48 protein-coding genes, 1 tRNA gene and 1 other annotated feature (2 of these 50 cut by a window edge) are annotated in these 57,671 nt (G+C 50.7%); of the genes, 39 read left to right on the forward strand and 10 right to left on the reverse strand.

Annotated features, from left to right (window positions below; genetic code table 11):
- From pgpB to htpX, 9 genes are all read left to right on the forward strand, one after another.
- A protein-coding gene (gene pgpB, locus DQM29_RS08115; protein ID WP_170126510.1) for a phosphatidylglycerophosphatase B crosses the window boundary here: on the forward strand, positions 1-59 show its final stretch. It extends 673 nt beyond the left edge of the window; only the last 59 of its 732 coding nucleotides appear in the window; its start codon lies beyond the left edge, outside the window; it ends in the stop codon at positions 57-59.
- 193 nt (positions 60-252) lie between these two features.
- Complete coding sequence (locus DQM29_RS08120; RefSeq protein ID WP_111740217.1) at positions 253-561, forward strand: LapA family protein; 309 nt, start codon at positions 253-255, stop codon at positions 559-561.
- Between the two features lie 6 nt (positions 562-567).
- Positions 568-1,737, forward strand: a complete 1,170-nt coding sequence (gene lapB, locus DQM29_RS08125; RefSeq protein ID WP_111740218.1) for a lipopolysaccharide assembly protein LapB — start codon at positions 568-570, stop codon at positions 1,735-1,737.
- Positions 1,738-1,811: 74 nt separating this feature from the next.
- Positions 1,812-2,519 (forward strand): orotidine-5'-phosphate decarboxylase, encoded by a 708-nt coding sequence (gene pyrF / locus DQM29_RS08130; protein ID WP_111740219.1) that lies wholly within the window; start codon positions 1,812-1,814, stop codon positions 2,517-2,519.
- Positions 2,516-2,836, forward strand: a complete 321-nt coding sequence (gene yciH, locus DQM29_RS08135) for a stress response translation initiation inhibitor YciH (protein ID WP_111740220.1) — start codon at positions 2,516-2,518, stop codon at positions 2,834-2,836. Before pyrF ends, yciH begins: the two co-directional genes overlap by 4 nt.
- Before the next feature lie 47 nt (positions 2,837-2,883).
- A complete protein-coding gene (locus DQM29_RS08140) occupies positions 2,884-3,354 on the forward strand; it encodes a GAF domain-containing protein (RefSeq protein WP_111740221.1) in 471 nt (156 codons plus the stop codon).
- Positions 3,355-3,475: 121 nt separating this feature from the next.
- Complete coding sequence (gene proQ / locus DQM29_RS08145) at positions 3,476-4,141, forward strand: RNA chaperone ProQ (protein ID WP_111740222.1); 666 nt, start codon at positions 3,476-3,478, stop codon at positions 4,139-4,141.
- Between the two features lie 19 nt (positions 4,142-4,160).
- Positions 4,161-6,200 carry a carboxy terminal-processing peptidase gene (gene prc, locus DQM29_RS08150; RefSeq protein ID WP_111740223.1) on the forward strand — a complete coding sequence of 680 codons (2,040 nt, stop codon included), beginning with the start codon at positions 4,161-4,163 and terminating at the stop codon, positions 6,198-6,200.
- Positions 6,201-6,404: 204 nt separating this feature from the next.
- A complete protein-coding gene (gene htpX / locus DQM29_RS08155) occupies positions 6,405-7,289 on the forward strand; it encodes a protease HtpX (RefSeq protein WP_111740224.1) in 885 nt (294 codons plus the stop codon).
- Positions 7,290-7,504: 215 nt separating this feature from the next.
- On the opposite strand, the gene DQM29_RS08160 is transcribed toward htpX, so the two are convergent.
- From DQM29_RS08160 to purR, 4 genes are all read right to left on the reverse strand, one after another.
- Positions 7,505-8,275: a transporter gene (locus DQM29_RS08160; protein ID WP_232054879.1), complete on the reverse strand. Its 771-nt coding sequence runs from the start codon at positions 8,273-8,275 to the stop codon at positions 7,505-7,507.
- A 71-nt stretch (positions 8,276-8,346) separates the two neighbouring features.
- Positions 8,347-10,170: an aryl-sulfate sulfotransferase gene (locus tag DQM29_RS08165; protein WP_111740225.1), complete on the reverse strand. Its 1,824-nt coding sequence runs from the start codon at positions 10,168-10,170 to the stop codon at positions 8,347-8,349.
- Positions 10,171-10,430: 260 nt separating this feature from the next.
- Positions 10,431-10,874: a hypothetical protein gene (locus tag DQM29_RS08170; protein WP_111740226.1), complete on the reverse strand. Its 444-nt coding sequence runs from the start codon at positions 10,872-10,874 to the stop codon at positions 10,431-10,433.
- Between the two features lie 166 nt (positions 10,875-11,040).
- Positions 11,041-12,057 carry an HTH-type transcriptional repressor PurR gene (purR, locus tag DQM29_RS08175; RefSeq protein WP_111740227.1) on the reverse strand — a complete coding sequence of 339 codons (1,017 nt, stop codon included), beginning with the start codon at positions 12,055-12,057 and terminating at the stop codon, positions 11,041-11,043.
- Positions 12,058-12,394: 337 nt separating this feature from the next.
- Between purR and cydH the strand changes: the two genes are divergently transcribed.
- The 21 genes from cydH to DQM29_RS08275 all read left to right on the forward strand — a co-directional run bounded on the left by cydH (position 12,395) and on the right by DQM29_RS08275 (position 44,419).
- On the forward strand, positions 12,395-12,484 hold the full coding sequence (gene cydH, locus DQM29_RS08180; protein ID WP_111740228.1) for a cytochrome bd-I oxidase subunit CydH: 90 nt from the start codon (positions 12,395-12,397) through the stop codon (positions 12,482-12,484).
- 179 nt (positions 12,485-12,663) lie between these two features.
- Positions 12,664-13,209: a YniB family protein gene (locus tag DQM29_RS08185; RefSeq protein ID WP_111740229.1), complete on the forward strand. Its 546-nt coding sequence runs from the start codon at positions 12,664-12,666 to the stop codon at positions 13,207-13,209.
- A 178-nt stretch (positions 13,210-13,387) separates the two neighbouring features.
- Positions 13,388-14,257: a fructosamine kinase family protein gene (locus DQM29_RS08190; RefSeq protein WP_111740230.1), complete on the forward strand. Its 870-nt coding sequence runs from the start codon at positions 13,388-13,390 to the stop codon at positions 14,255-14,257.
- Positions 14,258-14,536: 279 nt separating this feature from the next.
- Complete coding sequence (gene thrS, locus DQM29_RS08195) at positions 14,537-16,465, forward strand: threonine--tRNA ligase (RefSeq protein WP_111740231.1); 1,929 nt, start codon at positions 14,537-14,539, stop codon at positions 16,463-16,465.
- A 3-nt stretch (positions 16,466-16,468) separates the two neighbouring features.
- A complete protein-coding gene (gene infC, locus DQM29_RS08200) occupies positions 16,469-17,011 on the forward strand; it encodes a translation initiation factor IF-3 (RefSeq protein ID WP_071783235.1) in 543 nt (180 codons plus the stop codon).
- A gap of 94 nt (positions 17,012-17,105) precedes the next feature.
- Entirely contained in the window at positions 17,106-17,303 is a 198-nt protein-coding gene (gene rpmI / locus DQM29_RS08205) for a 50S ribosomal protein L35 (RefSeq protein WP_034861980.1), read from the forward strand.
- Between the two features lie 36 nt (positions 17,304-17,339).
- The gene (rplT, locus tag DQM29_RS08210; protein ID WP_027273088.1) at positions 17,340-17,696 is read left to right on the forward strand and encodes a 50S ribosomal protein L20; all 357 of its coding nucleotides are present in this window, start codon (positions 17,340-17,342) and stop codon (positions 17,694-17,696) included.
- A 129-nt stretch (positions 17,697-17,825) separates the two neighbouring features.
- Positions 17,826-17,948 (forward strand) — a sequence feature (Phe leader region).
- Positions 17,831-17,875 carry a pheST operon leader peptide PheM gene (pheM, locus tag DQM29_RS18195; RefSeq protein WP_134389264.1) on the forward strand — a complete coding sequence of 15 codons (45 nt, stop codon included), beginning with the start codon at positions 17,831-17,833 and terminating at the stop codon, positions 17,873-17,875. Its footprint overlaps the feature before it by 45 nt.
- Before the next feature lie 94 nt (positions 17,949-18,042).
- Entirely contained in the window at positions 18,043-19,026 is a 984-nt protein-coding gene (gene pheS / locus DQM29_RS08220; protein WP_111740233.1) for a phenylalanine--tRNA ligase subunit alpha, read from the forward strand.
- Positions 19,027-19,042: 16 nt separating this feature from the next.
- Positions 19,043-21,430: a phenylalanine--tRNA ligase subunit beta gene (gene pheT, locus DQM29_RS08225; RefSeq protein WP_111740234.1), complete on the forward strand. Its 2,388-nt coding sequence runs from the start codon at positions 19,043-19,045 to the stop codon at positions 21,428-21,430.
- A 4-nt stretch (positions 21,431-21,434) separates the two neighbouring features.
- Positions 21,435-21,731, forward strand: coding sequence for an integration host factor subunit alpha (ihfA, locus tag DQM29_RS08230; protein WP_071783237.1), 297 nt, complete (start codon positions 21,435-21,437; stop codon positions 21,729-21,731).
- A gap of 99 nt (positions 21,732-21,830) precedes the next feature.
- Positions 21,831-22,835: a vitamin B12 ABC transporter permease BtuC gene (gene btuC, locus DQM29_RS08235; RefSeq protein ID WP_111740235.1), complete on the forward strand. Its 1,005-nt coding sequence runs from the start codon at positions 21,831-21,833 to the stop codon at positions 22,833-22,835.
- Positions 22,819-23,577 (forward strand): vitamin B12 ABC transporter ATP-binding protein BtuD, encoded by a 759-nt coding sequence (gene btuD, locus DQM29_RS08240; RefSeq protein WP_111742039.1) that lies wholly within the window; start codon positions 22,819-22,821, stop codon positions 23,575-23,577. Before btuC ends, btuD begins: the two co-directional genes overlap by 17 nt.
- 703 nt (positions 23,578-24,280) lie before the next feature.
- Positions 24,281-33,730, forward strand: coding sequence for an Ig-like domain-containing protein (locus DQM29_RS08245; protein ID WP_111740236.1), 9,450 nt, complete (start codon positions 24,281-24,283; stop codon positions 33,728-33,730).
- A 178-nt stretch (positions 33,731-33,908) separates the two neighbouring features.
- Positions 33,909-35,294: a TolC family outer membrane protein gene (locus DQM29_RS08250; protein WP_232054880.1), complete on the forward strand. Its 1,386-nt coding sequence runs from the start codon at positions 33,909-33,911 to the stop codon at positions 35,292-35,294.
- A gap of 42 nt (positions 35,295-35,336) precedes the next feature.
- Positions 35,337-37,475, forward strand: coding sequence for a type I secretion system permease/ATPase (locus tag DQM29_RS08255; protein WP_111740237.1), 2,139 nt, complete (start codon positions 35,337-35,339; stop codon positions 37,473-37,475).
- 13 nt (positions 37,476-37,488) lie between these two features.
- Positions 37,489-38,658 carry a beta-barrel domain-containing protein gene (locus tag DQM29_RS08260; RefSeq protein WP_111740238.1) on the forward strand — a complete coding sequence of 390 codons (1,170 nt, stop codon included), beginning with the start codon at positions 37,489-37,491 and terminating at the stop codon, positions 38,656-38,658.
- A 113-nt stretch (positions 38,659-38,771) separates the two neighbouring features.
- Complete coding sequence (locus DQM29_RS08265; protein ID WP_111740239.1) at positions 38,772-39,590, forward strand: helix-turn-helix domain-containing protein; 819 nt, start codon at positions 38,772-38,774, stop codon at positions 39,588-39,590.
- A gap of 53 nt (positions 39,591-39,643) precedes the next feature.
- A complete protein-coding gene (locus tag DQM29_RS08270; RefSeq protein ID WP_111740240.1) occupies positions 39,644-39,949 on the forward strand; it encodes a DUF6506 family protein in 306 nt (101 codons plus the stop codon).
- A gap of 794 nt (positions 39,950-40,743) precedes the next feature.
- Complete coding sequence (locus DQM29_RS18810; RefSeq protein WP_462927031.1) at positions 40,744-40,983, forward strand: transposase; 240 nt, start codon at positions 40,744-40,746, stop codon at positions 40,981-40,983.
- 217 nt (positions 40,984-41,200) lie between these two features.
- Positions 41,201-44,419, forward strand: coding sequence for an autotransporter outer membrane beta-barrel domain-containing protein (locus DQM29_RS08275; protein ID WP_111740241.1), 3,219 nt, complete (start codon positions 41,201-41,203; stop codon positions 44,417-44,419).
- Positions 44,420-44,808: 389 nt separating this feature from the next.
- Here DQM29_RS08275 and DQM29_RS08280 read toward each other — a convergent pair.
- A tRNA-Thr gene (locus DQM29_RS08280) sits at positions 44,809-44,884 on the reverse strand.
- Between the two features lie 630 nt (positions 44,885-45,514).
- Between DQM29_RS08280 and alr the strand changes: the two genes are divergently transcribed.
- From alr to DQM29_RS08295, 3 genes are all read left to right on the forward strand, one after another.
- Positions 45,515-46,729, forward strand: coding sequence for an alanine racemase (gene alr, locus DQM29_RS08285; RefSeq protein WP_111740242.1), 1,215 nt, complete (start codon positions 45,515-45,517; stop codon positions 46,727-46,729).
- 87 nt (positions 46,730-46,816) lie between these two features.
- Positions 46,817-47,293 (forward strand): hypothetical protein, encoded by a 477-nt coding sequence (locus DQM29_RS08290; RefSeq protein WP_111740243.1) that lies wholly within the window; start codon positions 46,817-46,819, stop codon positions 47,291-47,293.
- Between the two features lie 117 nt (positions 47,294-47,410).
- On the forward strand, positions 47,411-47,800 hold the full coding sequence (locus tag DQM29_RS08295; RefSeq protein WP_111740244.1) for a DUF1090 domain-containing protein: 390 nt from the start codon (positions 47,411-47,413) through the stop codon (positions 47,798-47,800).
- Positions 47,801-47,845: 45 nt separating this feature from the next.
- Here the strand turns inward: DQM29_RS08295 and DQM29_RS08300 are convergent, their stop codons facing one another.
- Complete coding sequence (locus tag DQM29_RS08300; protein WP_111740245.1) at positions 47,846-48,310, reverse strand: hypothetical protein; 465 nt, start codon at positions 48,308-48,310, stop codon at positions 47,846-47,848.
- Between the two features lie 63 nt (positions 48,311-48,373).
- Positions 48,374-49,414 carry an AI-2E family transporter gene (locus DQM29_RS08305; protein WP_111740246.1) on the reverse strand — a complete coding sequence of 347 codons (1,041 nt, stop codon included), beginning with the start codon at positions 49,412-49,414 and terminating at the stop codon, positions 48,374-48,376.
- Between the two features lie 369 nt (positions 49,415-49,783).
- On the opposite strand from DQM29_RS08305, the gene DQM29_RS08310 reads away from it, so the two are divergent.
- Positions 49,784-50,938 carry an HD domain-containing protein gene (locus DQM29_RS08310; RefSeq protein WP_111740247.1) on the forward strand — a complete coding sequence of 385 codons (1,155 nt, stop codon included), beginning with the start codon at positions 49,784-49,786 and terminating at the stop codon, positions 50,936-50,938.
- 227 nt (positions 50,939-51,165) lie between these two features.
- On the forward strand, positions 51,166-51,564 hold the full coding sequence (locus DQM29_RS08315; protein ID WP_111740248.1) for a hypothetical protein: 399 nt from the start codon (positions 51,166-51,168) through the stop codon (positions 51,562-51,564).
- A 127-nt stretch (positions 51,565-51,691) separates the two neighbouring features.
- Here DQM29_RS08315 and ltaE read toward each other — a convergent pair whose 3' ends face one another.
- Positions 51,692-52,753 carry a low-specificity L-threonine aldolase gene (gene ltaE / locus DQM29_RS08320; RefSeq protein ID WP_111740249.1) on the reverse strand — a complete coding sequence of 354 codons (1,062 nt, stop codon included), beginning with the start codon at positions 52,751-52,753 and terminating at the stop codon, positions 51,692-51,694.
- Positions 52,754-53,163: 410 nt separating this feature from the next.
- Between ltaE and DQM29_RS08325 the strand changes: the two genes are divergently transcribed.
- From DQM29_RS08325 to lplA, 4 genes are all read left to right on the forward strand, one after another.
- Positions 53,164-53,634 carry a C40 family peptidase gene (locus DQM29_RS08325; RefSeq protein WP_111740250.1) on the forward strand — a complete coding sequence of 157 codons (471 nt, stop codon included), beginning with the start codon at positions 53,164-53,166 and terminating at the stop codon, positions 53,632-53,634.
- Positions 53,635-53,643: 9 nt separating this feature from the next.
- The gene (locus tag DQM29_RS08330) at positions 53,644-54,333 is read left to right on the forward strand and encodes a helix-turn-helix transcriptional regulator (protein WP_111740251.1); all 690 of its coding nucleotides are present in this window, start codon (positions 53,644-53,646) and stop codon (positions 54,331-54,333) included.
- A gap of 102 nt (positions 54,334-54,435) precedes the next feature.
- A complete protein-coding gene (locus DQM29_RS08335) occupies positions 54,436-54,801 on the forward strand; it encodes a VOC family protein (protein ID WP_111740252.1) in 366 nt (121 codons plus the stop codon).
- Between the two features lie 127 nt (positions 54,802-54,928).
- Positions 54,929-55,948 carry a lipoate--protein ligase gene (gene lplA / locus DQM29_RS08340; protein ID WP_111740253.1) on the forward strand — a complete coding sequence of 340 codons (1,020 nt, stop codon included), beginning with the start codon at positions 54,929-54,931 and terminating at the stop codon, positions 55,946-55,948.
- A gap of 87 nt (positions 55,949-56,035) precedes the next feature.
- Here lplA and DQM29_RS08345 read toward each other — a convergent pair whose 3' ends face one another.
- Together DQM29_RS08345 and ppsR are read right to left on the reverse strand one after the other, a co-directional pair.
- Complete coding sequence (locus DQM29_RS08345; RefSeq protein WP_111740254.1) at positions 56,036-57,082, reverse strand: 3-deoxy-7-phosphoheptulonate synthase; 1,047 nt, start codon at positions 57,080-57,082, stop codon at positions 56,036-56,038.
- Between the two features lie 227 nt (positions 57,083-57,309).
- Positions 57,310-57,671 carry the end of a posphoenolpyruvate synthetase regulatory kinase/phosphorylase PpsR gene (gene ppsR / locus DQM29_RS08350; protein WP_111740255.1) on the reverse strand. Its footprint extends 460 nt past the window's final position, so 362 of the gene's 822 nt are visible here — the last part of the coding sequence; the start codon falls outside the window, past its right edge — the gene reads right to left on this strand; the stop codon is at positions 57,310-57,312.

A 57,671-nucleotide genomic window follows, 5' to 3' on the forward strand; every position in this document is an offset into this window, starting at 1 on the left:
TTGGCGCCTGCTGGCTGGCTGAGAAAAAAATTCTCTTATCAACTCAGGCTCACGAGTGAACTATTGCTGAGAATGGCGCTAGGCGCGTGCATAAATAAGGGATACGGCCTAGTATTTTAGAGCGATTTCAGTGAAAATCGATGTTTGAACAGGGCTTATTTTTAGACCGAAGCGACAAAACGCTAAGTTAAAGGACAGGCTCAAGCATTCTTGGTATAATTCATCCGTTTATCTCTATGTTTGGATAGCAATGTGAAATATTTACTGATTGGATTAATTGCCGTCGTTATTTTGGTTATCTCTGTAACCTTAGGCGCCCATAATGAGCAGGTCGTAACGTTCAACTTCCTGATTGCGAAGGGCGACTATGCGTTGTCTACGCTATTGGCTGTGCTGTTTGGCAGTGGCTTTGTCTTGGGGTGGCTGGTAACGGGGATTTTCTACCTGCGTTTACGCCTGCGCCTTGGGCGCTCAATGCGTCAAATCAAACGACTCCAAAATGAGGACGCCGCGTCTACCGCGATAGTTCCCGTTGCGCCGCAGACGTCCGATAAGGAATAGCGCTGTATGCTTGAACTGCTGTTTTTGTTACTGCCCGTGGCCGCCGCCTATGGTTGGTATATGGGGCGACGGGGCATACAGCAGGAGCGCCAACAGGAAGCGAATAAGCTGTCCCGTGGTTACGTGGACGGCGTAAACTTTTTACTTTCCAATCAGCAAGACAAAGCCGTCGATCTGTTCGTCGATATGCTAAAAGAGGACAGTGGCGCCTTTGAAGCTCACCTTACACTGGGTAACCTGTTTCGCTCTCGCGGCGAGGTTGACCGGGCAATTCGAATTCACCAATCTCTAATTGAAAGCGCCTCTCTGTCATTTGAACAGCGGCTTCTGGCTACTCAGCAGCTTGGCTGGGACTATATGGCCGCCGGGCTGTATGACCGGGCGGAGCATATGTTCGCTCAACTGGTCGATGAAGAAGATTTCCGCCTACCGGCCTTAAAGCAGCTGTTGGCCATCTATCAAACAACCAGTGACTGGCAGCAGGCCATCGACATGGCAGAGAAGCTGGTTAAGGCCGGCAAAGACGCTTACCGTATTGAAATTGCCCATTTTTACTGCGAACTGGCTTTACAGGCCATGGGCTCGGACGATTTGGATAAAGCGATGGGGCTGTTGAAAAAGGCCGCTGCCGCAGATAAAAACTGCGCCCGAGTGTCGATTATGTCCGGACGTATCTGGATTGCCCGTGGAGATGATGCCAAAGCGATTGCTGAACTGGAAAGAGTCATCGAACAGGATAAAGATTTTGTCAGTGAAACGCTGCCGATGCTGCACGAGTGCTATCAGCGCCTTGATAAGCCAGAGCTTTGGACGTCTTACCTGAAGCGCTGTGTGGCAGAAAAAACCGGCTCGGCCGCAGAGCTGATGCTGGCGGACATGCTAGAGCTTCGTGAAGGGCGGGATGCTGCACAGGCCTATATTAACCACCAGCTTCAGGCTCACCCCACGATGCGCGGCTTTTATCGCCTAATGAACTATCAACTGGCGGAAGCCGAAGAAGGGCGAGCTAAAGAAAGCCTGATGGTGCTGCAAGATATGGTTGCCGAACAGATCCGTACTCGCCCGCGCTACAGCTGTGAAAAATGTGGATTAACGGCTAACTCCCTTTATTGGCACTGCCCGTCGTGCAAAGCCTGGTCGACGGTTAAGCCGATACGCGGTTTGGACGGTCAGTAGATGCGCGATTTATTTATTCATTTTATGTGTACATAGTACAAATTGATTCAATAGAAGAAGAACAGGAAAACAGCATGTCGATATCGACTTCCCCCGTTATTGTGGCGCTGGACTTTGACAATCAGCGCGATGCGCTGGCGCTGGCTGATAAGATTGATCCTGCCGATTGTCGCGTGAAAATCGGTAAAGAGATGTTTTCTCTCTGCGGTCCAGAGCTGGTTCGCGCGCTTCAGCTGCGTGGGTTTGACGTTTTCCTGGATTTAAAATTTCATGATATTCCCAATACCGTGGCTAAAAGCGTTGCGGCAGCGGCTGAGCTGGGGGTATGGATGGTTGACGTTCACGCCAGCGGCGGGGCGAGAATGCTGGAAGCCGCGAAAACTGCGCTGCTGCCGTACGGTAGCGACGCTCCGGCGCTGATTGCTGTCACCGTATTAACCAGTATGGAAGAGAGTGAGTTAAGAGATATCGGCATTCAGGGGACGTTACAGGATCACGCTGAGCGATTGGCGCGTCTGGCTAAGAACAACGGCCTTGATGGGGTAGTATGCTCCGCCCACGAGGCGACGCATCTGCGCTCACTGTTTGGTGCCGACTTTCAGCTAGTCACGCCGGGCATTCGCCCTGTGGGCAGCGCCCTTGGCGATCAGCGCCGAGTAATGACGCCACCACAGGCCATGGACGCGGGCGTGAGCTATATGGTGATTGGTCGGCCCATCACACAGGCGGCCGAGCCTGCTGCTGCACTGCGCGATATTTTATCCAGCCTGAGGCCTGCATGAGCGATAACCGCGTAGTTTACAGCACTGAGTCTGGGCGGATTAAGCCGCAGGAAGAGAAGGTTGAGCGTCCTAAAGGGGACGGTATCGTTCGCATTCAGCGCCAAACCAGCGGCCGTAAGGGAAAGGGCGTATGTATCATCAGCGGGCTGGATCTGGACGATGCAGAGTTGCAAAAGTTAACCGCCGAGCTGAAGAAAAAGTGCGGCTGTGGCGGCGCGCTGAAAATGGGGCAGATTGAAATTCAAGGCGATAAGCGCGATGAGCTCAAAGTCTTGCTAGAATGTAAAGGTTTCAAGGTAAAGCTGGCCGGTGGTTAAGCCGAGGTAGCTATCCTGTGAGATATTGAGCGGTATCTATTGATAAAATGAGTAAAAAAGCGTTTTATACCGAGTTGAACAACACGCTTGTTGCACTACTTGACGGCGAAACTGACATGATTGCCTCGTTGGCTAACGCCAGCGCTCTGCTGTTTGAGCGATTGGAGAACGTTAACTGGGCGGGTTTTTATTTGCTGAAAGGTAATGAACTGGTGTTAGGGCCTTTTCAGGGGAAAGTTGCCTGTACCCGAATTCCGATGGGAAAAGGCGTATGCGGAACGGCAGCTGTAGCGGCTCGCATTCAGCGTATCGATGACGTTCATCAGTTCGATGGTCATATTGCCTGCGACAGTGCAAGCAATTCAGAAATTGTGCTCCCTCTCTACTGCGGCGATCGGGTAGTGGGGGTATTAGACATAGACAGTACATTGTTTAGCCGTTTTGACAGTGAGGATGAGGCCGGGCTTAAGGCTATTGCTCTGCGTCTTTCCGAGCATATCTCAAGGGCTGAACAGTAAGTTTGTATTAAGTAGTTAAACTTGACGTGCGGAGAGCGTGGCTTTTACTCGCACTGCGATTATAATGGCGCCTGATCTGCGCCTGTATTTTCGGGCTAGTTTGTTGTCATCAGGAAATTTCATGGAAAACCAACCCAACAAGTTGAACAGTAGTAAAGAAGTAATTGCCTATCTGGCTGAGACGTTCCCACGTTGTTTTACTCTCGAAGGTGAAGCTCGGCCTCTTAAGATTGGCATCTTCCAGGACGTTATTACTCGTCTACCGGAAGAAACGCTGTTTAGTAAGACCCAGCTGCGTACTGCTTTACGCCTGTATACTTCAAGCTGGCGCTATCTGCATGGCCTGAAGGCTGACGCTCAGCGCGTCGATCTGGACGGTTCTGACTGCGGTGCGCTGGAGGCTCAACACGTAGAGCACGCCCGCAAGCAGTTGGAAGAAGCTAAGGCTCGCGTACAGGCTCAGCGCGCTGCACAGCGCAAAGAAAGAGAAGGCAAAGAAAAGTCCGAAGCGCCTGCTCGCCGCACTCGTCCTCCTGTGAAGAAAGCTGAGAATAGCGCGTCAGCCAAGCCTGCCGCTCGTCGTCCAGCAGCACCTGCTGCGACAGCGAAGCCGAAGACTGTTCCCGTTAGCGATATTACTTCGTTGAAAATTGGTCAGCCGGTACAGGTTCGCGCAGGTAAAAGCGCAATGGACGCCACCGTTCTTGAAATTGCCAAAGACGGTGTCCGTGTGCAGCTGGCTTCTGGCTTAGCTATGCTGGTTCGCGCCGAACATTTACAGTTCTGAGCTGGAGGTCAGCCAACGCATGAATAACTTAATCCGACTAACGGCCATTGCAAGCTTATTTCTCGCAGGATTAAGTTATGCGAAAGAGGCAACTCCCCGCATTGAGCAAATTCCGGACCTTCAGCAGGAGGTCCAGCATTCTGCCGTCAGCGAACGCGTCACCTCTCGCTTTACCCGCTCTCACTATCGCCAGTTTACGCTGGATGACGCCTTCTCAGAGAAAATCTTTAATCGCTATCTAAACATGCTGGATTTCAGCCACAACGTGCTGCTGGCGTCAGATATCGAAAAGTTTGCCGATAAGAAAAGCGCGCTGGACGATGAGCTAAAATCAGGGCAGTTAGACACGGCCTATGCGCTGTATAACTACGCGCAAAAGCGTCGCCTTGAGCGACTGAACTATGCGCTGTCTCTGCTGGATAAACCCATGACGTTTGATAACGATGACGTCATTGAAGTTGACCGCAGTAAATCATCGTGGCCAACCACAGATGCCGAGCTGGACAAGCTTTGGTATCAAAAAGTGAAATACGACGCGCTGAACCTGACGTTAGCGGGCAAGAAATGGCCAGAAATTAAAGACATTCTGACCAAGCGCTATCAGTCGGCGATCAAACGCCTGACGCAGGCTAAGAGTGAAGACGTTTTCCAAACCTTTATGAACGCCTTTGCTCGGGAAATCGATCCGCACACCAGCTATCTGTCTCCGCGCAATACTGAGCAGTTTAATACCGAAATGAGCCTGTCCCTTGAGGGAATTGGTGCGGTATTAATGATGGAAGACGACTATACCCAGATTAACTCCCTGGTGCCTGGCGGGCCGGCGGCCAAGAGCAAGGCTATTGCTGTAGGCGATAAGATTGTTGGCGTTGGTCAGCAGGACAAGCCGATTGTTGACGTTATCGGCTGGCGTTTAGACGATGTTGTTGCGCTGATTAAAGGGCCTAAAGGCAGCAAGGTTCGGCTGGAAATTCTACCGGCAGGAAAGGGCGCTAAGTCGAAAGTCGTCACTATTACTCGTGAACGAATTCGCTTGGAAGACCGCGCCGTTAAGATGACGCTGAAGACCGTCGGCAAGAAGAAAGTGGGCGTGCTCGATATTCCCGGCTTTTATGTCGGCCTGACGGACGATGTGAAGACTCAGCTGCAAAAGCTGACGAGTCAAAACGTTGACAGCATTATTATCGATCTGCGCGGCAACGGCGGCGGAGCGCTGACGGAAGCGGTTTCTCTGTCTGGTCTGTTTATTCCCAGCGGGCCAGTCGTTCAGGTGCGGGATAACAACGGTAAGATCCGCGAAGACAGCGATACCGACAGCATCGTTTACTACAAAGGACCGCTGGTTGTGCTTGTCGATCGCTTTAGCGCATCTGCGTCTGAAATCTTTGCAGCCGCCATGCAGGACTATGGCCGAGCGCTGATTGTCGGTGAACCTACCTTTGGTAAAGGAACTGTCCAGCAGCACCGTGCTCTGAACCGTATTTACGATCAGATGCTGCGCCCTGACTGGCCGGATTTAGGCTCAGTTCAGTACACGATCCAAAAGTTCTACCGCATCAACGGTGGAAGCACACAGCGTAAGGGCGTGACTCCTGATGTCGTTATGCCAACAGGTGTCGATCCGGCTGAAACCGGCGAGAGCTTTGAAGATAACGCTTTACCGTGGGATAGCGTAGCCAAGGCCAACTATACGCCTCTGGGCAACGAAGCTCGCTATGTACCGACGCTTATTGGTGAACACGATGCACGCATCGCCAAGAACGCTGAATTCCAGTATATCGCGCAGGACATTGCTCGCTATAAGGCGAATAAAGACAAGCGCAGCACCATTTCTCTTAACCTCGCCAAGCGGGAAAAAGAGAGTGCAGAGGATGACGCGACTCGCCTGAACCGTATCAATGAACGACTGGTTCGTGAAGGCAAAAAGAAGCTGAAGTCGCTGGAAGATTTGCCGAAAGACTACAAAGAGCCCGATCCCTATCTGGATGAAACTGTCCAAATAGCATTGGATCTTGCCGCGCTAGAGAAGGCGGATGCGGCTACGGCGGCAAAAAAATAGCAGTAAAATCATAAAAAAGGCGCCAAGGGCGCCTTTTTTGTGCCCGCGGTTCGCGGTATGAAGACCGTATAAATGTAGACTATTGTAAAGTTATGACCGAATTGTTAATCAATATGCGTTATTGCTTGAAATTTGCCTGATAGCCCATAAGATCTAGGAGTAAGAAACATTTTTTTACTTCTTTTTTGAGGAAGCGATAATTTTATGATGCGTATAGCGCTCTTTTTATTAACTAACCTAGCGGTTATGTTTATTTTCGGCATTATCCTGAGCCTGACGGGCATTCAGGGCCGCAGCGTGCAGGGGCTGATGATTATGGCTGGCCTGTTTGGCTTCGGCGGCGCACTGATTTCGTTGATGATGTCAAAGTGGATGGCGCTCCGTTCTGTCGGTGGGCAGTTAATAGAACAGCCGGCTAACGAAGTTGAGCGCTGGCTGGTTGAGACGGTTAGACGTCAGTCTGAGCAGTCTGGTATCGCCATGCCGCAGGTTGCTATTTATCACGCACCCGATATTAACGCATTCGCGACCGGTGCAAGAAGAGACGCGTCTCTGGTTGCCGTAAGCTCAGGACTTCTGCAAAACATGAGCCGTGATGAAGCAGAAGCAGTACTGGCTCATGAAATCAGTCACATAGCTAATGGTGATATGGTCACAATGACCCTGATTCAGGGGGTAGTGAACACCTTCGTGATCTTTGCGTCTCGTCTGATTGCTCAACTGGCGTCGGGCTTTCTTAACCGCGATGGTGAAAGCTCTTCTTCAGGCAATACGATGGTTTACTTTGCCGTTTCTATGGTACTGGAACTGGTATTCGGTATTTTGGCCAGTATTATTACCATGTGGTTTTCCCGCTATCGCGAGTTTAAGGCTGATGCAGGCTCCGCTAATCTGGTTGGCCGTGAGAAAATGATTGCGGCACTTCAGCGCCTGAAAACCAGCTATGAGCCGCAGGAAGAGTCCAGCATGATGGCGTTTTGTATCAATGGTAAAGCAAAAACGTTCAGTGAACTGTTTATGTCTCACCCACCGTTGGATAAGCGAATTGAAGCCCTGCGTGCGGGCAGCTATCTGAAGCGTTCTGCATAATCGACCTTTGTGAAAAAGAGCTCATCATTAAGATGGGCTCTTTTTTTGAGCTTTTCTAATAGATTTTTTAAAGCATTACCAGAGTGTACCCAGCTTAAACTCCCAGCGGACGTCCTCCATTTTGGTCGGTTTTTCCGCGTTCTGTAAAAGAGGGAAGAAAGTACCAAAGCCTAACCAGACGTTAGTTGATGGAATAGAGTAGTTGATCGAAGGGCCTAAAACCCACTCTTTTGTTGACGAGTAGTTATCACGCTTCTGCCGTTAATCTTTTTATTACCGTTTTCTGACTTGCTGTAGGTGGTTTCCAGCCCTATATCAACGGGAAAGCTGTCAGGTAAATAGCGCAGTTGCCCACTGATTTGATACTCAGTTCCTCGTTTGACGTCGCTGTTACCTCGTTCAAAAGGCCCCTGCACAATAAAATCTAGGTCGCCTTTAAACTGTGGGGTAAATAGGCGCGTAGCGCTGATCCCCGCCTTTCCACCCCAGGCATTGCTGCCCGCCAGATGATTATCGCCACGCTGCCCAGTCGGCAATAGAAAGCCGCCTTTCAGCGTTAGCCAGAAAGGATCTCCTGCGCGCTGGCTCAATAAGGCATAAGAGAGTGTCAGTGGCATATCTCCCAGTCCATCAATGTATTCAGGATACATATCGTCCCGGCGATTATTGGTATAGGGAACAGACGTAACTAGCTCCAGACGATCTGTTAACCCATAGCGCATTTTTAATAGCCAGATTTGCGTGAAGGTATCCGAACTGCCGGTTCCTTCAACCTGATGGGTTTTATCTCTGAAGGAACTGTTGAGGGTAACGATTGCCTTTCCCTCAGCGAGAACCGACGCACCGGCAACATTGATATTTACCGGAGCACCGTGTCCGACATAAGCCTTTGTAGCGCTAGTACAGGGAAGAGAATAGGCCAATAACGCAATGGAAAGGCTAAGTGTCAGTTTCTTTTGCATAACGTTATACAGTGCGCCGATCAAAGCGCACTGTTCCTTGGAGTTAGATAAAGAATATTGACCACCGCGATAAAAGACGATGGTCAATAGAGGCGTTATTTGGTGAAGGCTTTGTGTAGGCTAAAGGGCATAGCCTGATAGCCTCGGGTTCCGTGCAGCTGGATTTCAACTGACGGTTCTTTTTCACCCCATTTGAATTCTTCAATGTAAGGATTTGGCAGGCTAGTGAAGGCGCCGACAGACAGATCGAAAGTTCCGCCCGCAGTTGCAGAATAAACAAACACAGAGTTTTTATCCTGTTGGTACTCGGTGATAGAGGTGACAGGGCTGAACCACTCGTTTCCGCGTTCTTTACCGTATTCCCATACCTGTTGTACTGTTTTGTTTTTCTGGTCGATCTTATAAATAACGGAGCGGCTGTACTTCATGCTGGGCATGGCGGGCTGCTCCATGCCGCGACCGTCACCGTTGTCAAAGGCAGAGACATAAATGGTGTCACCTTTGCTCATGCTGTCGATTTTAAACGCGGTATGCTGTGTCCACGTCCAATCGAAGCCGCCTTCACAGACACTGTTTTCACACTTGATTTTCTGACCATTAGCATCAACGGGCGTCAGAACTTCAGCATCAAAAGGCGCTTTCCAACCAACCGGCGAGCTAAGGATCCACTTCACTTTTTTGTCACGACCAATTTTTATGATGGCGCTTTGGTGGCGGGAGCTGATAATGATGGAGTCGTCCTCACTGTCATAGTCCACGCTGTTGACGTGGGCCCAGTTGCGGCCTGGTCCACTGCCGACGATATCACCAAATTTATCTGAGGAGTCCAGTGCGGCTAAGTCTTCAGCGCTTAGCGTATGACCAGCCTGGCTAGCATCTATGTTCAAGCATACGGCGCCCTGATCGAGAGTTTTCATGACCACATCGCGATAGGGATCGAGAATATCGAACAGTCTCCATTCATCAACCACCACGCCGTTTTGATCGACCTCAGCAATAACGTCGCGCACGGTGCGAACGTTTTTACCATCGGCACGCTTGTGGTTGGAGCTGGCTACACGCAGAAAATAGTGCCCGTTAGCGGCGTTGTCCATCGAATGGGAGAAGTCATTATAGTTATCGGGCAGGCGGCGATTAAAAATTTCACGCCCCATAATGTCATACTTCACATAGCGCTGACCGTAGCCCCAGGTTAAGGCTCCATCATCGTTTTGCTTGAACCCCATCATAACGCCGGCTTTATAGATGGATTTCAAATCGTAAATTGGGTTGGCAAACATGTACCAGCGGATATCTCCAGAGGTATCAATAACTGCGTTGACGGGATAGAAGTTCCATTCCAACGCGCCGCCGACGGGGTTGTTCCACACAGTGCGAGTGCCGTTGCCAGATTTATCCTGAAGGTTGTTTAACAGGTAGAGGCGATCTTTAAATTCGGGAGCAACCTTTTTGACATCGACGGTAAAGAAGGAGGTCTGTTCTTCTTTCGTACCCGCCGATTCGGCATAGGCTGGGGGAGCGTATAGGGTATAGCTTTCTTTGATTTTTTCAGTTTTGGCGCCGTAAACGCGGGTGTACTCCACCTCGACGGTGTTTACATAGTCGGGGTAGAGGCCAAAAACTGGGATCCCGCCGTAGGTTAGCAGATATTTGTCATTTACCTGATAGGTGATTTCCTGACCGTTTTCTTTCGGCACAATTCGAACCGACGCTTCTTTCAAAACGTATCCGCCATTGCGAATAATGGCTGTCAGTGGGGCAATATCATAAGGGTTCATCACTACTTCACCGATGTGCCCTTGAACCTGATAGTCTATTCTTGCACCGCTCGCGCCACCAATAGCCAGAGCGGTAGACGGCAGGACAGAAAGAATGGCGGCTGACAGAGCGAGAGTGGGTAACGCATATTTAAGCTTCATAACATTCTCCAATAGGTTAAATGTAAATGTGTCTTATCTATTTTTCTGTTCAATCCCGAAGGAAGCGATGTTGTAGGCTGCAGTTAGACTAATAATTATTTAAATAGTAACGATTAGTTACAATTTGAAGTGAATATAGTCCCTTTTTAAATCAAAGAGAATCGTCAGTTTTCGGATAATGATTTTTCGAAAATTGGAATATCGGCGTGGAAAAGAGGAGGGCTTTGTCGTGTAAAAGAGACTGTTATATAGGGAAAAAATCAGTAAATGGCGTAAACATCACTGTCGCGAAACTCTAGCGTAATCAAGCTCGCCCGCTCAAGCTCAAGGCGATGAGCCCCCTTACTGCTATAGCGCGCAAACAGCAGAACTTTATCTGCAGGCTTACCGTAAAGAGGGATATTTTTATGTGTAACAGCTGTTCCTGGGCGTACGGTAAGAGGCCAGACGGTAAGCTCCTTGGGATTTTTAGCCAGCAGGCGATCTTTTTCTGTAAACCATTTTTCAGAAGAATAGCCTTCTAGTCGTGCAACCAGCGCATCCCCCTTAACGGCAACAATGTCGACAGATACAGGATGTCCGCCGTTGGCTTTATCGGTCACGCTGTATTCTATATGGCTGATTTGTACACCGGGCATTAGCGCGCAGCTAACCATAAGACAGAGGGGAAACATCAAAACAGCAAAGTATTTTATTCGTTTCATAGGGCGCTTACCTTGTTAGCATTCGACGGTGGGTGAGATGCAGTAAAGGGTCGTCCTGAACCTGAGCGCTTTTCTACTTTAGGTAGTTTTTCTGATTTAACTATAGGAAGAGAGTAGCCGTAGGGCAAACAAAAGACCCGCTGAAGCAGCGGGCCGGAGTGAAACGCTATTTTTTAAGGTGTGGGCCGTCGGCGACAGAGTTCCGCTCTACCAGCTCAGGATGCAGCTCAATAGAGTGGTAAGTTTCTCGCTTATTGATTACGCGATCTAACAGCATGTCGAGCGCCATTTCGGCTAGGTTCTCTTTGGGCTGCTGAATAGTTGTCAAAGGTGGATTATAAAAACGGGTGTTTCGGATATTGTCATAACCGATCACCGAAATATCCTGAGGGATTCTTAACCCCATTTCTCCCGCCGCGCACAGGGCTCCCATTGCGATAACGTCGCCGCCGCAGAACAGCGCCGTTGGGCGCTTTTTCAGTTTTAGCAGTTGCATCATGCCTTCATGACCTTCCTGAGGCTGAAAGTCCGCTTCGATAATCCACTCTGCTGGAATATGGATGCCTGCTTCTTCCAGTGCATGGAGAAAACCGCGATGGCGCTCGCGGCCGGTAAACTCATTAAGCTGACCGGTAATAGTCGCGATGTCTCGGTGCCCTCTGTCTATCAGATAGCGAGCCGCCAGATAGCCGCCGTGGAAACCGTTATCTTCAATGTTGTCGGTAAAATCGCTGTGTTTGCCCCAGTCCATGACCATCATGGGAATATTTTGATAGTCATTTAACAGCTCAAGCAGAGGGGGATGATATTCCGAACACATCACCAGCAGGCCATCCACACGTTTTTGCGCCAGCATTGCCAGATAGGCCTGCTGCTTTTCCAGGTCGTTTTGTGTATTGCACAGGATGAGCGTGTAGCCTTTTTTATAACAGGCGGACTCTACGGCCTGAATCACCTCAGCAAAGTAGGGGGATCCACTGCTGGTTGCCAGTAGTCCCAGCGTTTTGGTGCTGTTCACCTTAAGGCTGCGGGCAACGGCGCTGGGGGAGTAGCTGAGTTCTTTTATGGCTGCCCAAACGGCGGTTTTTGTATCTTCCGCTACAAAACGGGTTTTATTAATGACGTGAGATACTGTTGTTGTTGAAACGCCCGCGCGTTTTGCTACGTCTTTGATCGTTGCCATAAAAGTGAATTCTCCTGTGTCCACACCATCGTGCGTTGCTCTCCTGACAGTGTAAACGGATAAGTAACCGTTTGCCTTCTCTTTATTCGTTCGATTACACATTAAAGGCAAAAAGGTGTAGAATTTATTACGTATACACTGGCTTTAGCTTACATTGCCGCTGTCAGTGCAGTTTGGCGATGGATTTTGGCGTATTTAATTAAAAAGTCAAAGAACTATAGTTAAAGGCTGCGACGTTTTTGTTGTTTTATACGGCTTCGTTGAAATGAAGTTCGTAAGTTTGCGTTAACAGCACTTATGTTGATGACACTTAAGTTGATAATAAAAGGAATCCAAGATGTCTGCTGAGTTAAAATGGTCTTTAAGTACAGTCGTTCTGGCGTTGGCGGTGATTGTTACCTATAGTCTGATTGCCGTTACGCACTGATTGATAGTACATACCCGGCGCGGTTAAAGCCGGGTATTGTTTTTGATAGCGCCAAAGAGCAACGATGGAGCGATACGCTTTCATTTTGGCGATTTGTCGGTAAGTGAAAAATGCTCCCTTTGTGGAGCCTATTTTTTGAGTAAAGTAAGTAAGATTCGGTGTTTCAACATGGAGGCAGAATGACTCACCACACGGCTAGCGCGCTGGCTTTAATCAAGCGGATCGCGGGTATTGTTATTTTTATCCCCTCGCTTATATCGACCGCGATATCTATGCTTAAGTATCTGGTTGCGCCTAAAAGCCAAATGCAGGAGATGACGGCGACCATCATGGACTTCCTGCAGGTCATGTTTAATATCGTACGTCAGTACACCTCCTTTCTTGAGTATTTTTGGGTTAACTCTCCGGTGCCAAACACCAAAGACTGGTCAGCCACTGGCAGCATCTGGTTTATCGTGATTTTCGCGCTGATATTCGTGGGCATGGCGCTTTCAGCCTCTGGTGCTCGCTTGGCCAAGCGCGTTTACAACGTGCGGGAAGGCGTCACAGAGCGCGCGGTGCTTGAAGCGTTAAACGGCGAGCAGGGGCGTTCGAAGCAGGAGTTAGAGAAGCTGATTTCTATTCCTAATACTTCTATTTTTGCTCAGTTCAGCGAGCTTTATGTTGCACCGATACTGTGGGGCGCGTTTCTTTACGTGATTTTGCGTCTGGTAGATATGCTGTAGCCTGCGCAGTCGTTTTATTTTTTTGAGAGCCGACGTTTATCGTCGGCTTTTTCATTTATTGGCGACATTATGCCGTATAGAGGGCACATTTAGCGCAAAGCTGTGCATTAGATCGACGTTTCACTATGCTCAAAGGGTTAACCTGAATTTGTCTTGATCATAACCTTGAGGTGATGTCATGTGGCAATCCGTCAGTCGTTTATTGAGTGAGTATCTGGGCGAGACTTATACAATCATCGAAAAAGAGGAGTTGCCGGGAGGGGACATCCATCATGCACGCAGGATCAGTAACGGCGTAACTGAGGTTTTTATCAAGTATGACACGCGCGATATTTTACCCATTTTTACCGCTGAGTCCGATCAGTTGGCGGCACTGGCAAAAAGCGGTACCGTTCGAGTACCGAAAGTCTACGGTGTCGGATCAGATCGCGACTTCAGTTTCCTTCTTCTGGAATATCTTCCCCTCAAGCCGCTGGATGCACACTACGCGTACTGTTTGGGGCAGCAGCTAGCCAGGCTTCATCAGTGGAGTGAACAGCCTCAGTTTGGCTTTGATTTCGATAGCGACTTGGCAACAACGCCTCAGCCTAATCGCTGGCAGCGATATTGGAACGTTTTCTTCGCTGAACAGCGTATAGGATGGCAGCTGCAGTTGGCTCAGGAAAAAGGCTATCACTTTGGTGATATTGACGAAACGATTGCCCTTGTTAGTCAGCGCTTGAAAGGGCACCACCCACAACCTTCACTGCTGCACGGTGACCTGTGGCCAGCCAACTGTGGCGTTAGCGCGGCGGGCGCTGTGATATTTGACCCGGCCTGCTATTGGGGGGATCGAGAGTGTGACCTTGCCATGCTGCCTTTGTACTCTGAGCTTCCGGCACAGATCTACGATGGCTATCAAAGCGTCTGGCCGTTGCCCGTTGATTTTATCGAACGACAGCCGCTGTATCAGCTCTATTACCTGCTCAATCGCGCTAATCTGTTTGGCGGCGAACACGTTGAGGTTGCTCGGCGTGCTGTTGAAAGAGTGTTTGGTAAAGAAGGTTAAGTTGCTCTGATTTTCTAGAGATAATTTTACTGTATAGGGGCGGGCAGGGTGTTCGCCTCTCTGTTTATTATTGATTTGTCGCTGTTAACCCGCTGGCCTGAGTGGTAGAATTCTCCCTTCGCATGTCTTTAACTGCGAAATCGTCAAGTCAATGTGTACACATCATTGCGTACCATCTCGATACTCGTGAATCGAATAGTGATACCAATCCATTGATTTAAAAAATAAATTTTTACATGTGATCTGTCGTGTGGGTCACCACTGTAATAAGGAACTATCATGCCAGTAATTACTCTTCCTGATGGAAGTCAACGTCAGTACGATCACGCTGTTTCTGTTATGGATATCGCTCGCGATATCGGTCCCGGTTTAGCCAAGGCCTGTATTGCCGGTCGTGTTAACGGTGAACGCGTAGACGCCTGCGATCCCATTGAAAACGACGTAAAGCTTGAGATCATCACCGCAAAAGACGATGACGGTCTGGAAATTATCCGACACTCGTGCGCGCACCTGTTAGGGCACGCCATCAAGCAGCTGTGGCCGGATACCAAAATGGCGATCGGTCCGACCATCGATAACGGCTTTTACTACGATGTCGACATTGACAGAACGTTAAATCAGGAAGATCTGGATCTGCTTGAGCAGCGCATGATGGAACTGGTCAAAAAAGACTACGACGTCATTAAAAAGAAAGTTAGCTGGCAAGAGGCTTACGATACTTTTGCCGCGCGTGGTGAAATCTACAAGCAGCGGATTCTGGATGAAAACATCAGTCGCGATGCGTTTCCTGCGCTGTACCATCACGAAGAATATGTCGATATGTGCCGCGGTCCGCACGTGCCGAATATGCGATTCTGCCACCATTTCAAACTGCAAAAAGTCTCTGGCGCCTACTGGCGCGGCGACAGCAATAACAAAATGCTGCAGCGCATTTACGGCACCGCCTGGGCGGATAAAAAGCAGCTAAGCGCTTATTTACAGCGTCTGGAAGAAGCCGCTAAGCGCGACCACCGTAAAATCGGCAAGCAGCTTGATCTTTACCACATGCAGGAAGAGGCTCCTGGCATGGTGTTCTGGCACAACGACGGCTGGACCATCTTCCGCGAGCTGGAAGCCTTTGTGCGCATGAAGCTCAAAGAGTATGACTATCAGGAAGTCAAAGGTCCGTTCATGATGGACCGCGTGCTGTGGGAAAAAACCGGCCACTGGGAAAACTACAAAGAGGCGATGTTTACCACTTCGTCAGAAAACCGTGAGTACTGCATTAAGCCGATGAACTGCCCAGGACACGTACAGATTTTTAATCAGGGTCTGAAGTCCTACCGCGATCTGCCGCTAAGAATGGCGGAGTTTGGCAGCTGTCACCGCAATGAGCCCTCTGGCGCGCTGCACGGTTTGATGCGCGTTCGCGGCTTTACACAGGACGATGCCCACATTTTCTGTACCGAAGAGCAGGTACGTCAGGAAGTCACCAGCTGTATCAAGATGGTTTACGACCTGTACAGCACCTTTGGCTTTGAAAATATCAGCGTGAAGCTGTCCACTCGCCCTGAAAAGCGCATTGGTTCCGATGAGATGTGGGATCGCGCAGAGCACGACTTGGCTGAAGCCTTAACGGCTAACGGCCTTGAGTTTGATTATCAGCCGGGCGAAGGGGCATTTTACGGTCCTAAGATCGAGTTTACGCTGCACGACAGTCTCGATCGCGCATGGCAGTGTGGTACTGTTCAGCTAGACTTCTCTCTGCCGGGCCGCCTGAGCGCGTCTTTTGTGGGTGAAGACAACGAACGCCACGTGCCGGTAATGATTCACCGCGCCATTCTTGGCTCGTTAGAACGTTTTATCGGTATACTGACCGAAGAGTGCGCCGGGTTCTTCCCAACCTGGCTGGCACCACAACAGGTTGTCGTGATGAATATCACTGACGATCAGGCCGATTATGTCAGCGATTTAGCAAAAAAATTGCAGGCAGCAGGCATTCGTGCGAAAGCGGACTTGAGAAATGAGAAAATAGGCTTTAAAATCCGCGAGCACACTCTAAGGCGTGTCCCTTATATGTTAGTTTGTGGCGATAAAGAGGTAGAGGTCGGCAAAGTTGCCGTTCGTACCCGCCGCGGTAAGGATTTGGGTAGCCTTGACGTTGATTACGTTATTGAGAAACTGCAGCAAGAGATTCGCAGTCGTAGTCTTAACCAACTGGAGGAATAAAGTATTAAAGGCGGAAAAAGAGTTCAAACAGCGCGTCCTAATCGCATAAACACAGAGATTCGCGCCCGTGAAGTTCGACTGACAGGTATCGATGGCGAGCAGATAGGGATTGTTAGTCTGAATGAAGCGCTGCAAAAAGCAGAGGAAGCGGGTGTCGATCTTGTCGAAATAAGCCCGAATGCTGAGCCGCCAGTTTGTCGTATCATGGACTACGGCAAATTCCTCTATGAAAAGAGTAAGGCTACGAAAGAGCAGAAGAAGAAGCAAAAAGTTGTTCAGGTCAAGGAAATTAAATTCCGGCCTGGTACCGATGATGGCGACTATCAGGTAAAACTCCGCAGCCTGGTTCGCTTTCTGGAAGAGGGCGATAAAGCCAAAATCACGCTCCGTTTCCGCGGTCGTGAAATGGCTCACCAGCAGATCGGCATGGAAGTGCTTAACCGCGTCCGTGACGACCTTGCAGAACTGGCCGTTGTTGAATCCTACCCTAGTAGGATTGAAGGACGTCAGATGATCATGGTGCTCGCTCCGAAGAAGAAACAGTAAGGCTTGCAAGTAATAATGTCCGGGCGGCTCGTTCGTCCGGATTTTATTCGCCCAACTGGTTCGTTTTATTAACAATGCGAAGTGGATATAGAAAATGCCAAAGATCAAAACAGTGCGTGGCGCAGCTAAGCGCTTTAAAAAGACTGCCTCTGGCGGTTTTAAGCGTAAGCATGCCAACCTACGTCACATTCTGACCAAGAAAGCGACTAAGCGTAAACGTCACCTGCGTCCGAAAGGCATGGTCTCCAAAGGGGATCTGGGTCTGGTCGTAGCGTGCCTGCCGTACGCATAACTTTTTATTCAGAATTAAGACGATAGGAGAGAGCATATGGCTCGCGTAAAACGTGGTGTAATTGCACGCGCACGTCACAAGAAAATCATGAAGCAGGCGAAAGGTTACTACGGTGCCCGTTCGCGCGTTTACCGTGTTGCCTTCCAGGCAGTAATCAAAGCAGGTCAGTACGCTTACCGCGACCGTCGTCAGCGCAAGCGTCAGTTCCGTCAGCTGTGGATTGCACGTATCAACGCTGCTGCTCGCCAAAATGGTTTGTCTTACAGCCGCTTCATCAATGGCCTGAAAAAGGCTTCTGTTGAAATCGACCGTAAGATCCTAGCTGATATCGCTGTATTCGACAAAGTAGCTTTCGCTGCTTTAGTTGAAAAAGCAAAATCAGTTCTGGCGTAAGTCGGATGAAAGAGGGAGTGTTAACTCCCTCTTTTACTTTATTTTCTCTAGTGCGTGAAATCTTTATCAATTCATAGTAGTGTACAGATTATCACCAGCATCTTTAGCGTAAGAAAACTCAAGGTAACGCAAGTATGAATCCTGCTATTTTCCGCTTCTTCTTTTACTTTAGCGCCTGACATCAGGGGGCTTGCGCGTAAGAGAAGAAACGAAAAACAGCGCCGAAAGCCTCCGTCAGGAGGCTTTTTTATTATGTGCCGTTACGAGTATCAACGTATTTGAGTCTATATCGCCGGGTTTTATGACCTGATTATCAGAACTTCAGAGTAGGAAGAAGAGGAATAGAATGCCACATCTCGCCGAACTGGTAGCTAACGCCAAGGCCGCTATCGCAGAAGCCCATGATGTTGCCTCGCTGGACTTAGTCCGCGTGGAATATTTAGGCAAAAAAGGCCACTTGACGCTGCAAATGATGTCGCTACGCGACGTTCCCGCCGAAGAGCGCCCGGCTGCTGGTCAAGTCATTAACCAAGCCAAACAGGACGTTCAGGACGCGCTAAACGCCCGTAAGCAAACGCTGGAATCAGCCGAACTGAACGCACGTCTGGCAGAAGAAACGATTGACGTTTCCTTGCCGGGGCGCCGTATGGAAAACGGTGGTCTGCATCCAGTCACTCGCACCATTGATCGTATCTGCGACTTTTTTGGCGAGCTGGGCTTTGCTGTTGCCAGCGGCCCTGAAGTGGAAGACGACTACCATAACTTTGATGCGTTAAATATTCCTGGCCACCATCCGGCACGCGCTGACCACGATACCTTCTGGTTTGACGCCAAGCGCCTGCTGCGTACGCAAACGTCAGGCGTACAGATCCGTACGATGAACGAAAAGCAGCCGCCGATCCGCATCATTGCTCCCGGCCGCGTTTATCGTAACGACTACGATCAAACTCACACCCCGATGTTTCACCAGATGGAAGGGCTGATCGTTGATAAAGGCATCAGCTTTACCAATTTAAAAGGCACACTGCACGATTTTCTGAATAATTTCTTTGAAGAAGATTTGCAGGTGCGGTTCCGTCCTTCTTACTTCCCGTTTACAGAACCTTCTGCTGAAGTGGACGTGATGGGTAAAAACGGCAAATGGCTGGAAGTGCTGGGCTGCGGAATGGTACACCCGAACGTTCTGCGCGGTGTGGGCATTGACCCTGAAGTGTATTCCGGCTTTGCCTTTGGCATGGGCATGGAGCGCCTGACGATGCTTCGTTACGGCGTCACGGATTTACGCGCCTTCTTTGAAAACGATCTTCGTTTCTTAAAACAATTCCAATAACAGCGGGAGCCAAAACATGAAATTCAGTGAGTCCTGGTTGCGTGAATGGGTCAACCCCGCGCTAAGTCGTGAAGAACTGTCAGAACAAATTACTATGGCCGGCCTGGAAGTAGACGGCGTCGACCCTGTTGCCGGCGATTTCTCCGGTGTTGTTGTTGGTCGCGTAGTGGAATGCGAACAGCATCCTAATGCGGACAAACTGCGCGTGACGAAAGTGGACGTAGGCCGCGCTGAGCTGCTCAATATCGTCTGCGGGGCGCCGAACTGCCGCAAAGGCTTGACCGTTGCCTGTGCAACCATCGGCGCTGTGCTGCCCGGCGACTTTAAAATCAAAGCGGCTAAACTTCGCGGTGAGCCTTCTGAAGGCATGCTGTGCTCATTCTCTGAGCTTGGTGTTAGCGACGATCACAGCGGCATTATCGAACTGCCGGAAGACGCGCCTCTGGGGCAAGACATTCGCGAATACCTGAAGTTTGATGACGCGACTATTGAAATCAGCGTGACGCCAAACCGTGCTGACTGCCTGGGCATGATCGGTATCGCCCGTGACGTAGCCGTGCTGAACAAGCTGCCGCTGAATGAGCCTGATACATCGTCTGTAGCAGCGACAATATCCGATACGTTGCCGATTCAAATCGAAGCGGCGGATGCCTGCCCGCGCTACCTCGGTCGCGTAGTGAAAGGTATTAACGTTAAGGCCGCCACGCCGCTGTGGATGAAGGAAAAGCTTCGCCGCTGCGGTATTCGCTCCATCGACCCAGTTGTTGACGTAACTAACTACGTCCTGCTGGAGCTCGGCCAGCCGATGCACGCCTTTGACCTCAGCCGCATTGAGGGTGGAATTAACGTGCGGATGGCAAAGCAGGGCGAAGAACTGGTGCTGCTTGACGGCAACAAAGTCACGCTAAGCGACGACATCCTCGTTATTGCTGATCACAAAAAGCCTTTGGCAATGGGCGGCATCTTCGGCGGTGAGCACTCCGGTGTGAACGAAGAAACGCAGGACGTCCTGTTGGAAAGCGCTTTCTTTAACCCACTGGCGATTGTTGGTCGTGCCCGACGCTTTGGTCTGCATACCGATGCATCCCACCGCTATGAGCGCGGCGTCGACTCAGCAATGCAGGAGCGCGCAATCGAGCGAGCTACCCGACTGCTGGTTGACATCTGCGGCGGGCAACCTGGCCCTGTGATTAGCGCCGTTGCTCAAGACAAGCTACCAAAGCCTGCAACTATCGTTTTGCGTCGTCAAAAGCTTGATGCGCTGATTGGACATCACGTTTCCGATGAGCAGGTAACAGATATCCTGACTCGCCTGGGCTGTCAGGCTATACATCAGGATGACAGTTGGACTGCCGTAGCGCCGAGCTGGCGTTTTGATATGGCTATTGAAGAAGATCTGATCGAAGAAGTGGCCCGTATTTACGGCTATAACAGCATTCCAAACGTGCCGCTTCGTGCCGATTTGGTGATGACTGAGCATCGTGAGGCTGACCTAACACTACGTCGAGTGAAAGAGATGCTGGTCGATCGCGGCTATCAAGAAGCGATTACCTACAGCTTTGTCGATCCCAAGGTTCAGGAACTGTTACACCCTCAACAGAGCGCGTTGATTTTACCTAGTCCGATTTCCGTCGACATGTCTGCTATGCGTTTGTCCTTGTGGAGTGGTCTGCTGGGTGCGGTTGTCTATAACCAAAATCGTCAACAAAGTCGTGTACGCCTGTTTGAGAGCGGTTTGCGCTTTGTGCCTGATGAGAAAGCCGAATTTGGTGTGCGCCAGGAGCCTATGCTGGCGGGAATTATTACCGGTTCTCGTTACGATGAACATTGGGATCTTGCGCGGGACGCAGTTGACTTCTATGATTTAAAAGGCGATCTTGAGGCCGTGCTGGCGCTTACCGGCAGGCTATCTGAGATTGAGTTCAGAGCGGAAAGCAATCCGGCCCTGCATCCTGGACAAAGCGCAGCGATTTATTTAGGTGACAAACACATTGGATACATCGGCGTTGTGCACCCTGAACTGGAGAAAAAGCTCTCTTTGAACGGTCGTACTGTGGTGTTCGAAGTGTTGTGGGACGCGCTGGAAAACCGCCGCGTACCGCAGGCTCGCGAGGTTTCACGCTTCCCTGCGAACCGTCGTGATATCGCCATTGTTGTCGCTGAAAACGTACCTGCTGCCAATGTATTAGATTTGTGTAAAAAAGTTGGCGTAAATCAGGTGGTTGGCGTAAACTTGTTTGACGTATATCGCGGCAAAGGTGTTGCAGAGGGTTACAAGAGCCTCGCTATCAGCCTAACGCTGCAAGATACCGCACGTACTCTAGAAGAAGAGGAAATCGCCGCTACCGTTAATCAATGCGTAGAGGCATTAAAACAGCGATTCCAAGCATCCTTGAGAGATTGAACCTATGGCGCTTACTAAAGCAGAAATGTCTGAACACTTGTGCGAAAAGCTTAACCTAAGCAAACGCGATGCCAAAGATCTCGTCGAACTTTTCTTTGAAGAAGTTCGAAGGGCTTTGGAAAATGGTGAACAAGTCAAACTTTCCGGGTTCGGTAATTTTGATCTGCGTGATAAAAGTCAACGCCCTGGGCGTAATCCCAAAACGGGCGAAGATATTCCTATCACCGCCCGCCGGGTTGTCACTTTCCGTCCGGGGCAAAAATTAAAGAGCCGGGTTGAGAACGCGACACCAAAAGAATAAAAATAACCACCTCAAAAAGGTCGCGCAGGCGACCTTTTTCTTTTATCTCTCCGTTTACTCATCTATGGATATCGAATCGTCAGGGCAATGAGATAGAGCATGAATTCGCACTTTACCTCGCTAAAGCAGCACCAGCGCCTTCAAGACAGAAGGACGTTCTGGCTATTGCTGTTGCTGCTCTTGGTCGTAGCGATCGTTAGCCTGTCCGCAGGAGATATCTGGTTACCCCCAAACCGCTGGTTTAACGATCCGCAGGCCGACCTGTTTGTTTGGCGTTTGCGCCTACCGAGAACGCTGGCGGTCATGATGGTGGGAGCTGGGTTAGCCATGTCCGGCGCGGCTATGCAGTCTTTGTTCGATAATCCACTTTCCGAACCGGGGCTACTGGGCGTGGCCAACGGTGCGGGGGTTGCGCTGGTGCTGACGATACTCGTCGGCGGCAGCCTTTTGCCCGTGTGGTTACTGAGTATGAACGCGATTGCCGGTGCTCTGCTGTTAACGCTGGCACTGCTGGTGTTAACTCGCAGGCATTTTCTTTCCGGTTCACGGCTGCTGCTGATTGGCTTTGCCTTAGGCATTGTCTGTAGCGCAGTGATGACCTGGGCTGTCTACTTCAGCACCAGCATGGACTTACGTCAGCTGCTGTACTGGCTGATGGGCAGCTTTAGCGGAATTGATTGGCAGCAGCGCTGGCTAATGCTGGCTCTGCTGCCGGCACTCTTGGGTTTGGCAGTGCAGGGAAATCGATTAAACCTGCTTTCGCTTGGGGAAACTCAGGCTCGCCAGCTTGGTGCCCCCTTGGCACTGTGGCGCAATGGTTTTGTACTGGCTATTGCCTGGATTGTCGGCGTCAGCGTGGCGATTTCCGGCATTATTGGCTTTATCGGGCTGATTATTCCTCATATGCTCCGCCTGATTGGTATTACCGATCATCGATTCCTGCTGCCGGGATGCGCTATATCAGGCGCAGCACTATTGCTGGCGGCGGACTTGCTGTCACGCATTGCGCTGCCTTCTGCGGAGCTGCCAATCGGTGTGATTACCTCGACGCTCGGTGCTCCGCTGTTTATTTGGATGCTAATACGCCATGTTAACGCTGACTGATCTCTCTATTGAGCACCGTTTGACAGGCGTCAGCGCGACTGTACAAGCGGGCAGACTGGTGAACATCATTGGTCCTAACGGCGCAGGGAAAAGCACGCTGCTGGCTGCTGCTGCCGGGCTTTTACCGTATAGGGGAAGCGCGCTGCTCGGTGAGGATGAAATTGCTGAACTGTCTCCCCAGCGTTTATCCCATCAGCGCGCCTATTTAGCCCAACAGCAGGAAAGCAGAGCAATGATGCGGGTTTTTCAATATATCGAGCTGCATCTGCCTAAAGAGGCATCGGTTGGTAAGGTTGAAGGCGTCGTGATGCAGCTGGTTCAGCGTTTGGACTTAGGCGATAAGCTCGACCGTCTGCTCACCCAGCTTTCCGGTGGTGAATGGCAGCGTGTACGTTTGGCGGCAGCTTTTTTGCAGGTGTGGCCGGAGATAAACCCGGAAGGGCGGCTTTTACTGTTAGATGAGCCGATGAACAGTCTCGATGTGGCTCAGCAGGCGTCTCTGAATCGACTGCTTAAAACGTTCTGCCATTTAGGAGGCTCTGCCGTCGTCAGCGTCCATCATCTAAACCATGCGCTTAGCCACGCTGATGATATTTGGCTGCTCGACGCTGGTAAGCTGGTTGTGGAAGGGCCGGTTGCAAAGATTATGGTACCTGAACGCCTGTCGCCGGTTTTTGGCGTTGAGTTTGAACTGCTGCAAATGGGTGAGAAAAAGTGGCTAAGCGTAAAGGCATCTAATTAAGCAGTTGGATGAGAATAAATAGAAATAAACATTACGTATTTTGAGGGAATAGCGATTAAATAATATAAGAGTCTCTTTTTGATATCTCATTTTTTACTCTTTATGAAAAAACTGCTTTAAAGGATTCAGTTGCCGATAATTAGTCTATTTTATTAACGTGAGTCATCTAATAATAAGATGGGAATCTCTATTTTATTTGGCTTCATAGTGGAGGTTTTTATTAAAGAATAAATTTTCTTTTTTAAAGTTTATTTCCTTTTTTTTATGTCAAAAATGAAATCATTCATTTTGAATGTATTTTATTGACTTTGAATTCAAGTTTTTATTTTATTTTCAATTAATTGTGGTTTTTTGTTGGTGTTTTTTTAAATTTATTAACCTCAGTAAATCATGCAAACCCCATTATTAATTTAATGATTTCTAATGATTATCACTTTTTCATTCAAACCCCGTAGTGTGAGTTAATTGTTTTTTCAATATGATTTTTTTGTTTTTTTAATTTTGATTAAATGTGAAACATTGCTTATACATCTATACACAACACTTAGATAAACGCTTAAAAAGCCCTTTTTATTCTCGTGGAAATCTTTTTCATCATGGACAGCCGATCATTTGTCGGACGCTAAAACTCCGTCAGATGAATTATCTGCGTCGTTATAACGGCGCTTTTGCATCTATTGATTGTGGTAAGGGGATGTAAGACATGGCTCTCGAAAACAACATATCGGTTATTTCTCTCAGCGGCGGCGAAGAGGTGGCGACTTACGAAGCGGGAAGTCGCACTGTAGCTATGGCACAACCTAGCGTTGTTCATATGCAGGGTAGTCCGGCGATGGTCGCTCGCTATGAGCGCGCCGGAAACGATCTTATTCTGCATATGAAAGACGGTTCGACTGTGCGCTATCAAAACTTTTTTCTTAGTACTGACTCAGAGCAAAGTGAACTGGTTTTTGACGACGGTGAGTCTCAACAACATGCCGTGTTTCCTTTTGCCGAGCTGCCTGCATCCTCTGCTGAACAAACAATAGTACCAACTTATGAAGTAGTAGAAACTAACGATAATACTCCAGTCGCTCTTGCACTAGCGGCTTTAGGGGGGCTTCTTGCGGTAGGCGCAGCTGCATTTGGAGGATCTGGCGGCGGAGGAAACCACCACAATAACGTATTTTCTGGTAGCAACAACGGAAATAACGGAGGTGGTAACAACGGAGGGGGCAACAACGGAGGGGGCAACAATGGGGGCGGCAACAACGGAGGTGGCAATAATGGAGGCGGTAACAATGGAGGAGGCGATGCGCCCACAGTCACCATCATCACCGTAGGTAACGACGCCTATATTAACGCCCTTGAACACCAGCAGCCTCTGCTTATTTCCGGTACAACCACCCATATGACTGCCGGTTCAAGTGTACAGATTACGCTGAACGGTAAATCCTATACGGCGACGATTCAGGCCAACGGCAGCTGGAGCTTTACCGTTCCGGCGCAGGATGTCCAACAGCTACCGGACGGTAAGCTTACAGTGACTGCCAAGGTACAAGACGCGGCAGGAAAAACAGGGCAGGACACTCACGATATTACAGTGATCGCTTCGGCTGAGGATTTACCCACTATCACCGTTAACACGGTAGCTGGTGATGACGTGATTAACGCACAGGAAGCTCAGTCAAACGTCATCATTAGCGGCACAACAACGCACGTGACGGCGGGTCAGAAGGTCACTATTACCATTCAGGGCAAAGATTACACCACAACGGTAGACGCCTCTGGTAACTGGTCATTTAGCCTACCTCCCAGCGCTGCTCAGGGATTAAACCAGGGCGAACAAACAATTACGGTCAAAGTCAGTGACGTTGCAGGCAATACTGCAACAGACAGTCATACTGTCGACGTAGATACTGTTCCACCTCTGCTGACGATTGATATTTTTATCAAAGATAACATTTTGAACTACGCCGAATCACTGCTGGAACAAATTCTGAGCGGTACAGCGGATCCCGATGCAAAGGTCACGGTAAAAATAGGCGATAGCACCACAGTTGTTACTGCTGATGGCGAAGGCCATTGGGAACTTGCAGTGAGTGCTGAAGAGCTGGCGGCGCTGTTGGATGGTAGTGTGACGATCACCGCCTCGGTTACCGATGAGGCAGGTAATGAAACCACCGTGTCGTCAACGCTGAACGTAGCGACCCATGAGCTACCCGTACCAACGCTGAATACGCCGTTTGGCGACGGTATTTTGAATCAGGCTGAGGCCGACGCTACGCAGACGCTGTCGGGAACAACGGGCGTTAGCGGTCTTGGACAGACTGTTACTGTCAATATTGGCGGCAAGGACTACACGGCGACGGTTGATATTAACGGCTCGTGGACTTTACAACTCACCTCATCAGACCTGCAAGGATTAGATGAGGGGAGCGTATCGATAACTGTGACAGTGAGCGACTTTGCGGGCAACAGCACGGAGCTTAACAGTACCTTTGTGGTTGATACTACACCGCCAACGCTGACAGTAGGCACTATCGCCGGTGACGGGGTCATCAACGCCGCTGAAGCGCTAGCGGCCATTCTGATTAGCGGTACAGCCTCGCTGAGTGAGGCCGGGCAGACAGTGCATATTACTCTGGTACCGGGCGGAGGTGACTATACTGGCGTTGTTCAAGGTGACGGCACCTGGCAAATTACTCTACCGGCGGGAACGTTCAACGGCCTGTCTGACGGCAACATTACGGTAAAAACCTCACTAAGCGATACCGCAGGGAACTCAATCAGCGATGAAACCTCCGTAACGCTTAACGCGTCCAGCAATAGCTTTCCAACCGTAGACATTGTGGCGGTCGGTAACGACGCCTACGTTAATGCCACTGAGCACCAGCAGCCGCTGGTGATTTCAGGCACCACAACCGGTATGGCCGAAGGGCAACTGGTCACCATTACGCTCAACGAAAAAACCTATACAGCTGAAATCCAGGAAGACGGCAGCTGGAGCTATACCATTCCCGCTCTTGACGTACAGCAGCTGCCGGACGGGCCGATTACTGTATCGACCAAGGTGGTGAACAGTGTGGGTAACCCAGCCACTGATTCACAAGACATTACCGTTATCGCCTCTCCGGGCAATTTACCAACCATCACGATTAATACCGTAGCCGGTGATGACGTAATCAATGTGAAAGAGTCTGAGTCTGATGTCGTTATTAGCGGCACAACAACACATGTTACCGAAGGGCAAGAGGTCACCATTACTCTGGATGGGAAGGAGTACACAACTACGGTAGACTCCTCTGGAAACTGGTCATTCAGCGTACCGTCCAGCGTCGTTGAAGGATTGGATCAGGGCTTACAGACTATTACAGTAGAAGTCAGCGATGTGGCGGGTAACTCAGTATCAGGTAGTCACAATGTAGTGGTAGATACCGTACCGCCGCTGCTGAGTATTGATATCTTCGTCAACGACAACATTCTTAACTATGCTGAAGCGCTGTTAGGCCAGCTGCTGAGCGGCTCAACCGATCCCGACGCGAAGGTCAGTATCACCATCGGCAGCAAAACTACCATTGTCACCGCAGACAGCGAAGGGCACTGGGAGCTAGCGGTGAGCGCCACCGATCTGTTGGCGCTGGAAGACGGTAGCAGCACAATCACCGTGAAAGTCACTGACGAGGCGGGCAACAGTACCGAGGAGCTGTTGAATATCACCGTCGCGACTCACAATCTGCCAGCGCTGACGCTGGATCCGATGTTTGGCGACGGCCTGTTGAGCATTGCCGAGATGCTGGACGGCGGTGCGTTGACCGGATCTTGCACCAATCTGCCGATTGGCACGGTGGTTTCCGTTACCATTGGCGGTGATACCTACACTGGCTCGGTAACAACATCGGGGCATTGGACAGTAAATATTCCGGCCGGTGTGCTGAGCGGGCTTGATAACGGGCCGACTGAGATCGTCGTAACGGCGCAGGACAGCTACGGAAATCAGGGCAGCGCCCACGGTTCGCTTGACGTACACCTTCAGGCACCGCTGGCAGTGTTGACACTACCGCTGTTTGGCGACGGTATACTTAATCTGGCTGAAGCGCTAGCGGGGCAGACGTTAACTGGTTCTTCGGGCCTTATCGGCGCAGGGCAGAGCGTTTATATTACCCTGGACGGTGTTCGATACGACGGTACGGTAAACGCCAACGGTAACTGGTCAGTACAGCTCCCGCCGGACGTGCTGCAAGGGCTGCTTGATACTGGGCACTCCATCAGCGTCACCCTGACTGACGCGGCAGGCAACCATGTGACCTGTCCGGATCTGTCATTCACCTCCGTCATCCACAATATTCCGGCACCAACACTCGATCTCCCCTTTGGCGACGGCATTTTGAACCATGCGGAAGCGCTGCTGGGCGGCGAACTGAGCGGCTCTACCGGCGTAATCGGTTTGGGGCAAACGGTTATCGTTAGCGTAAACGGCATACCTATCGAAGCGACGGTAGATGCCAACGGTCACTGGACGCTGCCTTTGGATTCGACAACGCTGCTTGGCCTTCAGGACGGTTCTTGGACAATCACTATCAAAGCGACTGACAGCGCCGGTAACAGCACGACCGTTAGCGATACGCTACAGGTGCTTATTAATCACCTGCCTAACGCGACAATCAATACCCCGTTTGGCGATGGCGTTTTGAACCTGTCTGAAGCAAGTAGCGCGGCGGGTCAAGTCATTAGTGGAACAACTGGCCTGACCGGGCCGGGGCAAACGGTGGTTGTTACTCTGGACGGCGTTCCTCAGACTGTCACCGTTAACGATGCCGGTCAGTGGAGCATTACGCTGGGTAGCGGAACGCTGACCGGGCTCGATCCTAACGTGCCGCACGACATTCACGTCAAGGTTACCGACTCCGCAGGCAACGTTTCAGAGAAGGATTTGAGCTTTAACGCCTATCTGACGCTGCCTACGCCAAGCTTTGACCCGGTGGGAAATCCCTTCCTGGACGGCTATCTGAATCTCAGCGAAGCGGGGCAAACCATTGTTCTGACCGGTAAGACCGGTATCACTGGAACAGGTCAAGGCGTGATGCTGACTATCGACCTAGGGGGCGTTTCATACCCCGTGACGATTGACAGCAACGGTAACTGGACTGCCACTATCGATGCCAACGCACTGCTTGGCTTGAACAACGGCTCCCATACACTAACACTGACAGCAACCGATGCGGCGGGTAACAGCAATAGTGTTGACCTGCCGTTTAACGCACAGCTGACGCTTCCTCAGCCCACTATTAACTTGCCGTTCGGCGACGGCTATCTGAATGAGAACGAAGCATCAATAACTCAAGTGATCACCGGTAGTCTTGGCGTGGCGGCAGGCACGCCGGGAGTGACAGTACAGGTAACTATCGCAGGTGGTACGCCAATAGATGCCATTAACAACGGTGATGGTACTTGGAGCCTAGAGCTTCCGCTGGGTTCGTTTATTGGAATAGACGACGGCGTACACGATATCGTTGTGACCGTGAAAGACGCAGCGGGCAACAGTAGTAGCGCTGACTATGCGGTACACTTCTCACTGACACCGCCAACCATTACGGTGGGCAGCTTTGCCGGTGATAACGCGCTGAACTATGCAGAAAGCCTGCTGCCTCAGGTGCTAAGCGGCACGACTAGCGCTGAAGTTGGACAAACGGTCACCATCACACTAGGTGGGCAGACTTTTACGACCAAGGTACAGGAAGGCGGCGTTTGGAGCTTAACGCTGCAGCCGACCGAGCTGGATACGCTGACCTCGGGTACTTTACAGGTGTCTGTAACCGACAAGGCGGGTAATACCAACAGCACGCCGTTGACGTCGATTAGCGTTGACCTGACAACCGTTGATCCTAGCTTGAGCATTAATCCGATTGGCGGCGATGGCTACCTCAATTTCTCGGAGTTGAATGGGCAAACGACATTTACCGTAAGTGGTAAAAGCCACGGAGTGCTTCCGCCGGGGATAGTTTTGGTCTATCTAAACGATATGCTTGTTGGATCTCCATCGGTAGACATCAATGGTAATTGGTCAGTAAATATTTCTACTTTAGATCTGATAAATGGAGATGGTTCGTATACTGTCAAAGCTCAGACAAGCTTACCCATTATGGTGGATATCAAGAACGTTATTGTCGATACCGTGGCTCCCACCATTACTATCGGTACCTTTACCGGTAATGACAGGCTTAACTCTACCGAAGCGCAGGCGTCATTGGGGCAAACTATTAGCGGCACCACCAGTGGTGGCGTGGTTGGCCGCCAGGTGACGGTGTCACTCAATGGCAAAGACTATCACACTGTGGTGCAGGGTGACGGCTCTTGGTCTGTCACAGTACCGAAGGGCGATTTAAGCCAGCTTCCTCAGGGGGCAAACACCATTACCGCCTCGGTCAGCGATGCCGCGGGTAACCCCGGCTCAGCAAGCCATCCTATTCAAGTAGACACTATCGCACCGCTGCTCACCGTAGACGTACTGGGCGTTGGCAACGTGCTGACGGCGCTAGAAGCACTTGTGGATCTGCTGATCACCGGAACGGGTAACGCTGGCGACACTATTCGAGTTTCGCTGGGGGGAACTATCCTGACGGCGACCGTCGGTGGGGATAACAAGTGGCAGGTAAGTTTTACACCAGAGCAGCTGGTAAATCTGGTTGACGGCCCAATAACGATTGGTGTGACCTCAACGGACGCCGCGGGTAACGTGACGTCAGCCAACGTTGGCCTCAACGTAGCGATTAACTCACTGCTTGGCGTCGGCGCAGGGCTGGTCTTCGGCGGTGACGGTATCCTTAATCTGGCAGAGTCGCTGCTGACGCAGGTGATTTCCGGTACGGCTACCGGTAACTATGCGGGCGCCACGGTTTCTCTGACTATCGCAGGTCAAACGCTGACAGCGCAGGTTGGCCCTAACGGAAAGTGGAGCCTGTCACTCGATCCTTCTCTGTGGGCAGGGCTTATCGGCAATACGCTGGCGCTGGATCTTTCGATTACCGACGCCAACGGCAACGTGGCTCACCAGCTTATCAATACGCAGCTGGCGTTAACCAATCTGCCGACCATTAACTCTGTTGTCGCCTTTGGCGACGGTCTGTTGAGCCTGCTGGAGTCAACGGCATCGCAGCTGATAACCGGCGTTATTGGCAACTGGTCTCCGGGTGTGAGCGTAACGGTTACACTGGGAACCCAGACGTATGGAGCAACCGTTCTACCGAACGGTACTTGGTCTGTCTCCATTCCTTCAAACATCCTTAGTGGATTAAGCGATGGCATCACTACTGTTGGCGTCAAGGTGACCGACACCTCGGGTAACTCCGTACAGCAAAACGTCAATGTGAACGTAATCACCCATAACCTGCCGACGATTTCGCTCAATCCGCTGTTTGGTGACGGCACGCTCAGCATTACTGAGCTGCTGGGGGCGCTGTCCATCGGCGGCACTTCAACCGGGCTGGCGGGAAGAACCATCTCTGTCAATATTGCCGGAGCGCCGACGCTTAGCGCCGTCGTCAACGCCGACGGTACTTGGAGCGTGGCGCTAACGCCTTCTGTTATTGGTATTCTTCAGGGGATTGGCAGCGGTAACGTTACCGTATCCGTCAGCGCCAGCGACGTTGCCGGTAACCCGGCAAATACCAGTGTCGGTCTGCATCTGGATCTGCTGCCGCCGCTGCTGGGCAGCATTACGCTGTTTGGTGACGGTCTGCTTAACGCGACAGACGCTACGCTGACGCAAACTATCAGCGGTATGTTGAGCAATGCGCCAATCGGCACGGTTGTGACAATTAAACTGGGTAACAGCACGCTGGTTGGCGTTGTTACACAGGCGGACGGCTCCTTTAGCATCAATGTGTTGCCATCCGTACTGTCACAGCTACCGGACGGTAACCTGACGGCAAACATCAATATCACTACGCCGGACGGTAACAGCACCAATACGACCGCAAACGTTCAGGTTGGTCTGAAAAACCTGCCAGTGGTGAGTCTCGATCCGCTGTTTGGCAACGACGGCTTCCTGAATCAGGTCGAAGCGGCTGCCGGTCAGCTTATTAGCGGAACGGTGACTAATCTGACTTCCGGTCAGGTGGCGATCAATGTAGGGGGAACCCTGATTAACGCCACCATCAATCCGAACGGCACGTGGAGCGTTCTGGTTCCCGGTAGCGTATTGAGTAACCTGCCTGACGGTACGTTAAGTGTCAGCGCCTCGGTAGTGGATGCGGTAGGCAATAGCAACAGCGCCAGCGCCTCGCTGAACGCGATTATTCACAAACTGCCTTCGATTTCTATCGGATCGCTGTTCGGCGACGGCCTGCTGAGTGTGGTTGATCTGCTGACGGCTCAAACCATCAGCGGCACCAGCAGTAACTTGAGCGTTGGTACACAGATCCTAGTGACTATCGGCAGTAGCACCTATAACGCCACTGTGGGAGCCAACGGCGCGTGGAGCCTTTCCCTCTCTCCGGCCATTTTAAGCACCATTCAGGACGGTAGCTTTACCGTTAGCGTCTCGGTGAAAGACGCCGCCGGTAACCAGGCTTCTTCTTCGAGCCTGCTGCAGGTTACTGCCCATCAGCCACCGACGCTGTCGTTGACCAATATCTTTGGCAATGATGGCCTGAGCGCAGCGGATCTGCTGTCAGTTCAAACTATCAGCGGTACATCCACCAATGCCCAAGGCTCTACGGTAAATATCACCATTGGAACACAGGTCTTCCATGCGCTGGTAGGTAGTGACGGCAGCTGGTCGGTGAGCGTTTCCGGCTCTCTGCTAAGCGGCCTGCTGGACGGAAACTATACGGTCAGCGCATCGGTGACTAACGGTGCGGGCAATACAGTCTCAGCAAGCAGTCCGCTGACGGTCATTACCCATAATCTCCCGACAGTTACGCTTAATCAGCTGTTTGGCGACGGTGGCTTGAACATTGCGGACGCTTTAGCGGGTCAGGTACTCGGTGGAACCTTAACCAACGCCATTGGTGCGACGGTGACGGTGACCGTGGGGGGCGTCAATTTTAACGCAACGGTTGGGCCTAACGGCACTTGGTCGCTAAGTCTACCCAATAACATTCTGCAATCACTGCCAAACGGCAACCTGCAAGTGGATGTTACGGTACGCGATGCGGCAGGCAATACCAGCTCGGCGCACGCGTCAGCAGAGGTGAAATTAACCGCGCCTCAGCTGTCCTATAACCCGCTTTCGTTGCTCAACGTCACTCAGCTGTTGAACAACGGTTTGACCATCACAGGTAACTCACGCTATCTGGGCAGCAGCGGCAAGCTGATGGTGTCAGTACTGGGACTGGCTGGCGTTGCGGCTCAGGTTAGCGACAACGGTACCTGGACGGTCACGCTGCACCTGACGCTGACTCAACTACTGTCGTTGACTCTGGCTTCACTGGTGAAGCTGGAGGCGGTGGACTCCGTCGGAAACGGGGTTAGCGTCGAAGTCGGGTTGGGAACTGCGCTGGTGCTGCCGCCGTTAGTACAACCGACTGCGCTTGCACACGACGCCTTGGCGACGGACGGAAGCGGCCATGAGTCCTCTACATCGGCCACGACCTCAGAGCACACGGATACGGCAAGAACAGCGGCCAGCACGCCAGCCAGTACACCGGCTGAAAGTGAATCACATACGACGGAGAGTTCAGCCGTTGAGAGCCAGCACAGTCTGTCAGCCGTTCTATCCAGCGGCGTACAGCTTAGCGGTGAAGCGGTGGTGGGCAGCGCCGGTAACGACGAAATCCATCTCAGCAGTCTCGGTTTCAGCCACATCGACGGCGGAGCGGGTATCGACACCCTGATTCTGGCGGGCAACGGGCTAAATCTGGATCTGACCGCGCTAGGAGATAAAGTTCAGAACATCGACATCATCAATCTGGGACTGTCAGGGAGTAACGGCATTACGCTAGATCTGAACAGTTCGCTTAACGTGACTGACAGACCAAGCGACAGCCTGATTATTCAAGGGGACGATGATGACTGGGTCAATCTGGTCAGCAGTCATGGAGATACCTGGTCGGTCAGCGGTCAGCGTGAAGTCGGCGGTGTGACCTACGACGTGTACCACAACTCGGCTCAAGAAGGCAGTACGTTAGGGGACGTGCTGATCCAGCACGGCCTGCATGTAAATCTGGTGTAGTGAGTTAAGCGAGCGCGCACGCTTTGCGCGCCGCATATTTCGAGCTGGAGTGCTCTAAACCTGGGCTGCCGCGACCTTCCTTTTCGGGGCGCGGCCTGACGACGCAGAACCGTTGAGTCAACGTGATTTCAGCTTTCTGCGCGTAATAAATAGCCGTCATCACACATAGGTGGGGCACATGATGTATACGATAAATCGCTTCAGGCCGCGCGCAGCGCGGCACTGGAGTATTCTGGGTTTGGTAGTTATCAGTAGCATATCGGTATTGGCTTTCTCAGAAGCTAACGCCGCTGAACCGGATGACTACCGCTGGAGCGCAGCGCCCAGCGAGGCACAGCTTAATGCACTAACCATTCGCGATGCGATCCTGAGAGCGTTTTCTCGCAATCCACAGATTGCTCAAGCCGCAGCTCAAATTGAAGTCGGGCAGGCAAACCTAAGTGCAGCTGAAAGCGCCTGGTTTCCACAGGTTTCTTTGCAGGGGGGGGCTGGTCGTTCTCACCAAACGGACTCTGCGGGATCGTTGAATAACAACGGGTCGGTGGGGATGAATCTGCAACAGCTGCTGTACGACTTTGGTAAAACCAGCGGCAGCATTGACGAGCAGAATAATCTGACCGCCGCCTATACGTATCAGATGTACAGCACGATGAACGCCGTTGGGCAGCAAACGCTGCAAAACTATCTACAGGTTAAGCGCTATCAGGAATTGGCTCAGGCGTCGATGCGCAACCTGCTGTCGCTACAAAAGGTGCGAGATATGGCGCAAATGCGTGCAGACGCCGGGCTCAGCTCGCAGTCTGACGTGCTTCAGGCCAGCTCGCGCATTGCTGCAATGAACGCCACCTATGAACAGTATCAGTCACAGGTGCGCTCTTCTCAGGCCGCGCTGGCGGCACTGACCGGCGCCATCTCCGATAATCTTCCCGATGTACCGCAAAGCCTGCTCAAACAGGAAATGAAGCAAACGCTGTCTTACCAGCAAAACAACGCTGTGCGCAGCGCTCAGGCAAAGCAGCAGGCGGCGGCTCAGCGCGTTGAGCAGGCTAAGGCGCAGCGTTGGCCGACGGTGTCGGTTCAGGCCGGGCGTACTCGCTACTCCTATAACACCGGCAACTACTGGGACGACCAGATTCAGCTGGTGGTCAATGCGCCGATTTATCAGGGAGGCGCGTTGAATGCAAAAATTGACGCAGCTGAAGGAGAACGGCGTGCCGCTCAGGCTGAAGTCGAAGCCAATAAGCTGGATATTAACCAAAAGGCAGCGACGGCCTATGCCGATATGTACGGCGCTGGCCAAAGGCAAATGGCTGGAAAGGCTCAACAGACAAGCGCAGAGCAGACGCGCGGCGTTTATCAGGATGAATATAAGCTCAGCAAGCGCAGCCTTAACGATCTTCTTAGCGTCGAACAGGACGTCATGCAGGCTGACGTTGCCGAGATTGGCGCGCGCTATGACGCCTGGGACGCGGCGGTTCGCTATGCCGGTGCAGCAGACAACCTGCTGGACATGTTGGGTATTGTTCGCCACAAGGCCGAAGACGATGCGCTGCCCGCTCTGTAACGACAGGGCTACGCGCTCCATCCGCATATTGGGGAAACTGCAATGACAAACTATCCCGATACCGAAGTCTGGATCACCACCATGGCGAGAGCCGCCGGGCAGTTTGGTTTATCTATCGACGTTCCCGCGCTGCGTCAGCAGATGCGCTGGTATGAAAGCCTGCCTTTGCTGCGCCGTTTGGAATGCATCGGTGGAATGATGGGGCTACAAATCAGCACATCTCCGGCGGCTAAGACGCGCTGGAGAAACGAGCTGCTGCCGGTTATCGCTCAGCTTCAGGACGGCTCTCCCATTGTGCTGGAGTCGATGGACGCCGACGGTAATGTGACCTACTGGCTAGGCGCTAGCGGCAATATGAAGCGCGAAGTGGCGCTGGATGAGCTGCTGACGAGGCTTCAGCCAGACGTCATCCTGTTGGGCATTGCCGATCGGGGTAAAGATGCGCGAATTGACGAATTTATTCGCCCTTATCAGCAGCACTGGTTCTGGCAGCATTTTCGCCATGCTGGCCGCCAGCTGGGGGAAATCTCGCTGGCGTCAGTCGTGGGTAACGTGCTGGCGCTGGGGGGCATTCTGTTTTCCATGCAGGTGTATGACCGGGTTATTCCCGCTGAATCCTATCCTACGCTGTGGGTGCTTTTTTTGGGCGTGCTGGTAGCCGCAGCGCTGGAGTTTGCCGTTCGTCAGGCGCGTACGCACATTTCGGACATTATGGGAAAGGTCGTAGATCTCAAAGTCTCCTCGCTGTTTTTTGCCCGAGCGATGGCGATTAAAAACGACGAGCGGCCGAAGTCTACCGGCTCTTTTATTTCTCAGCTGCGGGAAATCGATCAGGTGCGCGAGCTGTTAACGTCGACAACGCTGGGGGCAGCTGCGGACATGCCGTTTGTGCTGCTGTTCCTTGGCATTATGGCGTGGGTTGGCGGCTGGCTGGTGCTGATTCCGTTGTTAGCTATTCCTCTTATTGTGATCCCCGGCATTTTGGTGCAGTGGCCCATGGCGAGGCTGGCTAAAGAGGGGATGCGCGAGAGCGCCATCCGCAATGCCGTTTTAGTGGAGTCGATTGAAGGGGTTGAAGACATTAAAGCACTGCAGGCTGAACCCTATTTTCAGCGGCAGTGGGAGCAAACTCATGCGGTTAGCGCGTCGATTGGCATGAAACAACGGCTGTGGGGCTCACGCCTGACGGGGTGGGCTTCAACCGTACAGCAAATCACCTATGCGGGTATGCTGGTGTTCGGTGCCTATCTGGTGCTGGCGGGAGAAATCACCACCGGAACCATGGTGGCCTGTAGCCTGCTCTCGTCTCGCACTATTGCACCGCTGATGCAGTTGACGATGGTGTTTTCCCGCTGGCAGCACGCTAAAAACGCCATGGAAGGGCTGAATGAGCTGTTGAAAAAGCCCCTTGACCGGGATACGGAAAAGAATATGGCGCGCTGTCCGGTACTGTCCGGGCACTATCAGCTGCAAAACGTGCAGTACAGCTATGATGAAGAAAAGGCTGTACAGGCTTTGCACATTGATAGCCTAGAGATTAAGGCCGGGGAGCGAGTAGCCGTTCTCGGCAAAGTGGGCATGGGCAAATCAACGCTGCTTAAGCTGCTTTCCGGTCAGGCTGAAGCCAACCGGGGAAAGGTGATTATCGACGGTGTGGATATGAGCCAGATCGATCCGGTAGACGTGCGCCGTCAGGTTGGGCTGCTGTCTCAGGATTCACGTCTGTTTTTCGGCACTCTGCGTCAGAATCTGATGCTGGGGCATCCACACGCCACCGAGCAGGAGCTTATTCAAGCGCTGCGTATCAGCGGTGCATTGAGCCTAGTGCAACAGGACGCCGCCAGTCTGGATCGCATGATCAATGAAGGCGGCCGGGGGCTGTCTGGCGGTCAGCGGCAGATGGTGATGCTGAGTCGACTGATTGTGCGTAATCCACAGGTAGTCCTACTGGATGAGCCTACTGCATCAATGGACGAGCATCTGGAAAACTATGTGATTCATCAGCTTGGAAACTGGATGACGGGCAGGACCCTGGTATTGGTAACGCATCGCCCTGCGCTACTGGCGCTGGTTGACCGAATTATCGTGGTGGAAGGGGGCAAGATCGTTGCTGACGGCCCGCGCGACGAGATACTGACAAAGGCCAGCCGCAGCGCTCACGTTGCGTCTGCGGTTGCCTGAGAGGAGGCGCTTTATGATTCAACCTTCCATGAACGATGAGCTGGCGCGCCACAGCCGCTGGTACTCCTCTGTGGTTTGGCTAACGCTGCTGGGGCTCATTCTGTTTTTCCTATGGGCGGGCTTTGCCACACTGGATGAGGTCACCGTCGGAACCGGCAAGATAACGCCATCGTCCCACTCCCAGCAGATTGAATCTCTCGACGGCGGCATTGTGTCTGAGCTGCCCGTGCAGGAAGGGGACATTGTTAATCGAGGGCAGGTATTGGCTCGCCTTGACCCTAAACGCTTCCAGTCAAACTTCGGCGAGGCTGCTTCTCGCGCGCGAACGCTGAGGGCTTCTGCCGAGCGCCTTCGGTCAGAGTTGAGCGGTGAACCGCTGGTTTTCAGCGCTGACACGCTTCGAGAGCCGGAGCTGGTTGCCCGCGAGCGGCAGCTGTATGAGTCTCGCCGCCGAAATCTGGATGAAACGGTCGAGAACTTTCAACAGTCCTACCGTTTGATCATGGCCGAATTGAAAATGACTCAGCCACTGGTAGCGAAAGGGGCCGCCAGTCAGGTAGAGGTGATTCGGCTACAGCGGCAGGCCAGTGAACTCAAGGGAAAAATCGACGAGGCGCGCAACCAGTATGCGGTAAGAGCCAGAGAAGAGCAGGTCAAGAATAACGCCGAACTGGACGCCCAGCTTGAAGTCGTCGCGGGTAAAGAGGATCAGCTGAATAGAGCGACGCTGATTTCTCCTGTGCGCGGCATCGTGAAAGACGTACAAATTACTACCGTCGGAGGCGTGCTTGCGCCGGGCGGTAAGCTAATGGAGATTGTACCGCTGGAAGACCGCCTGCTGGTGGACACGCGCATTAACCCGAAAGATATTGCCTATATTCGCAGCGGCCTGCCCGCCAAGGTGAAAATTACCGCCTATGACTCTTCTATCTATGGCGATCTCGAGGGGACGGTTGAAGTGATTTCTCCGGATACGCTACAGGACGAAGTGCGACGCGATCAGTACTACTATCGTGTCTATGTGCGTACACAGAGTGCACAGCTGCACAACAAAGCGGGAAAAACGTTCCCGATTTTACCGGGCATGGTGGCCAGCGTTGAAATTAAAACTGGACAAAAAACGGTGCTCGACTACCTGATCAAACCACTGAACAAGGTCAAAGAAGCGCTGAGGGAGCGCTAAAAGAGACTGCAAGTTTCATCGCTACGCTTTTGCAATAGACAGACATCTCAAAAACGACGCGTTGGGATATACTGTGCGAATATGAGACAACGGAACATGTCTGAGACGTAAAGATGAAGTTAACCGAAATGTATCCCTCGCCTTTGCTGCGCGGTTACGTGAGCCGCTACTGGTCATGGCAAGAAGAGGGCAGCCTGCCGCCTTTACTGCCCGGATGCGGCGGCGAGCTTTTTTTCTATCAGAGCCCTGTCGATACGATCCAATCCCACGTTAACAGCGTGACGCGGCCAGCCAGTTCTCTGCTTTTGCCTAGACGCGCGGCCTTTCACTTTCAGCTTAATGCCCCAGTGAGCTTTATTGCAGTGCGCTTTCGAACCGGCGCGCTGAGGCACTTTAGCCCGCTGCCGGAAACAGTGATGACGGATACTTGCCTCAGTCCGATAGACATTTGGGGGAAGCCGGTAGCTGAGCTGGAGCAGCGCCTTTGCGAAGCAGCGAACACTGCCGCGCAGGTACAGCTCATCGAGCGGTTTTTACTTCAACAGCTGGCGCTGAATAAAAAATCGTCCCATCTCTGGCTAGATGAAGTGGTTAACCGAATGTACTACCGACATCGAAGCGTTACTCAGGGCGAACTTACGGCATTTTCGGGCTTTGGCGCTCGACATTTTCAAAAGATATTTAAAAATCATTTTGGCATCGCGCCGAAGCGCTTTCAGCGAATTATTCGTTTCGAGCAGCTTACTCGGCACCTGTTGTTAAACCGCCAGCAGGACTATCTGTCGGCCGTGCTAGACTACGGTTATTACGATCAGTCGCACTTTATTAAGGACTTCAAATTTTTTATCGGCGCATCGCCGTCCGGTTTTCTCCAGGAAAAAAACTTTAGTTCGCATTTTTACAATACCCCTTCATTGCGCTCAGTAGGATAGAGGCGGTCAGAAACGGTTTCTGACCACGCTTAATATCACTATGGAGGCACTGTATGTCGCTTAAAGCCGCTTTTATTTTTATTTCACCCGAAGGAAATGCCGATATTCATCACGCTGATGTCTGTACGGACAGCGTGAGTGTGACCACCTGTGCAGTAAACAGCTATCAGGCTGCTTGCGATCTCGCTATAAGGTTGGTTAATCAGGGGACTGTCGCCATTGAGCTCTGCGGTGGTTTCGGTATTGAGGGCGTTGCTGCAGTAAAGCGCGCGGTTGAAGGTAAAGCGGTGGTTGGCGTTGTTCGCTTTGACCACCACCCCGGGCTTCAACACCAAAGCGGTGATAGTCTATTTAGTTAGGACAGATCTGCTTTTGACCGATCAACCGCATGGGCATCCATGCGGTTGTGCTTTACAAGTCTGCGCGGCGCTGAAGTGGCAAGATAAGCCTCTTAAGAGCAAGTATTAGTCGTTTTTGAATGATAAATACGTTGCCTAATTAAAATAAAAAAGAGAGTTTTCATTATAAATTGAAGGAATATGATTTCTTTCTTTTCTAATTATTCAAACGGTGAAGATTTAGCTGTTTTTTATGATTTAAACGGTTGTGAGAATTATTTTTTTAGATAATCAGTGCTACGGTTTCATCTTGAGCTTCCCTTAAAGGACACGGTTTCTCCGGTAGTCCATCAAATATACGCTGTTGAAAAACATATCTTTTTTATCGACGTTAGTACGTTCCAATCTGCCTTGGTAAGCGAAAAAATCCTTTTAAATGATAGTGTTATAGAGTCATTGAGTCAAAAAATCATAATCACTAGTGTTATCACTTGTATTTTGACTAATGTCGATCTTTTATTTTTGTTTTTTAGCAATATCAGTATTTAGTTTTGTTTTTAATGGTGTTTTTCAATTTATTGGTCTAATCAGTTGATGAATGGCATTAATTCGATCTATTATTTTATTAAAAGAATGGTTTTTAAACTTTCTGGGATTTTCTTAAACGCCTATTTCATACGGTTAATGGACTGAGAAAACCGTTGCTTGATGCATTTTGGATGAAGCGAAAAATCAAACGTTTTTACTGAAAGCGGATTGGGTTGCCGTATCAGTTAATGCAAAGAGAAGCATCATTATTGTTTCTGAGGTGATATATGGCATGGACGGCATTTAAAACATATCGATTAATCACCACGCCAGAATGTAAATTCTGCGGCAAAAAAGACAGCGTTCGTAAACACGGGCGAGGAAAGAGTGGTATGCAGCGCTACCGCTGTGAACGCTGCAGTCGCACGTTTCAAACTAAGTATATCTATCCAGCTTACCGTTCTGGATTACAGCACGAAGTTGCTCACCATCCCTTAGGGAAGAATTCGCCTGTCAGAATAGCTTAGTGTCCAAATAAATATAGAAGCCGCTAAATGCTGCAGTAGCCCATTCGTTTTAAAAGCGTGCGGCAATGGCAGTGTGAGTGAGGAAGACTTTAACCGCATGGAATAGAAGATATTTGCTACGCGCGCTGGCGCAGGCAGAAGGTCAACCGGGCGACAAAGACTGACGTTCACAAAGCCCTTAAAAAATACTGTTATATTAAATAAGGAAGTTATTAATATGCTCAAGAAATATAGAGCGTCCATACTAGGCTCTGCGATAGCCTCAGCGCTGTTCACTACCTGTACGATACCGGCCTTTGCGGCCAACATCATCGTTGACAGTCACCAAACGGTACCGGGTGATTTTCCCTCTTCTTGGACTATCGCTCTGGGAGACCAGCTGCTTATTGGCCACAGCGCTAACGGCGAATTGACCATTAGTAGCGGTGCAAATGTTTACACACCTTCACCCATCCAGATCGGCGGCGCCATTAACGGCCCGAGCTATGGAACCGGCGTTGTCGGTACCGGAACCGGGACGCTAAACGTGCAGGGCGTGGGCACTATTTTGACCTCAAAAGGCGACTTTACCGTAGGTAAAACCGCGACAGGCAGTTTGACGGTAACGGATAAGGCTTCCCTGATCGCCTCTAAACTGTACGTTGGTTTTGACGGGAACGGCGAGGCTTTAATATCAAACGGCGCGACGGCGCAAATCGGTATCTTTGATATCGGCGGCGTTCAAGGCTGGTATAACACAACGTATAGACACGGAACCGGAGAAGGTAAGGCCACGATTACCGGTATAGGTACTGACGTTGACGTCTCCACCTACATTACCGTTGGCAACAATGCGAAGGGCTATCTGGAAGTTCTGGACGGAGCAAAAGTAGCTATCAACACCGGTACGGGCACTTTTGGCGGAATTTTAACCATTTCTAACCTGGGGAAAAGCGGAACGGTTGTTGTTGACGGCGCAGGCTCGCAGCTTACGTCAACCCAAGGCATTTTAATGAACGGGGATGCTGCCGCAACTGCGGACTCCTGGGCCACGCTAAAGGTCTCTAATAGCGGATACGTTCACACAGACGACATGCTGAAAAGCACTATTTCTTCAAACAGTCGCGCCAGAATCGACGTGGTTAGTGGCGGTAATCTGGACGTAGCAAAAAACGTCTATATAGGGGCTAATAACAGCTCAGTTCAAACGGAAAACGTGATTAATATTGACGGAGGTGGTTCGTTTACCGCTAAAAGCGCCTTTATTGCGGCCAGAAACGACAGCGCTAAGCTGGATGTAAATATCAGCAACGGCGGGAAACTGCTGGTCGGAAGCAATGCCGGCCACTGGGCTGCGTTTAACGAAGGTGTGAATTCAGTCACCAACTTCAATATGTCGACAAACGGTGTGTTTGAAGCGCCAGAGGTTTATCTTGGATTTCGCGGTACGACAAACCTAAATATCATGTCCGGCAGTCAGTTTATTATTTCGGGTCTGACCTATATTTCAGATGACGCTGCCAGCCTGACCAACATACTCGTGTCCGGCGCGTCGTCACTGTACTCGACGGATTCAGCCTATGTTGCCTTTGACGGTACGGCAAACATTTATGTTGCTGATTCAGGCACGTTTCAGTCAACGAATGGAATACATCTGGCTTACGGCAGTGGGGCGGCAGCTACCCTCAATGTTGGCACTGGGGGTAAAGCCGGCACTGTTGATACGCCCACCATCATTGGCTACGCGGGCGGCGATGCGCAGGTTAATTTCCGCCATTCCGATGAGGCTGCTTTTGCTCCAGTCATGAGCGGAGCGCTTGGCGTCAATGTGGAAAATATCGCTAGCGGCAACACCATTTTTACTGCGCAGAATACCTATACCGGGGATACCCATGTAAAAACGGGGAAACTCTCCGCGGGAGCGGCAAACGCGTTTAGCGCCAATTCAGCCGTCTCGGTTGATACCGGTGGCGTACTCAATCTTAATAACTACGATCAGAGCGTTGCCAGCCTGACCCACAAAGGCCTGCTTACTTTCGGCAATACTCCTGGCACCACGATGGAAGTGACCGGTGACTACGTCGGTGACGGGGGCACCATTGCCTTCAATACCGTACTGGCCTATGACGATGCGGCAACTGACCGCTTGGTCGTTCTTGGCAATACGTCGGGCACGACCAATGTCACCGTTGCTAACGCCGGAGGAACAGGCGCTCAAACGCTGGACGGAATCAAAATTGTAGAAGTGCAGGGCGCGTCTAACGGTGTCTTCGTCAAGGCGGCGGGGCAACGTATTGTTGCAGGCGCCTATGAGTACGATCTCGCCCGCGGTACGGATGCCAGCGCCAATAGCCAAAGCAGCAACTGGTACCTGACCTCTACCTGTGTCAACGGCGTCGGAGATTGTGAAAATCCGGGCGGAGGCACCGAACCAGGAGATCCGGATCCGAAGCCGGGAGGAAATGACGATAAAGAGCATATCTACCGCCCAGAAGGCGGCGCCTATATCGATAACATCGCCACGGCTAACCAGGCTTTTGTCCACACGCTGCACGACCGTTTGGGCGAGCCGCAGTATACCGATGCGGTAAAGGGACAGATTGAACATCCTACCAGCATGTGGTTAAGAACCGTTGGTGGACACAATCGTTCACACAGCAGTGATTCACAGGCAAAAACTCAGAGCAACCGTTTTGTTATTCAGGGCGGCGGTGATATTGCCAGCTGGAGCAGCAGCGGAGAGGATCGTACTCACATTGGCCTGATGTTTGGCTACGTCAATGGTAAAGGTAATACGCAGTCGCGCCTGACTGACTATAAGGCTAAAAGTCAGACTAACGGCTACAGTGCAGGTGTTTACGGTACGTGGTACCAGAACGACGCAGAGAAAACGGGCCTGTATGTAGACAGCTGGGCACAATACAACTGGTTTAAGCACTCGATTAACGGCGATAATATCAGCGGTGAAAAGTATAAGTCTCGAGGCGAAGTGCTGTCGCTGGAGTCGGGCTATACCTTCTTGTTGAAGGACAACAAAGCGCGTCAGGAAAAGCTGTTTTTACAGCCACAGGCTCAGGTTGTCTGGATGAACGTCAAGGCGAAAGATCATCGCGAAACGAACGGAACCCGCGTTTCCAGCTACGGTGACGGTAATCTGATGACTCGCTTGGGGGCGCGTTTATACTTGCAGGGGCAACACGAGCAGGATCGCGGTAAAGATCGCGTATTCCAGCCTTTTATCGAAGCGAACTGGCTGCACAATAGCAAGAACTTCGGCGCTAAAATGAACGGTGTTCGCGTCGATCAAGAAGGCTCAAGAAACCTGGGTGAGTTAAAGCTGGGTGTTGAAGGTCAAATTAACAAACGGCTTAACCTGTGGGGCAACGTTTCTGAAAAATTGGGCAAGAGCGGCTACAGTGATACGTCAGCGTTAATCGGTATCAAATATATGTTCTAACGTTTGTGTGACCAAGGACGCTAGTCTGAAGGCCTATGAAAACTCTGAATAAGAGATCGTAGGCCTTTTTCTTTTTTTACAGCGTATTGATTCACTTTCAAGCGGGCAGTTATTGAACCAATGGCTTTGAGTGAGTAGGAGAGGATAAACGATTGGCTTGGTTACATGCCGGGTTAGCTTTTATCCTTTACCAGCGTGAGTGTCAGACGCGAACATCCCTCAAATGCAGCATCAATGGCGCCTGCGAGATAGCCTGAAAAACGAGGCGACCACTCGCTTAAGGGAGAAAATAGCGTTGAGCCGAGCGTTTTATTAAGAAATTTATCTTTTTTTGTTGATAAGATTCTTATCATTTAAATAAGCGGTTTTATTCAGTTTATTGATTTAACTGGTGCCGGTAATAGGAGTCGAACCTACGACCTTCGCATTACGAATGCGCTGCTCTACCAACTGAGCTATACCGGCTTGAGGAAGGTGTCTTGCGACAGGTGCATAACATAGTGAAAATCCGATTGAGCGTCAAGTGATTCTAGGCTGTCAGGCCTTTGCCTGCTTAATATCTCGTCACTGTAAGGGAAGGACTCAGCCGATTGGTTGAGGGAGCTGTTGGCGAATTTATGAGGGGTGATTTAGAAAGAAAACGCCGTTCGAAATTGAACGGCGTTTTCTTTTTGTCTTGATTCTCGTTTAAAAGAAGTGAGGAGTGGACAGCTCAACAACGGTATCGGAAATGCGCGCGAACGTTGATTTAATTAGCTTTGCCATAATGTATCCTCCTTTCAGTAGTGAACAAACAGTGTTTCTTAACCAGTAAACGTGATTTTAGTCACATAAATAAAATCATCAAGCCTCACTCAAAAAAAGTTTAAATGCTAAAAAACGTTTTAAGTAAAGAGAGATTGGCAGCTGTAAATTAAAGCGGACACATCGAGACAGCATTCCTATCAGCAGAACAGTATTCGAAAAAAAAGCATTTTTATTCACTATGCGTAAGAAACACACCTTCCAAAAGTGAGAAGTGTGGTAAGTTGAATAAATAGCTAGTAAATCAGCCTATTGGCCTATTTTTATGAAATATTTTCCCAAGGAGCATACATGACATTTCGTTTTCGCCACCTGCTGTTGGTGCCGCTTTTTACTCTGGCTGCCTGTAGCCAGACCGAGTATTCGACGCAGTCAAACGCAGGTCAGCAGCAAGCCGTTGTTAACAATGCTTGGTTAGAAATCTCCCAAAGCGCGCTGGATTTTAATACTAAGAAAGTGCAGGCGTTGCTGAACGGTAAATCAACGCTTTGCGCTATTTTGAAAGGCGATGCTTACGGCCACGATCTTGCTTTAGTGGCTCCAGTCATAATGAAAAATAACGTACAGTGCATCGGCGTGGCTAGCAATCAGGAGCTAAAGACTGTTAGAGAATTGGGCTTTCAGGGGCGTTTGATGCGCGTAAGAAACGCCACTGAGCAAGAGATGCGACAGGCGATAGACTATGACGTTGAAGAGCTTATCGGCAGTCTGGATATGGCAAAACGACTAGACGCTCTGGCTGCGGGGCGAGAAAAAGCGCTGCGCATTCATCTGGCATTAAACTCTGGTGGCATGTCGCGTAACGGGCTTGAAGTGAGTCGTGATGCGGGTTTAGAAGAGGCTAAGGCTATTTCGGCACTGAAGCATTTGAAAGTTGTAGGCATTATGTCGCACTACCCGGAAGAAGATGTTGCCAAGGTGAAATCTGACCTAGCGCGTTTTCAGAAGCAGGCAGCCCGCGTGCTGGAAGTGACGGGCATTCCTCGTGAGCAGGTTAAACTTCACGTCGCCAATACGTTTGCTACCCTCACGGTACCCGATTCATGGTTGGATATGGTGCGGGTTGGCGGTGTGTTTTATGGCGACACCATCGCCAGTACTGAATATCAGCGAGTGATGACTTTCAAATCGAATATTGCCTCGCTAAACCGTTATCCGAAAGGGAATACCGTTGGCTACGATCGCACCTATACGCTTAAGCGAGATTCTCTTTTAGCTAATATCCCCTTGGGGTATTCCGATGGCTATCGCCGCGTTTTCAGTAATGCAGGACACGTGCTGATTCAGGGGCAGCGCCTGCCGGTATTGGGGAAAACCTCAATGAATACCATCGTGGTTGACGTTACAGATTTGAAAAACGTCACCTCAGGGGAAGAGGTTGTCCTGTTTGGTAAACAGGGCAAGGCAGAGATTAAAGCGGAAGAGATTGAAGACATTAGCGGAGCACTGTTTACCGAAATGTCTATCCTGTGGGGAGCGACGAATCCCCGCATTTTAGTCGATTGACTTAGTGCTGTATGGCGGTGGCGGCATGGCTAACAGATAGCGTTAGTCATGCCGCAGCAGAGGCTATATTTGACAAGGCTGTTGCCAATGAATACTAAAATCCGCTCTAAACTGATTGTTTTTACGCTCTTGCTCTATCTTTTGGGTGGCCCGCTTATGGCACTGCTGCTGTTTAGCTTCTATAGGGCTTATCCTGATGTACTAGGCGGTATCTATGGCTTTATTGGTTTGATACTTTTCCTTGTTCCTTTAATAGTGGCTTTTTTGTTTGGTGTTGTACCTTTGAGCCTGTTGGCAATGCTGACCATAAAGCTGCTTACTCAAAAAGTAAGGCTCTATATTGCGCTACCGTTAAACACGCTCTGCGGTATGCTGCTAGGCTTTATATGGCCGCACTGCCTGAATGCATTTTTTGGTCACTCTACGTCAACGCTTATTGACCTGACGGCGATTGGCGGTGTGATTTCTCTGCTGTTTACAGCGTTCTGTTATCTGTATATGCGACGCTGTGAGAGAGTAATGCAAAACTTTGAGCGATTGTCATCTGGAAATAAGACTGCCTAGCCATTTTTCGGTTTATTTGTTTTGCAACGCGTAAATATGTATTTTGTTTTAAGATTTAGTTAAGATCTTGAGGCTACACTTTATGGCGAAGTGTGATGACATAAATAAGGATATGTGATGAATTTCAAAATGACCGCGCTATCGGCCTGCTTAATGGCTCTTTCTTTTGCCTCTACCGCTCAGGCGGCTAACGGGCTTACCGGATGTGCAGCCAAGCAGCATGAAGTGGAACAGCAAATTGAGCAGGCCAAAAAGTATGGCAACTCTAATCGCGTAGCGGGGCTGGAAACCGCACTGAAGGAAATTAAAGACCACTGTACTGACGCGACGCTTAAGGTTCAGCGTGAGCAAGACGTAGCCGAAAAGAAGGCTAAAGTTGCAGAACGTCGTCAGGAACTGCAAGAAGCTCAGGCTGATGGCAGAAGCGATAAGATCGCTAAAAAGCAGAAAAAACTTGATGAAGCGCTTGAAGAGCTGAAAGAAGCAGAAGCTGAGCTTCTGCGCTAATTTCAGACGCTATCGCGCTATAAACCCCGCACCTGCGGGGTTTTTTTATGCTTCTTTGTTAATGAGCCGGATAACGCGAATATTCCAGTGGTGGAGTAGCTCTCTGACAATCAGCAGCGTCGAGGTAAACGCTATGTCATAGGGCGGCGATTTCTCCGTCACAGGGCTTCCGCTCACGATGTCAGCCAACTGATTGAAAACGTCTTCAACCTGCTCAACGGTAACGGTATTTTTCTCGGGAGCACGAACTGACGTAAGGGCAGGGAACTGCCTAACAAAGGCGTTATCAGTGGCTAACGCGGCGAGCTCTCCAAGCCGTTGCCGTTGCGGCATAATGATATCTTCGACAATCTCAATCGCGCGCTCCATCTCAATAGGATGCACAGGGGAATGTTGAAACTGAAACGTAGCAAGACGCTCGGCGCCAATCGGCATACAAATATCTATAGCCAACGTTTTCACTGTGGTTTCAGCATCGCCAATAGAAAGACGACCCGTTACTTCTTTCACGCTTTAACCCTCTATAAAATTAGCCACATTAAACAGAATGCACAGTCACAATAGGCCACAGCGCTAAGGCGCACCGTTTGGTACGTCACTCAGTAGAACGGCAATATTATGCCCGCCGTTGGTCTGTTCCAGAGTAATTTTCAGTACGATAGTCAACGGTACGGAAAGCAGCATGCCTACAGGGCCCAGCAGCCAGCCCCAGAAAATCAGCGAAAGAAAGACGACCAGTGTTGATAGCCCCAGACCACGACCCATGACTTTTGGCTCAAGAATATTTCCCAGAACAAGATTAATCACAAGATAAGACGATGCCACGATCAGGGCATCGTAAGAGCCGCTAAATACCAGTGTCTGTAACACGGGAGGGATCGCGGCCAGTATTGAGCCGATAGTGGGGATAAAGTTCAGCGTAAAGGCCAAAAGCCCCCAGATAAACGCGAAACGAACGTCAAGCAGGCTCAGAACGCCCCATACAACCAGCCCCGTAAGCAAACTAATGGCAGTTTTTAATACCAGATAGTGCGTTACGCCATTAACCGCTCGTGCGATAGCCTCCATTCCCTCTGCGGGGCGGGACATTATTTGATGCAATTTACCGGGAAGCTGTGGCACTTCCAGCAGCATAAAAACCACCGTCAACAGCAGCAAAAGAACGGAAGTCATAGCGTTAGATAGTTGAGTGACTGTTTTGGTCAGCATAGACATGGCGGCATTGGGATCAACATATGCCGCCAGCTCTTCGACAGAAATACTGATCCCAGCATCCTGCAGCCAAAGAGAGAACGTCTGCAATGGGGTAAGAAGCGAAGCGCGATACAGGGGGAGGGTTCTTGCAAGTTCGTTAAGCGCCGTTGCCAAATAGGACGTTAATAAGAAAACGGTAACAACGAGAATCGCTAACAGCAGCGAAACGGCCAGCACGCGGGGAATTCTCAGTTTTTCTAGGCTACGCACGACAGGATTAAGAATGACGGCAATAAACAGGGAAAGAATCAGTGGAACAACGATTGCCGCTGCAACCTTGATGCCGGCCAAAATGATAACCAGCATGGCCAGCATCGTAACAATCTTCAAGCCGTCGGACGTGATTATCGATTTAGACATAAAAAAGTCTCTTTGTGCGTTATTTTGGAGCTAGTGACGGTCAGTGATTACGTCAATAAAAGTGTATTTTAATCATAAACCGATCTTATCGCCGCCCCTTTTATTATTTAAAACGCCCATGTATCAGATACCTAATAAAACAGCGGACTCACTACGTCAGCGATAACAGTAAGTTACGGAGAGTAGGGGGATTTGGTACTTGGCTAAATATATGAATGCCACTCTTTAAATAGACTTTCAAAAGACCGTTTTATCTCTGTCATAAAAGTGTCACTACGCTTTCACGCTACCGTTATACGGCGTGATTATCCTCATCTTGTTTTTAAAGCAATGCCTATAAAGCGACACATAATAAATAAGGAATGAGTGATGAAAAGCGACCATAGTCGACGAATTTTTATTAAAAGTACCGCTACGGCAGCCGCTGCTGCGCTATTTTTTCCTCAGGAAACGGTATGGGCTCAGGGAATATCTCCACGCACTACGCAGACGGTGACTGCGGTTTCTCTGGAGACGTGTAAAGCAATGCGCCCAGAGCAAATGGCCCAAACCTCTTTTTTAGTGCAGCAGGCGCGAGGCTATCTGGAGCAGCAAATAGGTACCGTCAAAAATGCAGAGCTGCGCCAGCTGATTGAAACGATATATCGGCAGCCAGAACCTTTAACTATCCGACGGATGGATGCCGAGAGCCGACGTGACGTTTGGCAGGCCCTTAGAGCTAAAGGCTATACCGAAGCCAGCGAGAGTGACGTTTTTCCACCGTTACCGGCAGCGCGTAAAGACGGCGAGGCGTTTTTTAGCGCACCGGGAAGCGGCTATCAAAGCCATCATGCCTATCCCGGCGGGCTGGCTACTCACGTCGCCACCAATGTCTCGATTACTAACAGTATCATTGATGCCTACCTTAGTGTTTATCACTATCAGGTCGAGCGAGATATCGCACTGGCAGCACAGCTTTTACACGATCTTCATAAGCCCTATGTTTTTCAATGGCAGGAAGACAGAGCCAGTCGGCCAGAACACACTCTGGCCGGAACAGGAGAACACCATATTCTTTCCTTGGCCGAACTGATTTACCGGAAAATGCCGGCAGAACTGGTGGTAGCAACAGCCTGTGCGCATCAGCCGCCTACGGCTGAAAGTGATGAAAAGCAGATTGCCGCTTGGTTAGATGCCGCCGCGTTGATTGCCGGTGCTGATCCCGTTACCTACGGGCTGGTGGTAAAAAAAGGGGATGGATTTACTCTGGCTAACATTGCCCGGCAGGAAGGGTATATCTGCCACTTGGGGGATCATGACTTTGTGCTGTCGGTTCCTGCGGTGAAGCTGACGCTGCCGGTAATGAAAGATATTGCTAAAAGCGATTATGGAATAACAAAAGATGCGCTCGACGGTGTGGCCTTTAACGCGTTACGCAATCGGGTCTATTCATCCTGGAGCGCTATGCGCGTTCACTATGCGTATTCAACGCGGGGAGAGGAAGCGGTCAGAGAACTGATGCATGCTGCCGTCACTCCCGTTTAGAAAATTAGTTAATAGGGCTGACCTGCCGTTAAGTGGAAAAGGTCAGCTCTTTTATTGGCTCTGGTTAGTGAGATAATCTGTTTATTTTATTTATTTTGAATGGTTGAATTAAATTAAAAAGATATATTGAATTTATTGATTGAATTTTTCACCTATGAAAGAATTATACAGCAAAGGGAGGTGCCTGGTCGTTTATTGGATCTTTTATTCACTCAGAAGACATCACCATGATTAAGCAACTCCTTGTTTTGACTTCCCTGTGCGGATGCTTTGCCGTACAGGCCCAAGAATATATTCCTGAAATCCCCGCAGTACATCACGCCGAAGAACGCTTTAACTGTAAAGCATTCAATGCACCAGCAGATAACCCGACGGCGGGCAAGTGGGACGGGATGTACTACTCTGTCTTTGATATGGGAGACGAGTTTCTCGTTGGTCACAGCGGCAAGTGGAAGTACCGTAGCCCAAAACTTATTCAATATAAAAATCAGCGAATTATGGCAGTAGATGCTATGCGCTACGGTGTGGTGGATACGTCTTCAGGGCGAGCGTTTTTCATTGGCGATCGGTCAAAAAACGCGATGATACTTTTTAGTGAATGCGAAAAAATTCAGAAAAAGGCCTAGCGGTTTTTATACAAGATGAGCGTGCCCGCTCAGTGAGAAAGCGAGCACGTTTCGTGACGGAAAAAACTAATGGTGGGAGAGTATAACCACGTTTTTGAATACAACGCTGGCTTTCCGAAGACAGCGGTTACCCCTCGTAAATTCCTCTGGACGCATTCTGTCCGTTCTGGCTGCGAACAGAAATCAGGCTTTTAAATTCTCCCCAAAGATCGACTACGCGCTGAAGATCCTCTCTGGATACGTCAAGGTGAGTAACCAGCCGAGTGACCGGGCCTGCATTAATCAACACACCGCGCTGCTTCATCCAAGGGCCAAGCTGGTTAGCCTCGTTAACGGGGAGGCGGATAAACAGCATGTTGGTTTGCGCACCGGGCTCCATAATCTCAATGCCCATGTCCCCAAGCTGCTGAGCGAGCCACTGGGCGTTTTCGTGATCTTCCCGCAGCCGCTTAACGTTATGATGTAATGCATACAGGGCTCCCTGCGCCAAAATACCCGCTTGACGCATGCCCCCACCGGTCATTTTTCTCCAGCGGCGGGCTCGCTTAATGTAGTCAGCGCTGCCGCATAGCAGTGAACCGACCGGGGCGCCAAGCCCTTTAGACAGACAAATCGTCAGTGTATCGCAGTATTGGGTAAGCGTGCTGAGGGGAACATTCATCGCAACCGCAGCGTTAAAAATGCGCGCGCCGTCAACGTGCAGCGCCAGCTTTTTCGTGCGCGTAAAGGCCCAGGCTTGCTGAAGGTAGTCCAGCGGCAGCGCTTTACCATTGTGTGTGTTTTCCAGACAGAGCAGGCGGGTTTGTGCAAAGTGAATGTCATCCGGCTTGATGACGCTGGCGACGAGATCTAACGGTAGCGTACCGTCAGGAGCTGCATCTATCGGCTGTGGTTGAATACTGCCGAGAACGGCTGCGCCTCCGGCCTCAAACATATAGTTATGGGCCTTCTGCCCGACAATATACTCTTCCCCGCGCTGGCAGTGGCTGAGCAGCGCAACGAGGTTAGCCTGTGTGCCGGTAGGTAAAAACAGCGCAGACTCTTTTCCCGACATCACCGCAGCCTCTTGCTCTAGCTGGTTAACGCTGGGATCGTCACCGTAGACGTCGTCGCCCACTTCGGCGCCTGCCATGGCCTGTCGCATGGCCTGACTGGGGCGGGTTACGGTATCGCTGCGTAAATCGATCATGGAGGCACCTCGGTTATAGGTTATGAATGGGGAGAGTAAGAGATTATTTACCTCAGTTGTACCACGATGGGCGCAATAAGAAAAAGTGAAAACGCCCAGCGTTCAATATTTGAAAGAGGCTAATAGCGATAAAACGGTGCTTGAAGGGAAAGCTCTGCCGTAAAAAACGTTTTGAACTATTATGTAGGATGACTGTTGATGAGAGGACTCTGTCGAGTTTACGGGATTATTTTTTACGGCTGGTCGAAGTAGGATCTTGACGATCGTTTGGTTAGAAAAACGGAGCAAACTCGGGATATGACCAAAAAATGCGTATTAACTCGATAAAATGAACAGATATCTTGTCTTTTTCCCTTAATTAGGCTAATTAAGCATCTGTAGTGAGAATAATATGTGGAGAAGAGACTTCAATGCGTTTACGTCATTTAATCGCTGTGGCTTTATTACTGGTGCTGGCGGGCTGTTCCAGCCATCGTGCGCCGCCGCCGAGTGGAAAGCTCTCCGATCCTATTTACGTTCTTGCCCAGTTGAAAGAGCAGCACAGAACGTGGCACGGTGCGCCGTACCGATATGGCGGCATGTCGCGCAGCGGCGTTGACTGTTCAGGCTTTGTCCTCTTAACGTTCCAAGACAGATTTAACATTAATCTTCCCCGCACTACCCGACAGCAGGCAAACATCGGTTCACCGGTCTCTCGCACTGAATTAATGCCTGGCGATCTCGTGTTTTTCAAAACCGGCAGAGGTGAAAACGGCCTGCACGTCGGTATTTACGACGCCGACGGCAATTTTTTACACGCGTCTACCAGCAAAGGGGTGATGACATCCTCATTAGACAGCCCGTATTGGAAGAGCGCCTACTGGCAGTCTCGCAGGCTCTAAGTACATTTCATGTCACGTCCTGAGCGCCTGCTGGCGCTGTTACAGCTGTTTCGCAGCCATCGATACCCCATTAGCGGCAGCGAGCTGGCCTCTCGGCTTAGCATAAGCTTAAGAACGCTCTATCGCGACATTCGCAGTCTTCAAGCGCAAGGGGCGGCCATTGAAGGGGAAGCCGGTATGGGCTATGTGCTCAGAGAAGGCTTTCTGCTGCCGCCGTTGATGTTCACACCACAGGAAGTTGAGGCACTGATGTTGGGTGCCGAATGGGTGAAAGAGCGGGTGGATGACGAGCTGGCAGATGCGGCGACCCAAGCGCTGGCGAAAATTTCTGCCGTTGTTACGCCTGAGTTACGTCATCGTCTTGAACTGTCACCGCTGATTATTGGCCCTGCGGATAGCAGCCTACACTGTCATGAAGTTATCACTCGTCTGAGAGCGGCCATCGAGAAAGAGCGAAAGCTCGAAGTCAGCTATACGGATAAAGCAGGGCGTTCAACGCAGCGAACTCTGTGGCCGTTTGCCATCGGTTTTTTTAACGATGTTCGCGTGCTGCTGGCGTGGTGCGAACTGCGCAATGAAGCGAGAAGCTTTCGCGTAGACAGGCTTGGTGAGATTCACGAGCTTGATGAAAGATACCCCCGGCGCCGTCAGATGCTGCTCAAAGAGTGGTACCGTCAAAACGATATCCCACATAGCTAATCGACTACTGACAAAAACTGTCACTTCCCCACTGTATATTTCTCTGTACTGACCGGGCATCGCTTTCCCGGCGCGGCTCACCCCATTTATTAAGGAGAATATATGCTAGATATCGACATGATGATTTTATACGTGGACAACCCTGAAGCCAGCTGTGCATTTTATGAGGGGATCCTTGAGCGCGCGCCTATAGAGTCCTCACCGACGTTCGCCATGTTCCGCTTTGAGTCCGGCGTGCTGTTAGGGCTCTGGTCAAAGCATACTGTAGAGCCTAAAGCTGGAGCGATTACTGCCAGCGGTGAACTGGCATTGAGCCTAGCGTCCGAGCAGGAAGTGGACAGCTGCTATCAGCAGTGGAAGACAAAAGGGATACAAATCATTCAGGAGCCGCTGCAGATGGAGTTTGGCTATACCTTCACTGCCTGCGATCTAGACGGCCATCGTCTGCGCGTCTTCAGCGCCAGCTAAGTTCATCTCTGTTCATCATTGATAGAGTAGGAATATGGCCGGGAAACGTGTTTTTCCCGGTCTTGATGATGCAAAATTTATGATAAAATAACGGGATATCATGCTATTCATTGTTAAGGATACCCGTATGCCTTCTTCACTGCGCCTGCTGATTTCAGACTCTTACGATCCTTGGTTTAACCTGGCTGTGGAAGAGTGCATTTTTCGCCAGATGCCAGCGACTCAGCGGGTATTATTCCTATGGCGTAACGCTGATACGGTGGTTATTGGTCGGGCACAAAATCCGTGGAAAGAGTGCAATACGCGGCGCATGGAAGAGGATAACGTCAAGCTCGCCCGACGCAGCAGCGGGGGCGGTGCGGTTTTCCATGATTTAGGCAATACCTGTTTTACCTTTATGGCGGGCAAGCCTGAATACGATAAAAGCGTATCCACGGCTATTGTGGTGAACGCTCTCAATCAGCTGGGCATCAAGGCCGAAGCCTCAGGGCGTAACGATCTGGTGGTGGCAACGCCAGAGGGTGAAAAGAAAGTGTCCGGCTCCGCCTATCGCGAAACCATGGATCGTGGATTTCACCACGGAACGCTGCTGCTCAGTGCCGATCTGGGAAGGCTCGCTAACTACCTTAACCCCGACAGAAAAAAGCTGCAGGCAAAAGGCATTGCCTCCGTTAGAGGTCGGGTAACAAACCTGAATGAGTTTTTACCGGGCATTACTCACCAACAGATATGTGACGCCGTCACGGAGTGTTTTTTTACCCACTACGGTGAGCGGGTAGAGGCTGAGCACATTTCTCCCGATGCCTTGCCTGATTTACCGGGCTTTGCGGAAACCTTTGCGCGCCAAAGCAGCTGGCAGTGGAACTTCGGTCAGGCTCCAGCGTTTACCCATTTGTTAGACCAGCGCTTTGTGTGGGGCGGCGTTGAACTTCACTTTGACGTGGAGAAAGGGTTTATTAGTCGAACACAGCTGTTTACTGATAGCCTGAATCCCGCACCGTTGGAGGCTTTGGCGGAGCGCCTGCAGGGATGTCAGTATCAAAGCGAAGCGCTGAAACGACGCTGTGATGAAACGGCGATCGATTTCCCAGAACAGGCTAAAGAGCTGGCTGAGCTAGGAGTGTGGATGGCGGATATTGTCCGTTAAAAGATGCTGTTAATAGGGTGAGCTAACATGGCTTGCTAACAAAAAAGTGCGGCGTTGGCGATGACCGGACGCCGCCGTTCAGATAGCCTAAAACCGACTGTCTACCGCACGAACCAGCGTTTCCAGCATGTTTTCCGTATCGCTCCAGCTCAGGCACGGGTCGGTAATTGACTGCCCATAGGTGAGCGCCTGACCGCGCTGGTGTTTTTGATTGCCTTCCGTTAAAAAGCTTTCTGCCATCACACCGACGATGGCTCTTGAACCCGCCTCAATCTGTTGACACACGTTTTCACAAACGTCCAGTTGGCGACGGTGAAGCTTTTCGCAGTTGCCGTGGCTGAAGTCAACGACCAGATGCTCTGGTAAATCAAACTGGCGAAGGCTATCACAGGCAGCGGCTACGTCAGCGGCGTGGTAGTTGGGGGTTTTACCACCGCGCAGAATAACGTGAGCATAGGGATTACCGCGAGTGCGGTAAATGCTCATCTGGCCGCGTTTGTCTGGAGAGAGGAACATATGGCTTGAGCGTGCAGCGCGTATGGCATCCAGAGCGATACGCGTGCTGCCGTCAGTGCCGTTTTTAAATCCTACCGGGCAGGACAGCGCCGAAGCCATTTCCCTGTGTACCTGACTTTCTGTGGTGCGTGCGCCGATTGCCCCCCAGCTGATAAGGTCAGAAATATACTGCCCGATCACCATATCTAAAAACTCAGTCGCTGTTGGCAGCCCAAGCTTATTGATCTGGATAAGCAGTGAACGAGCCAGAGCAAGCCCCTTATTAACTTGGAAGGAGTCATCCAGATTGGGGTCGGAAATCAGTCCCTTCCAGCCAACGACGGTGCGTGGTTTTTCAAAATAGGTGCGCATGACGATTTCAAGCCGATCCTGATAGCGGATCCGCAGTTCGTTCAATCGTCGCGCGTACTCTTGTGCTGCCTCGGTATCGTGAATGGAGCAGGGGCCAACAATAACCAGAAGGCGGCGGTCTTCGCCGTGAATAATGCGTTCAATGCGCTGCCGCGAAGCGGTAACGCTAGCGCCGATATCCGCAGTCATTGGATAGCGCAGCGCCAGTTCCTCAGGCGTCATCAGGCTGTCGACCAGCGTGGTCCTGAGTTCATCAGTTTTGTGCATGATGTTTCTCTAAAAGCGGTTCTTCTCTTCGGCGATGCGCCGAACAGTGATGGACATCACAATAACGGAAACGTTGCGCCTTGCAAATAGCGAAAAGGTCAAATTCGTTTCAAGAGGTAACGACGAGAAGCGAGGTGAGAGGTGAGGTGAGAAATTAAACGGCGAAAGGCTAGACAGAGAAACGCTGCGCTCAATAAGCAAGCACAGCGTTTAGCAGCCTGAAGCATTTAATACATACGGCGCGTCATGCCCAGAATGTCTAACAGTTTGGTGGATATCTCTTCCACGGAGTAGTTGGTGCTGTTAAGAAAGCGAATGTTGTGCTTTCTGTAAAGCGCTTCAACTTCTGTGACTTCAATCCGGCACTGGCGCAGTGAAGCGTATCGGCTGTTTTCCCGGCGCTCTTGGCGAATGGCGGACAGCCTTTCCGGCGCGATAGTCAGCCCAAACAGCTTGCTGTGAAAAGGCTTTAGCGCAGGGGGAAGCAGCAGGTTGTCCATGTCGTCAGAAGTAAACGGGTAGTTAGCCGCACGGATACCAAACTGCATGGCCAGATAGAGGCTAGTCGGCGTTTTTCCACAGCGCGAAA

This window comes from Leminorella richardii, assembly GCF_900478135.1.
GTDB classification, from domain to species: domain Bacteria; phylum Pseudomonadota; class Gammaproteobacteria; order Enterobacterales; family Enterobacteriaceae; genus Leminorella; species Leminorella richardii.

Coding starts and splice junctions, on each gene's coding strand:
- DQM29_RS08295 (WP_111740244.1), top strand. CDS start 47,411: ATGAATTTCAAAATGACCGCGCTATCGGCCTGCTTAATGGCTCTTTCT.
- purR (WP_111740227.1), bottom strand. CDS start 12,057: ATGGCAACGATCAAAGACGTAGCAAAACGCGCGGGCGTTTCAACAACA.
- DQM29_RS08345 (WP_111740254.1), bottom strand. CDS start 57,082: ATGCACAAAACTGATGAACTCAGGACCACGCTGGTCGACAGCCTGATG.
- DQM29_RS08185 (WP_111740229.1), top strand. CDS start 12,664: ATGACTCACCACACGGCTAGCGCGCTGGCTTTAATCAAGCGGATCGCG.
- DQM29_RS08190 (WP_111740230.1), top strand. CDS start 13,388: ATGTGGCAATCCGTCAGTCGTTTATTGAGTGAGTATCTGGGCGAGACT.
- pheS (WP_111740233.1), top strand. CDS start 18,043: ATGCCACATCTCGCCGAACTGGTAGCTAACGCCAAGGCCGCTATCGCA.
- pyrF (WP_111740219.1), top strand. CDS start 1,812: ATGTCGATATCGACTTCCCCCGTTATTGTGGCGCTGGACTTTGACAAT.
- DQM29_RS08330 (WP_111740251.1), top strand. CDS start 53,644: ATGTCACGTCCTGAGCGCCTGCTGGCGCTGTTACAGCTGTTTCGCAGC.
- alr (WP_111740242.1), top strand. CDS start 45,515: ATGACATTTCGTTTTCGCCACCTGCTGTTGGTGCCGCTTTTTACTCTG.
- pheT (WP_111740234.1), top strand. CDS start 19,043: ATGAAATTCAGTGAGTCCTGGTTGCGTGAATGGGTCAACCCCGCGCTA.
- DQM29_RS08170 (WP_111740226.1), bottom strand. CDS start 10,874: ATGAAACGAATAAAATACTTTGCTGTTTTGATGTTTCCCCTCTGTCTT.
- btuC (WP_111740235.1), top strand. CDS start 21,831: ATGAATTCGCACTTTACCTCGCTAAAGCAGCACCAGCGCCTTCAAGAC.
- DQM29_RS08250 (WP_232054880.1), top strand. CDS start 33,909: ATGATGTATACGATAAATCGCTTCAGGCCGCGCGCAGCGCGGCACTGG.
- DQM29_RS08140 (WP_111740221.1), top strand. CDS start 2,884: ATGAGTAAAAAAGCGTTTTATACCGAGTTGAACAACACGCTTGTTGCA.
- DQM29_RS08305 (WP_111740246.1), bottom strand. CDS start 49,414: ATGTCTAAATCGATAATCACGTCCGACGGCTTGAAGATTGTTACGATG.
- thrS (WP_111740231.1), top strand. CDS start 14,537: ATGCCAGTAATTACTCTTCCTGATGGAAGTCAACGTCAGTACGATCAC.
- DQM29_RS08265 (WP_111740239.1), top strand. CDS start 38,772: ATGAAGTTAACCGAAATGTATCCCTCGCCTTTGCTGCGCGGTTACGTG.
- ihfA (WP_071783237.1), top strand. CDS start 21,435: ATGGCGCTTACTAAAGCAGAAATGTCTGAACACTTGTGCGAAAAGCTT.
- ltaE (WP_111740249.1), bottom strand. CDS start 52,753: ATGATCGATTTACGCAGCGATACCGTAACCCGCCCCAGTCAGGCCATG.
- rplT (WP_027273088.1), top strand. CDS start 17,340: ATGGCTCGCGTAAAACGTGGTGTAATTGCACGCGCACGTCACAAGAAA.
- cydH (WP_111740228.1), top strand. CDS start 12,395: ATGTCTGCTGAGTTAAAATGGTCTTTAAGTACAGTCGTTCTGGCGTTG.
- htpX (WP_111740224.1), top strand. CDS start 6,405: ATGATGCGTATAGCGCTCTTTTTATTAACTAACCTAGCGGTTATGTTT.
- DQM29_RS08290 (WP_111740243.1), top strand. CDS start 46,817: ATGAATACTAAAATCCGCTCTAAACTGATTGTTTTTACGCTCTTGCTC.
- DQM29_RS08260 (WP_111740238.1), top strand. CDS start 37,489: ATGATTCAACCTTCCATGAACGATGAGCTGGCGCGCCACAGCCGCTGG.
- lplA (WP_111740253.1), top strand. CDS start 54,929: ATGCCTTCTTCACTGCGCCTGCTGATTTCAGACTCTTACGATCCTTGG.
- lapB (WP_111740218.1), top strand. CDS start 568: ATGCTTGAACTGCTGTTTTTGTTACTGCCCGTGGCCGCCGCCTATGGT.
- DQM29_RS08335 (WP_111740252.1), top strand. CDS start 54,436: ATGCTAGATATCGACATGATGATTTTATACGTGGACAACCCTGAAGCC.
- btuD (WP_111742039.1), top strand. CDS start 22,819: ATGTTAACGCTGACTGATCTCTCTATTGAGCACCGTTTGACAGGCGTC.
- prc (WP_111740223.1), top strand. CDS start 4,161: ATGAATAACTTAATCCGACTAACGGCCATTGCAAGCTTATTTCTCGCA.
- DQM29_RS08245 (WP_111740236.1), top strand. CDS start 24,281: ATGGCTCTCGAAAACAACATATCGGTTATTTCTCTCAGCGGCGGCGAA.
- DQM29_RS08315 (WP_111740248.1), top strand. CDS start 51,166: ATGATTAAGCAACTCCTTGTTTTGACTTCCCTGTGCGGATGCTTTGCC.
- yciH (WP_111740220.1), top strand. CDS start 2,516: ATGAGCGATAACCGCGTAGTTTACAGCACTGAGTCTGGGCGGATTAAG.
- DQM29_RS08165 (WP_111740225.1), bottom strand. CDS start 10,170: ATGAAGCTTAAATATGCGTTACCCACTCTCGCTCTGTCAGCCGCCATT.
- DQM29_RS08270 (WP_111740240.1), top strand. CDS start 39,644: ATGTCGCTTAAAGCCGCTTTTATTTTTATTTCACCCGAAGGAAATGCC.
- rpmI (WP_034861980.1), top strand. CDS start 17,106: ATGCCAAAGATCAAAACAGTGCGTGGCGCAGCTAAGCGCTTTAAAAAG.
- DQM29_RS08275 (WP_111740241.1), top strand. CDS start 41,201: ATGCTCAAGAAATATAGAGCGTCCATACTAGGCTCTGCGATAGCCTCA.
- DQM29_RS18810 (WP_462927031.1), top strand. CDS start 40,744: ATGGCATGGACGGCATTTAAAACATATCGATTAATCACCACGCCAGAA.
- DQM29_RS08325 (WP_111740250.1), top strand. CDS start 53,164: ATGCGTTTACGTCATTTAATCGCTGTGGCTTTATTACTGGTGCTGGCG.
- proQ (WP_111740222.1), top strand. CDS start 3,476: ATGGAAAACCAACCCAACAAGTTGAACAGTAGTAAAGAAGTAATTGCC.
- DQM29_RS08255 (WP_111740237.1), top strand. CDS start 35,337: ATGACAAACTATCCCGATACCGAAGTCTGGATCACCACCATGGCGAGA.
- DQM29_RS08310 (WP_111740247.1), top strand. CDS start 49,784: ATGAAAAGCGACCATAGTCGACGAATTTTTATTAAAAGTACCGCTACG.